The sequence below is a fragment of the Parafrankia sp. Ea1.12 genome (assembly GCF_900465275.1).
GTDB lineage: Bacteria > Actinomycetota > Actinomycetes > Frankiales > Frankiaceae > Parafrankia > Parafrankia soli.
In genome coordinates, this window is the sequence record NZ_UBIZ01000565.1 from 1 (window position 1) to 43,183 (window position 43,183).

A 43,183-nucleotide genomic window follows, 5' to 3' on the forward strand; every position below is an offset into this window, starting at 1 on the left:
GTCCATGGACTCACTGACCCGCCACAGATCCTCAGACAGGTGGGGGTGGGTCAGCGGTCGCGGCGGGCTGCGGCCAGGCCGGCGATGACCATGATGATGCAGCAGCTGATGCCGACGACGTAGCCCCAGCCGCGGTGACCGAAGGAGTCGAACGCGGCCCCGAGACCGAAGATGACCAGCGCGAACAGCATGACGGTGAGGAACGCGGCCAGCAGTTTCTGCGCGGGAGGCGCAGGCGCGCTCACGAGACGGCTCCGATCCGGAGCCGGGCCACCCGATGCTGGGCCACCCGGTCCTGGGCCACCCGAGGCTGGGCCGACCGGAGCTGGGCCGGCCGGTCCTGGGCCGGCCGGTCCTGGGCCGGCCGGAGCTGGGCTGTCGACGTCCGTGGCCGGGGTGTGCGCGGCCGCGGGGGCGGGGTGTTCAGGGCTGCCGCCTGCGGGCGTGGGTCAGCACGACGCTGCCCGTGGTGTCGGGTGCACGGCGGTCGGAGAGGGCGACCAGCGGGGAGAAGACCGCGGCCGCGTTCCAGCCGATGCGCCCGCCCTTGGCGGACAGGTTGAGGTAGAGGCGCTCCGCCCGTTCGGACCGGAACATGTAGGTCTGGCGGACCACCTCGAGCCCGGCGTCGGCGAGCAGCTTCGTGAGCTGCTCACCCGGATAGGTGTGCTGCACGTGGTAGCGCTCGCGGTGGCTGGCGAACAGGTCCGGCCAGCGGTCGGCCCGGGTCAGGGCGTCCGCGGACATCACCAGGTCGCCGCCGGGGCGCAGCACGCGGGCCATCTCGGCGAGGGCGGCGGGGCCGTCGTCGAAGTGCTCGATCGCGCAGACCGACATGACGATGTCGAAGGTGGCGGGCGCGAACGGCAGGCGCAGCGCGTCGCCCTCGACGAGGCTGGGACGGTGCTTCAGGCGGCTGCCGAAGTCCAGCTTGTGGCGGGCGAGGTCCAGGCTGACGGCGCGGGCGCCGCGGCGGACCGCCTGGCCGGCCCAGTAGCCGTCACCGCCGGCGACGTCGAGCATGGTCCGTCCGTGCAGGTCGCCCGCCCAGGAGAGCAGGGTCCCGACCTCGCGGCGGCGCATGACATGCACCTGGTGACCGGCGTAGGCCAGGGCGTCGTCACGTAGGGAACTCATGGCGCACAGTCTGCCTTTCCCACCAGGCGGGACCTGGTCCCGACCCGCTGAACACCCAACTGAACACACTCATAGGCGACACACTTCGGGTTGCCCCGCTCCTGAGCCGCCGACAGCGGCGCCTTCGCCGTCAGCACGGTTTCAGCACTGCGTCGAGGTAGCTGTCCCAGGCGCTGTCGACGTCGGGCGGAGTCACCTTGGCGCGCAGGGCGGCGAGGACTCCCGGCTCGTACAGCCGGCGCAGGGCCGCCGCCAGCGCCGCCGGGTCGTCGGGCGGCACGAGCAGGCCGTCGACGCCGTCACGCACGGACGTCGTGAGGGTGCCGACGCGGGTGGCGACGACGGGGACACCGTGCAGGTGCGCGAGGTCGACGTTCTGCGAGGCGGTGCCGGCCCGGTACGGCAGGACCAGCGCGTCCGCGGCGGCGAACAAGGCGGGGACGTCCTCGGCCGGCACGTAGCCGGGGCGCAGCGTGACCCGCTCGCCGAGGCCCAGCTCGGCCACCAGGGTACGAGTGCTCTCGATGCCGCCCCAGAACTCCCCGGCCACGGTCAGGCGGACGTCCTCGGGGCCGGCGGCGAGGGCGCGCAGCAGCACGTCGAGGCCCTTGTACGGCCGGACCAGCCCGAAGAAGAGCAACTCGCGCGACGGCGACGGCCGCGACGATCCCGCCTCTGGCGCGTGCGCCGACCCGGACCCGGACCCGGACCCGGACCCGGACCCGGACCCGGACAGGATCATGTCCCCGCCGGCGGCGGTCCACAGGTGGGGTGCCATCTCGGCGACGCGCACGGGGGCGGCGGTGAGCTCCGCGGCGAGCCTGGCCTGCGGCTCGGTGTGCACCAGGACGGCTGAGCAGCGGCGGAGCACCGCGGAGACCAGTGGCTCGTCGATCCGCCGGCGCTCGTGCGGCAGCACGTTGTGGCACAGCGCGAGGACGCCGCGGGACGACCGGCCGCCCCCCGAACGCCCACGCAGCCCGGCCAGGATGCCCAGGTAGGCGGGAGCCTGGATCGGGGTGACGACGACGAGGACTACAAGGTCCACCGTGGCGCCGGAACCCGGGCCGCCCGAGGCCGGAGCACGCAGCCGGCGGCCCAGCCGGAACCACGAGTCGGGGCGGCGCCAGGACAGCGGGTAGGACGTCGCCGCGAACGGCGTCCCCTCCGGGGTGTCCACCCGTTGTTGTCCGGGGTAGAGCCGCGCCGGGTACTGGCGGGACCACGACTCGATCCGCACCTCGTGCCCGCGCGCGGTGAGGCGGTGCGCCAGCTCGGTGGTGTGCTGGGCTATGCCGCCCTTGTACGGGTGGGTCGGCCCGATGATCGCGATACGCACGCCGAGGCTCAGGTGTCGCTGCGTGACCGGGCCACCAGGTCACCGATCAGCGCGAGGACCACGATCTGGAACCCGACGAGGATCGCGAGCAGCGTGGAGGTGGTCACCCGCAGGTCGTACCGGACGAGGTCGACGATCAACTTCACGAAACCGAGCGCCATGATCCACAGGGCGACCGGCATCAGGACCTTGATCGGATCGAAGTACATGACCATCCGCAGCACCTGCAGGATGTATCGACGGGCGTCCTTGAAGGGGTGGAACTTGGACGTCCCCGAGCGCTTCGCGTAGTGGATCGGCAGGTAGTCCACGGGGTGCTGGTTGGACAGGAACGCCATGGTGATGGTGGTGACGCAGGAGAATCCCGGCGGGAGCAGGCGCAGGTACGGAAGCGACACGTCCCGGCGGAACGCGCGCAGGCCGGAGTTCAGGTCGGGAATCTTCGTCCCGGACAGCCGCTGCGCGACCATGCGAATGAACCACTTGGCCGGCACGCGGGCCCACTTGTGCGTGCCCTCCTCGGTCGTCCGTGCACCGACGACCTGATCGACGTCAGGGTTTTCGTCCAGGTAGCGAACAAACTCCGGAATGCGCTCGTTCGGGTACGTCATGTCCGCGTCGGTCCAGACGACGATCTTCCCGCGGGCCTCCTGCGTGCCGATGCGCCGCGCCGTGCCCGAGCCGCCGTTGCGCCGGAAGGGCATCAGCCGCATATGGGGGAAGTTCGCCGCCACGTCGCGCAGGACGTCCAGCGTGCCGTCGGTCGACTTGTCGTCGATCACCAGCAGCTCGTAGCTGTACCCGCTGACGTCCATCGCCGCCGTGATGCGCTCGAGCTCGAGGACGACGTGATCCTGCTCGTTGTAACAGGGGAGCACCACGGTCACGTAGGGCGGTGTCTCCACAGCCGTCTTGGTCGGCTGTTCGGCTGGATGGATGGCGCTGACACTCACGTCGGTGTGACTCCCGGTCGTCGTTGCGCGCCCGCGTTCCGTCCCCGGCAGGTCGCGGGCAGTCCGCTCTCCAGGGTGACACGGCCTGCGCCGGGGCCCGAACTCCGGTCGCCCCCCGACTGCGCCTACTGTTACCGCTCGTGGGGACGTTCAGAGGTGATCTACGGGAGTATGTGCGCCATGTGCGGACTCTGCGGGCGGCGCGGGAGACCTCGGCCCGTTCGTTCGTGGCCGGTCTTCGGTATCCACTCGCACACAAGCAGCCGATCTGGATCGGTTCGCCGACAGTGATCGAGGGTCATGAGCGGATCGAGTTCGCCGACGGCGCCGCGCTGCGGATCGGGCTCGCCCCGTTCGGGCTCACCACCAAGCACGACGTCTCGATCCTGCGCGTGCACCCGGAGGGCCGGGTGCGCTGCGAGGGCGTCGTCTCGCTGCAGCGCGGGATCCGCGTCGTGGTCGACTCGGGGGTGCTCGAGCTCGGCCCGTTCGCCAACATCAACGGCTTCGCGAAGATCCTCGTCCGGGAGCGGGTGAGGATCGGCGCCTACTGCAACGTGTCGTGGAACACCCAGCTGCTCGACAACGACTTCCATCCGATGGTCGTGGACGGCGTGGAACAGCCCATGAGCGGGCCGATCGTGCTGGAGGACCGGGCCTGGATCGGTGCCGGGGCGATCGTGCTGAAGGGTGTGACCGTCGGGGAGAGCGCCGTCGTCGCCGCCGGTGCCGTGGTGACGAAGGACGTCCCGCCCAAGGCGGTCGCTGCCGGCTCACCGGCGAAGATCGTCGGGCACATCGACTACTGGCGCTGAGCCGGTGTCCGTGTCGCTGGCCGCCTCCCCCGCCGGCTACCCGGTCGGAGCGCGCTTCCGGCCGATCATGCTGCTGCGCTCGGCGCCGCTGCCGATCTGGCTGATCACCGGGCTGTTCGCGGCGCTGCTCGCGAGCTGGTCGGTGCTGGTGCCGCAGTACCACGCGCCCGACGAGCCGAACCACGTCGACGCGGTGATGCGGCTGGTCCAGGGCGCCGGATGGCCGCATCCCGGCCACGCGTTCGTCCGTCCCGACGGGGTCGGCACTATCGCCGCGTCACCCTACGGAACCGACGCGCTCCCCTACGACCTCGACTACGCCCCGATCGCCAAGGGCGACGCCACGCCGCGCGCCGACCGGCCGACCTGGGACGAGATGGGAGACACCCGCCAGCCTGACGGCGAGCCGCAGCCGCCCGGGGAGATCCAGCAGCTCGTTCAGCACCCACCGCTGTACTACTGGGTGGGCGCCGCCGTGCTCCGGGCGCTGCCCGGCGGCGACGGCGACGGCCTGCGCTGGGACGTCACCATCGGGATCCTGCGTCTGATGAGCGCGCTGATGGTGACGCCGCTCCCGCTGCTCGCGTGGGCGGGGGCGCACCGGCTCAGCGACGGCAACCGGGTCGCGGCGACCTGCGCCGCGCTGGTGCCCCTGGCGATTCCGCAGCTCACCCACATCGGATCGAGCGTCAACAACGACAACCTGCTCGCGCTGACCGCGGGCCTGGCCACGGTGACGATCGTCTACGTCCTGTGCGGGGACACGTCCCTGCGCACGGCCGCGTGGGCCGGGGTGTTCATCGGGCTCGCCCTGTTCTCGAAATCGCTGGCGATCGTGCTCGTGCCGATGGTGGCGCTCGCCTACCTCGTCGCCTGGCGGCGCGCCCGGCGGGACGCGCGCGCCCTGCCCGCGCCGGCGGCGCGGCGCGGCCCGGACGACCCGTTCCTGCTCGCCGAGACCGGTCTCATGGCGGTGCCACCGGGTTCGACCCGGCCCCCGTGGCGGCAGGTCCTGCTCGGCGGCGCGCTCATGATCGGGTTCGGCGGCTGGTGGTGGGTCGTCAACGTCGTCCGCTACCGGACCTTCCAGCCCGAGACCCCGGGATTCCCCCTCGGCGACCACCTGAATGACTGGGGGGATTACACCGAGGTACTGGTCAACGGGACGATCCTGCGCTGGTGGGGCTCGTTCGGCTGGTTCGAGTCGAACCTGCCGACGGAGTTCGTCCGCTCCGCGAGCGTCGCCGTGGTCGTTCTTTTCGCGCTGGCGATCATCCGGGGACGCAACAGCCGGACGCGGGTGAATCTACTGTTCCTGCTGTGGCCGACAATCGGCCTGTTCGGGCTGATGACCCTGCAGTCGGCGCTGGCGTTCGCCGACCATCACCACGTCAGCGGGATCTCGGGGCGCTATCTGTACGCGGGCCTACCTTCGCTGGCGATCGGCGTGGGAATGGGTGTTCTGGCATTCGGCCGGCGGGCCTCCCGGCTCTTTCCCGCCCTTTTCTTCGCGGCCGCCGCGGCGGCCCAGTGGTGGTCGATCAAAACCGTTCTGCCGTACTTCTGGAAGCCCCCTGGTGGCGATCTCGCCGACGCCTGGGACGCGATGACGGCCTGGTCCCCCTGGCCGCCGGCCGCCGCCGTCACCACGATGTGGATCGGCGCCGCGTTCGCGCTGGCAGTGCTGGTGAGCTGCGTGTGGATCGCGTTCCGCTCCGGGCCGGAGGCCGACCCGGACCCGGCCGGCTCCGCGCCCCTGGGCCTGGATCTCGTCGATTCGGGGCCGGCGGTTCTCGAACCTGTGGATTCGGAGCCGGAAAGCTCGGTCTGGGCGCGTCCCGATCCGTCGGATCAGGAACCGGCGCCGTCGGGATCAACCGGTTCGGCACCGGTGAACTCGGGATCGGCGCATTCCGAGGCCGGACCAACCGAATCCGCGCGGATGGACTCGGCACCTGTGGACTCCGACCCTATGGACACCACACCTGTTGACACCGGGTCTCCTGAGTCGGGGCGTTCCCAGGCGGCGAGTACCTCGACGACGCGTTCCACGGCAAAAGGCGACCCGCCGAGCATGACGAGCCCGGTGCCGTCACACTGAATCCAGGCTGTGGAGCGCACGCGTAGGCTCTGCGGTGTCAGCCATCTCGGTTCGGGGGGAGCCGTGCGCCGAAAGCGGGACTGGGAGACCGCGCCGCCTCCGGATCCCACCGGGCCCTCGACCACCGCCGCGTCGAACATCGCGCTGCCACTCGGTTCGGACGACCCCGAACAACTTGGGCTTTACCGGCTGCTCGGACGTCTCGGCGAGGGCGGCATGGGAACGGTCTACCTCGGGCGCAGCCCGGACGACCGGCTCGTGGCCGTCAAGGTGATCCGGGCCGACCTGGCCCGCGTCCCCGAGTTCCGGGCCAGGTTCCGGCGGGAGGCGGACGTCGCGCGCCGGGTCGCCCGCTTCTGCACGGCCGAGGTGCTCGACGTCGTCGACCCGCCCGACGGGCAGCCGTACCTGGTCACCGAGTACGTCGACGGTCTCACGCTGGCGCAGGCCGTGGCCGTCGAGGGCCCGTTGCGCTCGGCCGACCTGGAGCGCGTCGCGGTCAGCGTCGCCGCCGCGCTGACGGCCATCCACGGTGCCGGGCTGGTGCACCGTGACCTCAAACCGTCCAACGTGCTGCTTTCGACCCTCGGCCCGCGGGTGATCGACTTCGGTATCGCCCGCGCCCTCGACGCCCAGACCATGCTCAGCCAGGAGATCCAGCGCATCGGGACGCCGGCGTTCATGGCACCCGAGCAGGCCAACGGCCTGGCGGTGACCGCCGCGGCCGACATCTTCGCCTGGGGCGGGCTCGTCACTTATGCCGGCACCGGCTCCTATCCGTTCGGGGACGGGCCGACGCCGGTCCAGCTCTACCGGGTCGTCCACCGGGAACCGCTGCTGGACGGCCTCGACCCCGCACTGCGGCCGATCGTCGAGCACGCCATGCGCAAGGACCCGGCCGAGCGGCCGTCCGCGCAGGAGCTGTTCCTCCGGCTGGTCGGCATGGGGCCGGCGACCCATCCCGACCCCGACGTCACGCGGGTCATCAAGACCGGTTCGCCCCCCGTCATCACCCCGGGCACGGACCCTCGGGCCGACTCCGGGGCACCACCGTCGGACGGCGCTCCCGCCGGCGCCGCGCCGTCAGGCCAGGCTGGCGGCGCCGCGCTGCCGCGCCAGTCGACCGGTGCCGGCCACGGCGCTGGTGCGGCCGGAACGGGCGCCGGCGGCGGCGTGGCCGGCACGGGTGCTGGCACGGGCGCCGGTGCGGGCGGCGCGGGAAAGACCGGCGCGGCCGCCGGCGGCGGGACGGCGGGGTACGAGACACGCTCGCTCGCCGATGTCCCCGCGCAGCCGGCGCCCGAGCACGACCAGGCCGGCGGCCCCCGCCAGCCGGCGCCGGGCGGCGGGCACGGCCCCCGGGCCACCCGGTTCCTCGCGGCGACCTCGCGGCGCCGGTTCGCGCTGTTCGCCGCGCCGGTGATCGCGCTGCTGCTGATCGCCGCGCTCATCCCGCTCGCCTTCAGCACCGGCGCCGGCAAGGAGGAGACGCAGGCCGACGTGGCGCGGCGGGTGGCCTCGACCGCCGAGGCGGTGCGCGACTCCGACGCCGGCCGCGCGGCGCGGCTGAGCCTCGCGGCGTTCCGGATCAGCCCGGTGCCGCAGGCCCGCGCCAGCCTGCGGACGTCCTATTCGGCCGCCACCGCGACCGCACTGACCGGGCACACCGGCTCCGTGCTCGGCCTGGGCATCAGCCCGGACGGGCGGACCATCGCCACCTCGGGCGCCGACAACGTGGCCCGGTTGTGGGACGTCTCCGACCGGACGCGTCCCCGGCAGCTGTCGACCATCGACGCGCACGGCGCCTGGGTGCTCGACGCGGCGTTCAGCCCCGACGGGAAGCTGCTCGCGACCGTCGGCTACGACCGCTCCGCGCGCCTGTGGGACATCAGCGACCGGACCCGGCCGAAGCAGCTCTCGCCCATGCTGGCGCACAACGGGTACGTTCTCGACGCCGCCTTCTCCCCCGACGGGAGGATGCTGGCCACCTCGGGCTACGACAACACCGCCCGGTTGTGGGACATCACCGACCCGCGCCAGCCCCACGAGCTCGCCGTGCTCGACCGGCACACCAGCTGGGTCAACGAGGTCGCCTTCAGCCCGGACGGCAAGCTCCTCGCCACCGCGAGCGCGGACCACACGGCCCGCCTGTGGGACATCGCCAACCCGCGCCAGCCCCGCCCGCTGGCCGCCATCACCACGCACACGGACTTCGTCTGGACAGTGGCCTTCAGCCCCGACGGGCGGCGTCTGGCCACCGGTGCCTACGACGGCCTGGTCAAGATCTGGGACATCACCGACCCGACCAGGCCGGGCGCGACCGCCTCGTTCCGCGCGGACGAGAAGTGGGTCTTCGACGTCGCCTACAGCCCGGACGGCCGGACCCTGGCCACCGCCGGCTGGGATACCAGCGTCCATCTGTGGGACCTGACCGCGCCGGGCCAGCCCGCACCGGCCGGCCGGGTCTCCGGCCACGGCGACTGGGTCCAGGCCGTCGAATTCACTCCGGACGGAACGTCCATCGTGTCCGTCAGCGACGACCACACGGCCCGGATCTCCCGGATCGACGACGCCGGGCTGGTCGCGCGCGCCTGCGCGGACCCGTCCCGCCAGATCACCGAGGCCGAGTGGCAACGCGACATCATGGACGTCCCCTACCAGCCGGTCTGCTAGCGCCGGACCGACCGGTGCTGTCGGGCGGCCCGCCACCGGCAAGGCAGCGCTCTCCACCAATGCGTGGCGGCTCAGTGAGTCCTGGCTATCACCCAACCGCCACGGTTCGGAAGCCTAGTGCTCGGCGTCGGCAGATCCGGCAGATCCGGCCGGGCCGGTGCGCCCGGCCGCGGGGCGGTTGTTGCCGGATCCGTGGTCGGCGAGGCGGGTCAGGCCGGAGCCGAGCCGGGCGACGACGGCACCGCCGACGCGGCTGGCGGGGGAGCTCGCGGCGGACGGCGCGCCGGATCCTCCTGAGCCGCTGGACCCGCCACCGAGGCGGGACCGCAGCGCGGCGTTGGCGATCCGGGCCGCGGTGACCAGCTTCGGCTCGTCCGGGGATGCTGGCGCCCACGGCGGGCGGGGGACCTTGCGCGCGGCGGCCAGCTCCTGCTCGAGCTCGCTGATCCGGTTCAGCCGCTGCAGGTCACGGGCGGCGGCTTCGCTGCGCTCGGCGTCGATCCGGGCCCATTCCCGCTGCCGGGCGCGGGCAGCACCGACCGCGTCGTCCTGCAGCGCGAGGACACGCAGGTACAGGTCGACGCGGTTGCGCTCCATCCGGGCCAGCAGGGTGTTGGCGACCCAGGGGGCGAGCAGGTCGGCGGCGCGGCGGGCCCAGGGGGCACGGCGGTCGAGGATCACACCGAGGCCGAAGATCGGCGCGATGGTGAAGAAGCGCAGGTCGGGATGCTCGGCGACGAAGTCCTCGACGGCGGTGCGCACACCGTTGCGGGGGCCGCCCTCGGCCAGGGCCCAGGAGAACGCGCCCATGCCGCGGAAGCCCCGGCCGGGGACGGCGTCCGTCCTGTCGATCTCCACGCCGACGTCCCACGAGTTGGGCTGGCGCACCGACTCCGGGATGCGGTCGGGGACGTAGTACTGGTCCCGGCGGCCGGCGGGCCATCCGACGTCGTGCAGGATCACCAGCGGGAAGTAGGAGCGGCCGAAGTCACGCACGGCGGTCTCGATCATCCCGAGCTCGCCGCGGACCGTGGCGTAGTTGTGGTCTCCGTCGATCAGATAGGCGTCGGTCGGGGCGTGGCCGTCGAGCGCCTCGGGGCTGTAGCCACGGATGACCTCGACGTCGAGACCACCGCCGGAGGACGGCGCGACGCCCGGTTCGGGGTCGATGACCAGCAGCCGCCCGCCGCCGCCCCGCCGCAGCAGGTCGACGAGCAGGGACGTCGTCACGCCGCTCTCCGAGCCGATCTCGGCGATGCTGCGCGCGCCGGATGCCTCCAGCAGCGGAACCCACATCTCGCGCAGGTCCGACAGTGAGTGCAGCAGCAGGGGGGCGAGTGTCTTCTCGGTGATCTCGGTGATCTCGGGGGCGTGGTCGCCGCCGTCGTAGGTGACAGCCGCGAGCTCGGCGAAGCTGTCGCGCACCTCGACATCCGTCCCCGCGGCGGCGGGTGCGCGCCCGCCTGCCCCGCCTGCCCCGGCATCACCCGACTCGCTGCCGGCTGGCGCCTCGCCACCCGGGGCGGTGCCGCCTGGGGCGGTGCCACTCGGGGCTGCGTCTTCCGGGGCTGCGTCTTCCGGCGTCACGTCACTCGACGCGGCCTCACCGCGGGTGCCGCCGCCCGGTGCCCGGAGTTCGGGGCCGGCCGGCGAGGCGCCACCTGAACCCGGCCCCGGCACACCGCCGCCGCTCGCGGCGGAACGACGTGGCGCGGTCCCGGCGCTGCCACGCCTTCCTCCAGCCAGTGGATCCGACCCACCCGCGAGCACGTCGAACGTCGCGGAGCTCCCCGGAGAGACGACGTAGCCGGACGAGACGGGAGCGGTCGGGCTCCCCGGCGGCCCAGGTCGTTCCGCGGCGGTTGCCGGCGGCCCGGGGGTGACCGGCGGCCCGGCGGCTACCGGTGGTCCAGCGGTGCCCGATGGTCCGGACGGCCGCGACGACACAGGTCCGGTCGGCCGCTCGCCGGGCGCCGAGGCCGGGGCCGCCTCGGGGGGCGGCACCGAGCGCGGCGTGAAGAGCGAGGACGGGGGCAGCGCGGTCGGTGGCGGCGTCGCCGAGGGCCGCACGGACGGACGCTGCTCGGCCGGGGTCCGCGGCAGCGCCGCCGGCGGCACCACGGTCGGCGGCGGCACCACGGTCGGCGGCGGCGCGGCACTCGCGGGCGGCACCGCGCTCCGCGGCGTGGACTGCCCCGGGCCGGAGGCACCGCGTTCGGACGAGCGGCCCGGCCAGGCCACCGTCTGGTCTGTCGACGGGCGGAACCAGCGGCCGGCCGCGTCGACCCCGCCCGGCTGGCCGGCGGGGTCGTCCTGGCCCTGGGCCGGCTGCCTCCCGGCATCCCGCCCCAGAGCCGCACGGTCCCGGCTGTCCGCACGGTCCCGGCCGGTCCCGTCGGTGTCCTCCGGGCCGCCGGGCTCGGACGTCATCGCAGGCCGCCCAGCTCGCGACGGATCTTGCGGGCGGCGCGGACAGGCAGGCCGGTGCGGGCGACACCGGCCGTGCGCACCTGAAGCGGGTCGGCCCGGATCCCCAACCAGCCGAAAGCCATCTCGACCTCGATCGCGTACGTTCCGCCCAGCGTGGGCTGGGAGGTGAAATCGATCGTGTAGATGATCTGGGGATCGTCGCCGACGATCTCCAGCAGGTTGGCCTGCAGCAGGCGGACCCCGACCAGCGCGATCTGCTGGCCGGCGAGGTCGTCCAGCGACGTGACGGTCACCTTGTACGGCTCGACGGCGTTGTGCAGGTGGAACGAGATCGTCAGCCAGTCGAGACGGAGCAGGCCGCGACGGCCGGCCGGGTCGATGCGCACCCGCCGGACGCCGACCCCGTCGATGCGCAGGCGCACGATCGACATCCCGTCCCGGCCGGAACGGGTGACCGCGGTCTCCTTCTGCCCGTGGACGAAGTCGGTGCCGGTGTCGACGTACACCTCGACGGGGCCGGCCGCGGCCTCCGGGGAGACCTCCTCGGCGGGCACCCCGGCCGCGGCCGCCAGGCCGCTGATCACCGCGAGCGACCGGTTCGCGACCCCGGCCACGCCCGCGGGCCAGTACAGCTCCCGCATCGTGATCTTCTCGACGTCCGCGGGGGTCAGGTAGGGCATCCGGCGGACCAGCTCGGGCGGGAGCAGGCCCTCGGTGGAGTCGGAGCCGAAGTTGTCGTCGTGCGCCCAGGCCCCGAACGCCGACGCCTCGGCCGCGGTGGGACGGGAGACGAACCGGGTCAGCGTCCGCAGCGACGCGTGCCGGGCCCCGGGCTCGGACAGCGACGGCATCGCCGTCTCCGAGCGCCGGTAGCGCAGCCATTCCCGCTGGAAGGCGAGGATGCCGTCCTGGACGGCGGTCCGCTGGGCGACCTGGGTCCGCGACGTCCGGTCGATGCTCAGGACGGGCCGGCCGTCGTCGTCGAAGGAGACCAGCGAGCCGATGTCGGGCATACAGAGCTGTTCGAGCACCTCGGGGCTGCGCATGAGCTGGTTGGCCATCAGCTCGGGCTGCCCGCCGGAGGCCGCGTAACCCTCGATCTGCAGGCCGGCGAGGCGGTGCGTGCCGGCGGCGGCGTTCGTCGCCATGTACAGGCCGACGACGTCGAACTCGCGCCCGGTGGAGGCGAGCAGCCGGGCGAGCAGCGCCTGGATGGTGCCGCCCCAGCCCAGGTCGACCAGCACGATGCGGCCCGAGTCTGGCAGCTGGGTGTCGAGGTACTGGACGTAGCGGTCACGCAGCCGGCCGGCGGTCAGCACGATCTCGCTGCGGATGCGCTCGTCGGAGCACAGCGCCTCAAGGGTGTCGTCGAGCAGGCCGGGGACGTCGAGCCGGCGGTCGGTGAGCGAGGAGATGCCGGCGACGTTGTCGATGGCCACCCCGAGCTGGCGCAGCAGCTGGCCGACGCTGGGCGCGTGCCGGCGGACGAGGAACCCGCGCAGCTCCTCGGGGCTGCCCTCGAACACGTTGGCCAGCGCGCAGACCTGCCGGGACGCCCACAGCGTCGAGGTGGTCACCCCGGCGTCGGCGCCCGGGTCGGCGATCAGCCGGGAGAGGAAGTCACCCTCCCGCATCAGGCAGTAGATGTGGTCGGCGCCGTGGTCTCCGGTGCGTTCCACCGCCCAGTCGGCGAACCCGGTGAAGACCGGACCGAACACCGTCGCCCCGGACTCCCAGTAGCGCCGCAGCCCCGGCGGGACGGCGGCGGCGTCCGCCCGGTGCAGCGAGCGGGCCCGCAGCGCGGTCATGCCGTAGTCGCCGTTGGCGGCGTCGAGGGGGGTGTCGTCCCCGGGGCCGGTGAGCAGGCCCTCCAGCTCGATCGTCGCCTTCAGCGAACCCGAGTACTTCGGGTAGTGGATGGCGACCAGCCCGTGCTCGCGGGCGCTCTCCACGTCCGCGACCGGGTGGTCGCCGAGGTGGACGACCCGCGAGGGCTGCAGGTTCGAGGCCGCCAGCATGTGCCGGAACAGCCCGTCGCTCTTACTGATCCCCGAGTCGGAGGAGGTGAAGATCTGGGTGAACGGCACCCCGGCGAGCTCCGGGCGGCTGAGCAGCCGCTCGAGCTGGGCGGCCGAGAAGTATGTGTCGGAGAGCAGGTAGACCGGCAGGCCGAGCTTGGTCATGGCGAGCTCGGCGAGCTCCACCACGGCCAGGTCGGCGCGGCACAGGTCCCGCTCGACGGCGAGCTCGACGTCCATCAGGTCGCCGATGCTGCCCGCCCCGGGCAGCGCGGGGACGAGAACCTGCCAGATCTCGTCCAGGCGCACCTCGTGGGTGCCGCGCACCTCGTGCGAGTGCAGCCTGGCCTTGTGCTCGGCGAAGACCCGCAGCCGGGCGAACTCGCCCGGCGTGACGCCGGACGGCAGCTGGCCGAGGTCGGCCAGCCGGTGCCCCAGGGTGATGAACGCGTGAACCGGCTCGGGCACCATGCGCCAGAGCAGAGTGTCGAATACGTCCAGAGTCAGGGCCTGCGCACCGCCCGACTCCAGATGCGACCAGACCTCGCGAAGTCGGACGTCGGTGAACACTGCCCGCCCCCTCCAGGCGACCGGGTCCCCGGTCACCTCTTCTGGGCCGGCCAGGCGCCCGGCGGGAACATGCGGCTCGGGTACGAGACGCGGTGTTCGGGTCGTGGCGGCTGCCGGCCGGAGCCAGATAGACGGGTCGATACTATGAACCACCCTGGAGGTGGCAGTCACCGGACTGGGGGCATCACCTCTCGGGCGGGTGCGCGGTACGGTCTACGGCCATCGTCACGAACCCGAGTTGACGACACTCGAGGCCAACCGGTGACGGTTGCGCTGGGCGGAGGAGGGGCCGAGCACGGTGCGGGTCCGAGATGCACGCCCGACGCGGGGAGAAGCAGGCCATGTCGAGGGTGGCTGATCTGTCCACGCTCCCGAAACCGGAGCCGACGCGCGGCGCTCCGGCGAACCGTCCGCGCGGGTCCGGTGCGCGTCACGTCGACCATCGCAGCCGTGCGCAGACCCGGGTCCGCTGGGAGCTGCTGCGAAACCTGATCCGCAAGGACCTGAAGGTCAAGTACAAGGGGTCGTCGCTCGGTTTCGCCTGGTCACTGGCGAATCCGCTGCTCCTCCTGGCCGTCTACACCTTCGTCTTCCAGGTCGTTCTGAAAAGTGGGATCGACAACTTCGGCTTCTATCTGATGTCGGGACTGCTGGTCTGGAACGCGTTCTCAGGCAGTGTCTCGGCCGCCTGCGGCGCCGTGGTGGGCAATGCCAACCTGGTGAAAAAGGTGCGCTTCCCGCTGCTGGTGCTGCCGCTGTCGGCGGTCGGCTTCTCCGCGGTGCACTTCGCGCTCCAGCTCGCGGTGCTCTTCGTCGTCATGCTGGGGTTCGGCTACAGCCTGCTCGGGCCGGAGCTACTGCTGCTGATCCCGGCCGGCGCGGTGGCTCTGCTGTTCACCGTGGCGCTGTCGGTGCTGGTGTCCGCGCTCAACGTCCGTTACCGCGACACCCAGCACCTGCTGGACGTCGCCCTGCTCGCCTGGTTCTGGATCAACCCGATGGTCTACGCGTTCGGCCTGATCGAGAACAGGCTGAACGAGTGGACGTGGGTGTACATGCTCAATCCGATGGCGGTCGTCGTGACCACCTTCCAGCGGGCGATCTACGATCCGCCCGAGGGGAACTCGACCGGCTCGGCGCCGATCCTTGCCGATCTGGGGTACCGCTACTACCTCGAACACCTGGCGATCGCCGGGCTCATCTCGCTGGCCGTGCTGTGGCTGGGGCTGCGAGTGTTCCGGCGGCTGCAGGCCGACTTCGCCGAGGACCTCTAGTGCCGTCGCAACCGCTCGCCCCGCCCCCGATGCAGCCCGCGCAGCCGGCCGCCGTCGTGCCGTCGGCACCACCGGCGCCGGGCGCGCCGGTGGTCATCCGCGCCGCCGGCGTCGGCAAGAAGTTCGTCGCCTACCACAAGCGCGCCACCAGCCTGAAGGAACGCTTCGTCCGGCGGGACACGACGAGCGGCGAGGATTTCTGGGCGCTGCGCGACATCGACGTCGAGATCGGCCGCGGGCAGACGGTGGGACTCGCCGGGGCGAACGGCTCGGGCAAGTCGACGCTGCTCAAGGTACTCGCCGGCATCCTGCGCCCGACCCACGGCAGCGTGTCCGTCAGTGGTCGGATCGCGTCCCTGCTGGAGCTGGGCGCGGGGTTCAACGGCGAGCTCTCCGGCCGGGACAACGTCTACCTCAACGCGTCCCTGCTCGGCCTGTCCAAGCGCGAGATCGACCGGCTCTTCGACTCGATCGTCGACTTCTCCGAGCTGCGCCACAAGATCGACGACGAGGTGAAGCACTACTCGTCCGGCCAGTACGTGCGCCTCGGCTTCGCCGTGGCCGTGCACGTCGACCCGGACGTCCTGCTCGTCGACGAGGTGCTCGCCGTCGGCGACGAGGCGTTCCAGCGCAAGTGCCTGGCCAAGATCGCCCAGTTCCGCGACGAGGGCCGGACGATCCTGTTCGTCACCCACTCCCTCGACCTGATCGAGAACATGTGCGACCGGATCCTGGTGCTGGAGTCCGGCGGCCTGATCTTCGACGGGCAGCCGGTCGTCGGGACGAAGCTGCTGCGCCAGCGGCTGGGCAGCCTGCCCGCGGACAGTCCGATCCCCTTCGACCTGGCGCCGGTGAAGCCGACGGCGGTGGCGTTCAGCCGCAACCCGGGCGGGCCGACCGAGGTGCAGTACGACCCGGGTGAGCAGCTCACGGTCAGCGTCGAGCTCGACCTCACCGACAGCGCGCCGCAGTACGTCTACCTGCACGTGGAGATCATGGGGCAGGGCGAGATACCGATCTGGATGATGGAGACCCCGCCGGGCGGGGTCAGTCCCGGCCCGGGGACCGCCGTGGTGGACTTCGTCGTCCCCCGGCTGCCCGAGCTGCTGGGGGCGTTCGCGATCAACGTCCGGGTGTCGGACGCGGCCACCGGCCAGCCGGTGACGGTACGGCGCTTCGAGGAGCTGTTCGGGGTCAGCGGCCCGCAGGTCGCCGGGCTGCTCAAGGTCGACTACGAGGCGAGGCTGCGCCGATGACGGACCGGGCGACGAGCAACGGGGCGATGACCACCATGGCAATGAACGTGGCCATGACGGGCCAGGCGGCACCCGAGCCGCTCGCCACGATCGTCATCGTGAACTGGAACGGTGCCCACCTGCTCCCGCCCTGCCTGGACGCCGTCGCCAAGCAGGACGCGCCGTTCACCTTCGAGACGCACGTGGTCGACAACGCCTCGGCCGACGACTCGCGCGAGGTGCTGGCACAGCGCTACCCGTGGGCGAAGCTCGTCCCCTCGGACCGCAACCTCGGCTTCGCCGGCGGCAACAACCTCGCCCTGCGGGGTGTCACGACCCCGTACGCGGTACTGCTGAACAACGACGCGATCCCCGAGCCGGACTGGCTGGCCCGGCTGCTGGCCCCGTTCGCCGAGCCGGGCGGCAACCGGCTCGGCGCCGTCACCGGCAAGGTCGTGTTCCTCCCCCGCTTCCTGCGGCTGACCCTGTCGACGCCCACCTTCTCGCCGGGGCCGCACGACCCGCGCGAGCTGGGCGTCCGGGTGAGCTCGGTGACGGTGAACGGCCGCGAGGCGCTGCGTGAGGTGCTGTGGGAGAAGCTCACCTTCGGCGCCGAGGGCCCGGCGGACGCGCCGTTCTTCTGGACCCGCGGCGAGGGTGAGCTGTGCGTGCCGGTGCCCGAGGGCGGCCCGGTCACCATCGGCCTCGCCTGGGCTGCGGACACCGCCAAGCAGGTCACCCTGGGCTGGGCCGGCGCCGGTGACACCACCGCGACGCGCACGCTGCCGGTGGGCACCGAGCCGTCCACCGTGTCGTTCACCGTGGACGAGGGCGCCCCGCGCGTCGATGTGATCAACAACGTCGGCGGGATCGTGCTCACCGACGGCTACGGCGCCGACCGCGGCTACCAGCAGATCGACACCGGCCAGTTCGACAACCCCGAGGAGGTCTTCACCGCCTGCGGCAACGGCATGGCGATGCGGACCGAGCTCGGCCAGGCGCTCGGCTGGTTCGACGACGACTTCTTCCTCTACTACGAGGACACCGACCTCTCCTGGCGCATCCGGGCCCGCGGGTACCAGATCCGCTACGTCCCGGGCGCGGTGCTGCGGCACGTCCACTCGGCGTCGAGCGTCGAGTGGTCCCCGCTGTTCGTGTTCCACACCGACCGCAACCGGCTGCTGATGCTGACCAAGGACGCGACCGTGCGCACGGCCGTCTCGGCGGTCACGCGCTACCCGCTGACCACCGCGTCGATCGCCGTGCGGACATGGCGACAGGCACTGCGCTCGCGCAGCCGCCCGGCGGTGCGGCCCACCGTGCTGCGGGTTCGGGTCTTCGCCTCCTACCTGCGGCTGCTGCCGGCGATGCTGCGCCGCCGCCGGGAGATCGGCGCGACCGCCACCGAACGCCGGGTCAGCCTGCAGAGCTGGCTGGTGGAGCGATGACCACGCCCGGCTCCGGGGAGCCCGCGGCAACCGACCAGCCGGCGACCGATCCGGCGACGACCGTGGAGCCGGTGGCACCTGGCCCGCCGGTCGCGCCCGGGCTGCGGGCGGCGGTCTACAACCGCTTCTGGCACTCGATGGGCGGCGGCGAGCGCCACAACGGCATGATCGCGCAGGTGCTGGCCGCGGACGGGCTCGACGTCGACCTGATCGGGCATTCCGACGTCGACCTCGACGCGCTCGGCAGCCACCTGGGCCTGGATCTCTCCGGCTGCCGGTACCGGCGGCTGCCGGACCGTGGCGAGGACGCGATCGCCGCGCTGTCCGAGTCGTACCACCTGTTCGTGAACGGCTCGTACATGAGCCGGCTCGCCCCGCGCTCGCCGCGGTCGGCCTACCTGTGCTTCTTCCCGACGCCGTTCGACCACGACATGGCCGCCTGGCGCAAGGCCGCGGTGCGCACCGCCGGCCCGCTGCTGCGCGGGGTGAGCCCGGCCGTCAGCTTCGGGCAGGGCTGGTACCCGCCCGAGGGCGGCCGGCGCCGGCAGTGGACGTGGACGAACGGCGAGGGCATCCTGGCCGTCAACCCGGGCGGCGGGCGCACCCTGCGCGCGGACATCGGGCGTCCCGGGGCGAGCGGGGCCGTGCGGCTGCGGGTCGTCGACGCGGACGGCACCGTCCTCGCCAAGCTCCAGATCGACCAGGCGTTCGCGCCGTTCGAGGTAACCCTGCCGTCGTCGACCGCCGGGACGGAGCTCACCTTCGTCAGCGACGTCTTCTCCCCCGGGCCGGCGGACGTCCGCGAGCTCGGTGTGGCCGTCAGCCGGCCGCGGGTCACCGACGCCGACGAGGGGCCGCTGGAGCGGATGGCGCTGCGTTTCCCCTGGCTGCTGCGCGACCCGGCCGACCTCGGCTACCTCGAGGGCTACGACACCGTGATGGCCAACTCCGAGTACACCCGGGGCTGGATCCGGCGGATGTGGCGGCGGGACTCCGACGTGCTGTTCCCGCCGATCCAGGTCGACCGGCTCACCCCGGCGCCGGAGCGCGAGAAGGCCGTCATCACCGTCGGCCGGTTCTTCGCCCCCGGCCTCGGCCATGCCAAGCGGCAGCTCGAGATGGTGCAGTGGTTCGCCGAGCTGTACCGCTCCGGTGCGCTGCCCGACTGGCGGATGTACGTCGTCGGCGGATGCGAGGACTCGCAGAAGCCGTACGTCGAGCAGGTCCGCGCCGCCGGGGCGGGGGTGCCCGTCGAGGTCCTGCCGAACGCCCCGCGCGCCGAGGTGGAGCGGCTGCTGTCGACCAGCTCGGTCTTCTGGTCCGCGACCGGCTACGGCGAGGACGACCGCAAACGTCCCTGGACGGCGGAGCACTTCGGGATGACGACCGTCGAGGCGATGGCCGGCGGCTGCGTGCCCGTGGTCATCGACCGCGCCGGGCAGCGCGAGATCGTCCGGCACGGGGTGGACGGCTACCGCTGGACCGGCCCGGAGCAGGTCGCCTCGTTCACCCGCCGGCTCGCCGCCGAGGACGGGCTGCGCTCCCGGCTGGCCGCCGCCTCCGTGCAGCGGGCCCAGCAGTTCTCCGACGCCGCGTTCGCCGAACGCTGGCACGGCATCGCCGAGCAGCGCCGGCTCTACTCCTGACCGTGGACCCCCTCCTGAGCACGCACTCACTCCTGAGCACGGACTCCTGACCACGGTGCCGAAGCTGCGCGTCGTCCTCGACGGAACCCCGCTGCTCGGGCCGCGCACCGGCGTCGGCCGATACACGGCGGCGCTGCTGGCCGGCCTCGTCGAGCTGCCCGGGGCGGATCTCGACGTGGCGGCCACCGCCTTCACCTGGCGCGGCGGGGCGGGGCTCGACGCCGCCCTGCCCGCCGGGGTCCGCCCGGCGGCGCGCCGCGTCCCAGCGCGGCTGCTACAGGACGCCTGGACACGCTCGGAGCGCCCGCCCACCGAGTGGCTCACCGGGCGGGCGGACATCGTGCACGGGACGAACTTCGTCCTCGGCCCGCTGTCATCGGCGCGCGGTGTGCTGACCGTGCACGACCTGTCGTACCTGCGCACCCCGGACACGGTGTCGGCTGCCTCCGCGCGCTACGCGACGCTGGTGCCGCGCGGGCTGCGCCGCGCCGCCGCGGTGCTCACCCCCAGCCGCGCCGTCGCCGACGAGGTGATCGCCGCCTACCGGCTCGACCCGGACATGGTCACCCCGACCCCGCTCGGCGTCGACGCCGCCTGGTTCGACGCCGCTCCCCCGGCCCGCGGCTGGCTCGCCGCGCGCGGGCTGCCCGAGCGGTACCTGCTGTTCGTCGGGTCGGCGGAGCCGCGCAAGAACCTGCCGGTGCTGCTGGAGGCGCTGCGCCGGCTGCGCGCCGACGCGCCCGACACCCCGCCGCTGGCGCTCGTCGGCCCGCCCGGCTGGGGCCCGACGCTCGACACCTCGGGCCTGCCCGCGGACGCCGTCGTCACCGTCGGCTACCTCGACGACGCCGAGCTGCGCTCCGTGGTCGCCGGCGCGGCCGCGCTGTGCTTCCCGTCCCGCTACGAGGGCTTCGGGCTACCGCCGCTGGAGGCGCTGGCCGCCGGTACCCGGGTCGTGGCCGCCGACATCCCCGCGGTGCGCGAGGTGGTCGGCGCCGCCGCCGGTGTCCGCCTGGTCATCCCCGGCCGGTGGGACGTCTTCGCCGACGACCTCGCCGGAGCCCTCGGCGCCGCGCTCACCGAACCGACCGACACCGCCCAGGCCGCCGCCGGCCGCGAGCACGCCCGCGCGTTCACCTGGCGGCGCACCGCCGAGCTGACCGCCGCCGTCTACCGCCGCGTCGCCGGCTGAGTCCCCCGTCACCCCGACGCGCCGGGGTGACGCCCCCGTGCGCCGGGGTGGCCTGCTCGCCGTTTGGTGCCTTTCTCGCCCTTTCGGAGCGAATTTCGCCGGGAACGCTGCCTCAAACGGCGAGAAAGAAACCAAACGGCGAGGAGCCGAGCATCAGAAAACGCGGTGTTCGCTACCTCGGGTAATCGGCTACCTGCGGAACCGGATCGGAGTCCTCCAGCGGTCGAGCACCCTCCGGCTGCCGATCAGCACTGACCCGGGCCGGACGCTTCGTCCTCTTTCGAGATTCCGCGGCGCCCAGCATGGCCATCGAAAGGCCGATCAGGCTTACTCCGAGCGCGCCCAGCACAGCCAGGACGCTCAGTAACACGAGGGCACCATCCGGGCCGACGGCCGTCGCCGCGAGCGCGTCGTGCAGCCGGCCGAGGACATTCCGCCCGGCGAGCTGCGGATCACGCCGAGCCAGCTCACGGCCGAGCATGACCACGACGGTGATCCCGAGCGCCGTGACCAGAGCGGACGTCGGCAGACCGCGTCGCGCGGCCGGGAGCGCCGAGCACGCGCCGGCCAACGCTACGGCCAGCAGAGGCAACGCCGGCAGCAGGTAACGGGTGAAGGGAGCGCCCCCGGCCGCGACGAAACCGACCAGCGTCGCGCCCGCGACCACAGCCTGCGCGATCGCGACAAGCCAGCACAGCACGCCCACCGCGGTACTCCACCGGCCGCTGTCGCACCGGCCACGGCCGCTGTCGCGCCGGAGGTTCCTGGCCGCGCGGACGGCCGCGGCGAGCAGTCCGACGACCGTGACCAGGCCGACGCAGACGGCCATCCACCGGGCCGCGCCGGTCAGCAGGGCCTGGCGGCCGAAGAAGCCGCGGTAGACGAACCACCAGAAGTCACCGGAGGTGAGGACCTCGCGCACCGACCGCGGTTCCGCTCCGGTGGGGAACATGTCGGCGATCAGCCCGGTGGCCGTCGGATCGCCGTAGAGCCTGATGTTGCGCAGGTAGAACCATCCGGCGACCAACACGGTGAGCGCGGCCGTCGCGACGGCGGCGGCGACTCCCAGCAGGAGGGTGCGGGCCCGCTCGGCGCGGGCCCAGCCCGGCGCGCCGCGGCCCAGCACGAACGCGACGCCGACCGCCGGCACGAGAACCGCGGCGGCCAGCGCGCCGCTGGCCCGGCTCAGCGCGGCCGCCGGGATCAGCAGCGCCAGCAGGACCAGAGTGCGCGCCGACGGCCCGCGCCGGGCGAGCGTGAGCGTCGCCACCGTCGCTCCGGTGATCAGCGTGACGGCGAGCGCGTCGTTGTAGACCTGGCCGGCGACCGCGACGAACCCACCGATCACAGCGGTGAAGGCCGCCGCGGCGACCGCCAGGTCGGGCCGGGTGGGCAGCAGGGCCCGGGCCAGTGCCGCCGTGGCCACCAGGGCGCCGATCCCGATCGCGAGGTTGAGCAGCCGCGCCCCGTAGAAGCCGGCCAGCGGATGCCCCGCGGCCCGGCCACCGCCGAGCGGGACGGCCTCGAGCAGGTAGAACAGCGGCGGATGGTTCGCCGTGTAGACGAGGTCGAAGTTGCTCAGCCCGCTGGGGCGTCGGGCGCAGGCGGGCAGGATCGCCACCTCCCGCAGGTCGATCGCGGCCCGCGCCTCCTCGGGGGGCACCCGGCAGCCGGCCGGCAGCCCGGACATGCCCGGGACGGCCGCGCGCACGGCGGTGTCCAGCTCCGGCAGCCGGCCGTCGGCGACCTCGAGGGCGTAGGCGGTGTGCTGCGCCTCGTCGGCCCCCGCGAACGGGGCGGTCGCGAACGCGGTGAGCAGGCCGACGGAGCCGAACAGCAGGCCCGCGCCGGCCACGCCGAGCACCAGCCAGCGCCGCCGCGGGTCCACCCGGAACCAGCCCGAGCGGCGCTCACCCGGACTCGACCGGAACCAGCCTGAGCGGCGCCCACCCGGGACGGCTCCGGGTGGGGCGGGCTCAGGCCGGGTCGGGCACATCCGCGGCGGCCAGCGCGGCGAAGTCGTGCTCGGCGTGGCCGGCCCGGGTGGCGGCGGCGGTGAGGGCCAGGGTCGCCTCGGCGATCGGCAGCCGTCCCGCGACCGACTCGGTGGCCAGCCGGACGTCCTTGGCGAGCCCGGCCACGGTGAAGGCCGGCGTGGAGTAGTCGCCCGACTCCAGCATCGCCCGCTTGTACTCGACGATGAATCCCAGCGGCCCGGCGGCGAGCTCGGACAGCAGCAGGCTCCGGTCGACGCCGAGCGCGGTGCCGTAGCGGAGCACCTCGGCGGCGGCGGCCGTCGCCTCGGCCAGGCCGAGGTTGAACACCGTCTTGAGCGCGTTGGCGGCACCGACCGGCCCGACATGGTCGATGCGCCCCGGGTCGCCGAAGGTCTCGAGGATCCCGCGGGCCGCGGCGAGATCGGCGTCGGCGGCGCCCACCAGGACGCGCAGGGTGCCCGCCTCGGCCGGCCCGATCGTGCCGATCACCGGCGCGTCCAGGTAGCGCAGGCCCGCTGCCAGGGCGACGCTGCCCTGCTCGCGGGCGGCCGCGGGGCCGACCGTGGTGCAGTTGATCACAAGCAGGCCGGGCGGCGCGGCGGGGATCACCGCGGCGAGGACATCCGCCGCCGACGCCGGGTCGAACAGCATCAACACGCAGGCGTCCGCGCCGCGCACCGCGGCCGCCGGGTCGGCCGCCTCGCTGGCGCCGCGGGCCGTCAGCTCGCCGGCGCGCCCGGGTGTCCTGTTCCAGACGGCCAGCTCGTGCCCGGCGGCCAGGATGTGGTGGGCCATCCGGACGCCCATCCGGCCCAGGCCGAGAAACGCGACCTTCACGCGATACCTCCCTCGTTGACGCTCCCGCCGCGGTCGACCGGCCGCGGTCGAAGCACCCGCGCCAGCCCGGCCGCGCCGAGCAGCGCGGCCGGGGCGAGCAGGCCGACGACCGATCCCAGGTAGCGGTAATCGAACGCCGAGGTCAGGGAGCTTAGGAGCAGGGTGGACAGGCTTGCTCCCCCGAGCAGCCAGAACAGCCGACCGGGGCCGGCGCGCCCGCGCGCCCGCCCGACGATCTGAGCCAGCAGCCCGGCGAGCAGACCCAGGCCGACCAGGGGCATCGGCCCGTAGCCCAGCCGGGAATAGAAGGCGAGCAGCTCGACCGGAGGGTCGTTCAGCCGCGCGACGGAGAAGTACCCGTCGGCGGCGTGCGGGCCGTCCGAGACGAGGCGGTTGGTGCCCGTCCGGGGCAGCTCCCAGGTGTCGGCGCGGCTCGTGAGCCTGTTCTCGTACGGGACGGGCGAGAAGTACCCGGCCAGGTAGCGGGCGGTCGAGGTGACCATCGTCCAGGGCTGCTCGCGGATCACGCGCCGGGCGAACTCGCCGGCGAGCTCCTCGCGACCCGGTGGGACCAGGTCGTTGCCCTGGCGCAGCGGCGAGTCGTCCGGCCAGAGGTAGGTCACCGGGGAGCCGCGCTCGCCGACCGGGCGCGGGTCGCACAGCGACAGCAGGTCGGGATCGTCGGGCAGGCGGGCGCAGTCGGCGAACGGGGCGACCCGGCCGTACAGGAAGAACCCCGAGTGCGCGGTGACGGTGAAGCCCTTCCCCTGCCCCGCGCTCCACGCCGAGTACGCGACGACCGGGACGGCCGCTCCCAGGACGAACGCGAGCACGGCCCCCGCCGCCACGACCGCCGCGTGGGCCCGCCGCCAGTGCGTGACAGCCAGGACGACGGCACCGGCCGCGCCCACCGCGAGCGGGCCGTAGCCGACCGTGCGGACGGTGAGGCTGGCGCCGAGCAGCAGCCCGGCGACGGCGAAGCGCCACGCGGCCGGCCGGCCGGGCCAGGCCAGCAGCACGAGCCCGCCGAGGACGAGCGTCCCGAACAGGCTGTCGGCCAGGACGAACTGGCCGAGGTCGAGCACCCAGGGGGCCAGCAGTGCCGGTACCGCGACCACCGCGGCCGGCCAGCCCCCGGTGCGGCCGGCCGCCGCGACGGGACCGTGCCGCTCGAACAGCTGACGCGACGCCGCGTAGAGGGCGACCCCGGCCAGCAGGGCCGCCGCGTGCTGCACGACCACCAGCCGGGTCAGGTGGTCGGGGGCGCCGATGACCCGCAGGAACATCGGGTAGCCCGACGGCCGCCAGTCGCCCGCCCACAGCCGGTTGGTGGCCTGGTCGAGGTAGGCGGGCGAGTCGCCGTAGTAGAAGAGCGCGGGCCGGTAGGCCAGCAGGACGGCGGCCCGGGCCCCGACGGCCAGCGTGAGCAGGATCAGGAAGGCGGCATGGCGCCGCACGAAGCCCCAGCGGCGCGGCGCGGCGGACGGCCGATCCGCGCGCCACCGATCCTCACGATGAGGTCGCGAATTGTGACGATCAGGCTGGGCAGGGTCGGGCTGTAGCGGTAGGTTCCCCGCCGCCGGCCCGGCCTGGGAGGGTGGCGTGCCCAGGACGGGCGGCGGGCCCGATGAGCTCGCCATTGCGCCACAGTCTCCCAGGCCGGTCCGACGCGTTCGGCGGCGCCCCCGGCACGGCGGCCGCCCAGGTCAGGCGTGGGCGTCCAGCGAGGCCTTGTCCAGCGCGCCGACGTCCAGCTTGGTGAACAGGCCGCCGGACCACGCGAGGCGACGACCGGCCGGGACGGGCCGGCGCTCCCAGCCGTCGAGGTCGATGCCCAGCACCTCGGCCACCCGGGCCGAGCTGAACGGCAGGAACGGGGCCAGCGCGGTGGTGATGCCGGAGATCGCCTGGATGGAGACCGCAAGGCTGCGCGCCGCGGCCGCCCGGTCGACCTTGACGGTCTTCCACGGCTCCTCGCGGTAGAGGTAGGCGTTCACCTCGGCGGAGATCTCCATCGCCGCCCGCAGCGCCGCCCGCTGCTCGACCTTGCCCAGCAGCTCGCCGACCCGGACGAGGCCGGCGTCCACCGAGTCGAGCAGCGCCGCGTGCACGCCGTCGAGCTCGCCGGTCTCCGGCAGCTCGCCGTCGAAGAACTTGTTGATCTGGGCGAGGACCCGGTTGACGAGGTTGCCCCAGTTGGCGATCAGCTCGTCGTTCACCCGGCGGATGATGTCCGCGTCCGAGATCTCGGTGTCGTTCTGCTCGGGCAGCACCGAGGCCAGGGCGAAGCGCAGCGCGTCCGGCTGGAGCAGGTCGAGGTACTCGCGCACCCCGCGCCCGATGCCCGCCGACTTCGACGCCTTCGCCCCGCCGAAGGTGACGTACTGGTTCGCCGGGACGTCCGTCGGCAGGTTCAGGCCGCCGTAGCCGATCAGCATCGCCGGCCAGATGACGGTGTGGAAGGGGATGTTGTCCTTGCCGACGAAGTAGTACGCCGCCGCCTCGGGGTCCTCCCACCAGGCCCGCCACGCCTCCGGATCACCCGTGGCGGCCGCCCACTCCTTGCTCGCCGACAGGTAGCCGATCACGGCCTCGAACCAGACGTAGAGCCGCTTGCCCGGACCGAGCTCGTCGGTCGGCAGCGGGACGCCCCAGTCCAGGTCCCGGGTGATCGCGCGGTCGTGCAGGCCGTCCTTGACGAACTGCACCGACCAGTTCAGGACGTGCCGGCGCCAGCCCTGGCGGGTCTGCAACCAGTCGAGAAGCTGGTCGGCCAGGCCCGACAGCCGCAGGAAGAAGTGCGTCGTCTGGCGCATCTCCGGGACGGCCCCGGTCACCTTGCTGCGCGGGTCGATCAGCAGCTCCGGGTCGAGGGTGCGCCCACAGTTCTCGCACTGGTCGCCGCGCGCCTGCTGATACGAGCAGTGCGGGCAGGTGCCGACGACGTACCGGTCGGGCAGGAAGCGCCCCGCGTCGGGGTCGTAGAACTGCGAGGTCTCCTTGGCGTAGATGTAACCGGCCTCGCGCAGGCGGGTGAACACGTCCTGGGCGACCGCGCTGTGGTTGTCCGTCCGGGTGCTCGTGAAAAGGTCGAAGCTGATCCCGAGCTCGGACCAGATGCGCAGGAACTCCGGGTGGTACCGGTCGACGATCTCCTGCGGGGAGACGCCCTCCTCGTCCGCCCGGACCGTGATCGGGGTGCCGTGCGCGTCGGACCCCGAGACCATCAGCACCCGGTTGCCCGCCATGCGCTGGTAGCGGGCGAAGATGTCCGCGGGCAGGTAGGCGCCGGCGATGTGCCCGAGATGCGGTGCCCCGTTGGCATACGGCCACGCGACGGCGACAAGGACGGGACGGCTGCCGTGCCGCGCCGCCGTGTCGGGAGTCTGAGTGCTCACAGCCATCAAGCTACCCGCTGGACGTCAGCCGAGATCGGCACCGACGACGAGTGCCCGGCTTGGTCGAGGGCCGGGCGGCCCGTGGCCGTGGCAGTGGCCGTGGCAGTGGCGGTGTCAGCCCCGCAACTCGGCGCCGAACTCGGCAAACGCGGCGGCGAAGCCGTCGTCCCAGGAGCGCAGCGGCCGCAGGCCGGCGTCCAGCCAGGACCGGGCCGAGAGCACCGAGTAGGCCGGCCGGCGCGCCGGGCGGGGGAACTCTTCCGTCGTCGTCGGCCTGACCTTCGCCGGGTCCTGGCCGAGCGCGGCGACGATCGCGCGGGCGAAGCCGTACCAGGTCGTCTCCCCGGACGCGGTGCAGTGGTACACCCCGGGCGCCGGGCGCGCGGTGACCAGGTCGAGCAGGCCGGCGGCGAGGTCGGCCGACCAGGTCGGGCTGCCGTGCTGGTCCGCGACGACGGCGAGCTCGTCGCGCTCCCGGGCCAGCCGGGCGATCGTCTTCACGAAGTTGCCGCCGGTACGCCCGTACACCCACGCCGTCCGCACGACGTACGACTCCGGGCAGAGCGCCAGGACGGCCTCCTCCCCCGCGAGCTTCGTCCGGCCGTACACCGACACCGGCGCCGGCGGGTCGTCCGTCTCGTAGGGCTTGGTCGCGTCACCGTCGAAGACGTAGTCGGTGGAAAGGTGGACGAGCGCCGCGCCGGCCTGGGCGCACGCGGCGGCCAGGTGGGCCGCGCCGGTGGCGTTCACGGCGTACGCGCCCGCCTCGTCCGACTCGGCGCCGTCCACGTTCGTCCAGGCGGCGGTGTTGATCACGACGAGCCCGCCCTGGATCTTCGCCGGCCGGGCCTGGTCGGCGATGACCGCGCGCACCTGGGCCGCGTCGGCGAGGTCGAGCTCGGATCGGGCGAGCCCGCACCAGGCCCGTACTCGCGGGTTGTCAACCTGCGACTGAGCGTCGAGGAGACGACACAGGTCGCTACCGAGCTGTCCACCGGCACCAGTGACGAGGATGCGCACCCCGCGAGTCTGGCAGACGTATACGAACAGCCGGCGACACCCCGACAGTGACGTCGCCATCACGCGCAGTCGGCCGGACCGGTACCGACCGGCCCGAGAAGGGTGCGGCTACCCTGATCCCGGTGACGCCCGAGACGCCAATGACCGAAAAGCCCGACCTGCGCGAGGATCAGCCCCGCAGGTCAGGCGGCCTGGCCGGCGCGGGCACCGAGGAGGCGACAACCGCCTTCAGGGAAGAGTCAGCTGACCTCGACGCGCCTCCCGGCCCGGACGTGCCAGCCGCACGGGCCACTCCGGTGCCAGCCATCCCGGTACCGGCCCCGTCCGCCGGACCAGTGGCGTCCGCACCGACCCCGACCCCGACACCGACACCGACACCGACACCGCCCGCGCCCGCGTCGGACGTGCCCGCACCAGGCGTGGCGGCGTCCGCGGCCCGGTCTCCGCGGCGACCGCGGCGCGTTCCGGTGATCGTCCTGCTCATCACCGCACTGCATGTGGCCCTGCTCGTGACCTACTCGTTCGTGTACACGACCTGGGCGGGCTACGACGAGGCCCAGCACGTCGACATGGTCTACGGCCTGCAGCACGGGGCCGGCTGGCCGGCACCGGGCGAGAAGATGATCGCCACCGGGGTCGCGGCGACATCCGACGACTTCGACCGCGGCCGGTTCCAGGACATGTTCCAGTCCGGCGGCAAGCGGCGTGGCTCCCCGTCGTTCGCGGAGATCGCCCCCACCCCGCGCGACGCCCGGCAGTCGTTCGACGAGCTCGGCGGGCCGACCCCGGTGGACGACGGCCGGCTGTCCAACCAGATGATCCAGCATCCGCCGCTCGTCTACGCGATCGGAGCCGGCCTGCTGGAGGCACTGCCCGGCTCCGAGAACTGGGCCTACGACCAGCAGGTGCTGGTCCTGCGGCTGCTCAACATCCTGATCGTGGCCCCGCTGCCCCTGCTGGCCTGGGCCGCGGCGCGCCGGTTCGGCCTGCGCGGCCCGCTCGCCACCGCCGCGGCGGCCCTTCCGCTGGCGATACCCGGGTTCACCAGGGTCGGCGCGACCTTCAACAACGACGGCATCCTCATCCTGGCGACCGGTGCCCTCACCGTGGTCCTGGCCGGGGTCGTACGCGGCGACCTGCGCAGGCGGACCGCGCTGTGGGCCGGCGTCTGGTTCGGCGTGGCCATGCTGTCCAAGGCGTTCGCCTTCGCCCTCCCGTTCACAATCGCCGCCGCCTACCTCGTCGGCTGGCTCCACACCCGGCGAGCCCGGACGTCCGCAGCTACAGCCGGCTCCGAACCCGAACCCGGAGCCGAGTCGGTTCGGGGCGGGCCCCGGGGCCGGCTGCCGGTGCTGCCGGCGGCGATCGCCGTCGGGCTCGGGCTGGCCATCGGCGGCTGGTGGTGGGTCCGCAACTACCTGCTGTACGACGCCCTCCAGCCGAACGGCTGGGCGACGAACCCGCCGCGCCGCGAGCCTCTCCTGCTCCCCGACTCGTTCCTCACCTGGTTCTGGTACTTCGTCCGGACGATGATCAGCAGGTTCTGGGGCGGTCTCGGCATGTTCGAGCCACCGCAGCTCTCCCCGGTCACGATCGTCGCCGCCACAGTGGTCACGACCGCGCTGTGCGCCCTCGCCGTGATCACTGCCGTCCGTCGCGCCCCGTCCCCCGCCGGGACACCCGCCGGGACACCCGGTTGGCAGGCTCGACTGGCTCGGCTGGCGGCGCCGCTGGTGCTGCTCACCCCGGTTGCCTTCGCGTACCTGATGGTCGGGCAGCGGAGCTGGGCCGAGTACGAGCGCTACACCCGCGGCATCGCCGTCCAGGGCCGCTACCTGTACCTGGGAATCGTCGGCCTCGCGGTCGTCGCGGTCGCCGGGCTCGGCCGGCTGTTGGGCGCGCGTGCCCGGTGGGCGCCGGTGCTCATGCTGGTCGGCGGGCTCGTCATGCAGGCCCTCGCCCTGCTCGCCGTGTGCAGCTACTACTGGCTGCCGCGCCAGGTCTCCTTCACTCCCGCCCGCATCCCGGACGTCGTCGCCGCGATCTCCCGCTGGGCCCCACTCCCCGTGGGCGTCACCATCACCGTCGTCGTCGGGACGGCACTGTTGTGGATCATCGCCCTCGCGCTCACCCTCATCCCGGCCCTGCGCCACCGCACCCCCGCCGACGCCACCGCCGACACCCCCGCCAGCTGACCGCCGCCCGCCAGGGCAAACCGAACCAGCTGATCCGCACCGACCCAAGGCCTCGGGGCTCGGAGGTCGAGGGCGGGTGCGCGGGCCTTGGAGGTCTGTGCGCCGGGGGTCGGAGTTCATGGGTCGACCGCGAGGGAGCCAGGTGTCGAGGCGGTCCCGCCCTCACGAACAGCAAGCCTGGTGTCGACCTGGTCCCACCCCAGGCCAGCCAGGTGTCGACTCAGTCCCACTCGCACGAGCAGTGAAGCCACAGCCCGCGCCGCCACCACCATCACACGGCCAGACCGCGATCTATCGGGCAAAATCCCCGCACACCCGGGTGGCCTGCTCGCCGTTTGGCATCCTTCTCGCCCTTTCGGAGCGAATTTCGCAGGAAATGCCGCCCGAAACGGCGAGAAAGAAGTCAAACGGCGAGTAGCCGAGCACCAGAAACGGACCGGGGCCTCCACCGTCAGTCCGCCAGCCGACGCTCGGCCGGCGGCGGGCAGGCCGGGCGGGAGTCGGGTCCTTCTGCTGCTAGCTGGTCGCGACCGAGACCCTGGAGTGGTCGCCGATCATCAGGCGGTGCGCCTTGGGGAGAGCGCTCGACGGTACGACCTCGGCGTCCCGCCCGATCAGGGAGTCCTCGATGCGGCCGATGCCGCGGATGGTGGCCCGCTCGAGCACGATCGAGTACTCGATCTCGGTTCGTTCGACGACGCACGAGTGGTAGATCGAGGTGAAGGGGCCTACGTAGGTGTCGACGAGCCGGGTGCCGCGGCCGATGATCGCCGGGCCGCGCACCGTCGAGCGCACCAGGGACGCACCCTCCTCGATCACCACCCGGCCGACGATGGTGCTGTGCTCGTCCACGGTGCCGTGGATCGCGGGCTCGATTGACTCGAGGATGTGCCGGTTGGTCTCCAGCATGTCGTCGAGCCGGCCGGTGTCCTTCCAGTAGCCCTCGACGAGGTGCGGCGCGACGTCGTAGCCGCCGTCCACGAGCCACTGGATCGCTTCGGTGATCTCGAGCTCGCCGCGTCCTGAGGGCTTGATCGAGCGGACGGCCTCGTGGATCGCGAGACCGAACATGTAGACGCCGACGAGCGCGAGGTCGCTCGGCGGGTCGGCGGGCTTCTCGACGAGCCGGACGATCCGGCCGTCCGCGCCGAGCTCGGCGACGCCGAACGCCGAGGGGTTGTCGACCTTGGTGAGCAGGATGAGCGCATCGGAGGTGGTGTGGCGGAACTCCTCGACCAGCCCGGAGATCCCACCGATGATCATGTTGTCGCCGAGGTACATCACGAACGGCTCGCCGGCGAGGAAGTCCCGCGCGATGAGGACGGCGTGCGCCAGACCGAGCGGCGCCTCCTGGCGGATGTAGGTGACGGTGATGCCGAACTGCGATCCGTCACCAACCGCGTTCTCGATCTCGGCCGCCGTCTCGCCGACGATGATCCCGACATCGGTGATCCCGGCGCCGCGGATCGCCTCGAGCCCGTAGAACAGCACCGGCTTGTTGGCGACGGGCACGAGTTGCTTGGCGGAGGTGTGGGTGATCGGCCGAAGACGGGTCCCGGAGCCACCGGCGAGCACGAGTGCCTTCATGATCCGAAACCCTATCGTGGGTCGTTCCAGGAGACAGGCCCTGACTGAAAGTCACCAAAACGTGATGCACGCCACAGCCAGATCTCCACATCGACCTTCTCCCTCGACAAGTCCGCGCGGACGCCGACCCATGAGCGCTTACGCCGTCACGTTCCGGGTACGTTGAGTAACCAGGGGTGCGGGTCGCCGCCACCGCGGACCGGCGTGCCAGCCGTCCGACGGGCAGGCCGGTCGACCGACAGGCACGCCGAGATACCCGGCACACCACAGAGGGGGGACGCGGTGACCGGCGCTGGACCGCGCGCCTCGACAGGGCCTCGACAGGGGCCTGAGTCGCCCCGTACCGGCTCCGACCCCGCAGCGGGCGGGCGGCGCCGGCCGAGGTCACGGCCGCGCGCACGCTCGCGCCAGCGCGAGGTCACCCACGCGAACCAGGACGGGTCGGAGGCCGAGCTCACCGAACCGAGACCGAACCAGCGCCGCGGCGGCTGGGACAGGCTCCAGCGCCGGAACCCGGGCGAGGCCGGCTCGGACGCCCGAACCCGGGAGCAGCACCTGGAGCAGAGTCAGGACCACGCCCAGGACGGCGTTCACGACGACACCACCGACCACGACCACAGCACCGACCTCGGCCACGGCCACGGCCACGGCCACGGCCACGGGTCAGGGTGGCTCCCGGGGTCGGCCGGTCGGCGGCGTGGCGTGGCGTCGCGGCTCGCCGTCGTCGTCTCCGCCATCCTGTCGTGCCTGATCTTCGCCTTCGCCGTCGGCGGGTTCGCCGTCTACGAGCACTTCGACCGCCAGATCAACCGGCTGCGGCTGAGCCTGGACGGCGACCGGCCCGCAAGCCCCGTCGAGGGGACGACCAACTTCCTGCTCGTCGGCTCGGACAGCCGGGCCGGCACCGGGGGCGAGTTCCAGCGCGGCGGCGAGGTCGCCGGCCAGCGCTCGGACACCACGATCCTCGCCCACCTCGACGCGAACGGGACGACGACCCTGGTGTCGTTCCCGCGCGACACCCTCGTGCGCATCCCCGGGCACGGCCGGGACAAGCTGACCCAGGCGATCTCCATCGGGGGCCCGGCGCTGCTGGTCCGGACCATCGAGAATCTCACCGACATCCGCGTCGACCACTATGTGTCGGTCGACCTCGCCGGGTTCCGCGAGATGACCGACGCGATCGGCGGGGTCACGGTCTGTGTGAAGGCGTTGCCGGACGGACGGCGGACGAACCTGCGTGACGAGTGGTCCCAGTGGCGGGGGCGGGTCGGCGAGAACCACCTGACCGGCGACCAGGCCCTCTCGTTCGTCCGCCAGCGCCACGGCCTGCCCGACAACGACTTCGACCGCATCCGCCGGCAGCAGCAGTTCATCGGGGCGGTCTTCCGCAAGGCCACCAGCGACGGCGTGCTGACGAACCCGGCCCGGCTGGAGAACCTGATCAGCGCGGTGACGCGGGCCCTGACCATCGACGACGGAACGGACATCGAGGATCTCCGGCTGCTCGCGAAGCGGATGGGGTCGATGAGCTCCGACCAGATCAGGTTCGTGACGATCCCCGTGCACGCGCCGTCGCCGGCCGAGGGCGGGAACGCGCTCGGCGAGCTGCCCCGGTTCGGTTCCGTGCAGCTTTACGACCAGGCGCAGCTGGACGCGTTCCTGGCGCCGCTGCGCGGCCGGGACGGCACCAGCCCGACGGCCGTCCCCACCCCGCCGGCGTCGCCCCCGGGCGAGGTCTCCGTCGACGTGTTCAACGCCGCGCGGGTCGGGGGGCTCGCCGCGGCCGTGCGCAGTGACCTCGCCGGTCTCGGGTTCCGCGTCGGAACCCCGCGGGACTGGCCCGCCGGCTCGCTGCAGACCAGCGAGGTGCGGTACGGGCCCGGCGGCGAGGCGGCGGCGCGCGCCGTGCGGGCCGTCGTGCCCGACGCCAGGCTTGTCCGCGACGACGACCTGGCCGACCGGATCTCCCTGGTGCTGGGCGAGTCGTTCGAGAAGGTGGACGCGACCGGCGTCCCCGCGGCCGGGGCCCGAGCGGTCTCCGGTATGCGCCCGTCGGCACCGGGCAGCGCCTCGACGGGGTCCACGGGCCCGGCGGGCTCGACCCTGTTCGGAGCCCCCACCAGGCCGACCGCCCCGGTGACGGCGACCGAGCTGACCACCGGCTGCACGTACTGACCGGCGGCACCTCCTGACCGGCGGCGCGCCGATCCGGCCGTGGGCGCCCTCTATCCGCGGGCCGCCCACGGCGCCGGCGAACGGCGCGAATGTGCGGGGCGTCACACACCACCCTCGGATCACCCCAAACAACCACCGGCCATCACCGGGCGTCTGAAGTCTGCGATGAGACGCCCGAGAGACGAGCTTTCAGCCGAAAGATCCGACCTGACCTGGTCGGATGCGGCCGAGCCGCCCGCGCCCGCGACCTGGCGTCCACCGAGCCCACGCGAGCCGCACTTCCGGGAAGCGCGCGTCGCGGAGCCGAACCTCCCAGAGCCGCGTTCCGCGGAGCCGTACTTCACGGAGGCGCGCCTCGCGGAACCGACGCCCGCGATCGGGTCGCACGCCGCGCTGCCACCGGAGCTGAGCCCGCGTCTTGTCCGGCGGCGGCGCTCGCCGCTGCGCCGGCTGTCCGTCACGCTGGTCGCGATGATCTCGCTGTGCGTCCTGGGGGCCACGTCGGTCGGGTGGGCGGCCTACCGGCACTTCGACAGCGCGATCGACCGCAAGGACTGGACGCCCGTCGCCGGCGCCCGGCCCGCGGTGGTCCCGGGCGACCTGAACGTTCTCCTGCTCGGCAACGACAGCCGGGAGGGCACCCACGGCGAGTTCGGCGACCCGGGCGGCATCCGGGCGGACACGACGATCGTCGCCCACTTCGACGCGGACCGCTCCGTCACGCTGGTGTCCTTCCCGCGCGACACGCTCGTGCCCGTCGTGCCCGCGGCCGCCGCCACCGCCCCGGACGGCCTGTCGAAAATCGCGGACGTCATCCCGCTCGCGGGCGTGCCCGGCCTGATCTCGACCCTCGAGGCGTTCACCGGGCTCAAGATCGACCACACCGTCTCGATCAACCTCGCCGGCTTCCGCGCGATGACGGATGCCGTCGGCGGCGTCACGGTATGCGTCCGGCCGCTGCCCGACGGCAGTACCCGCAACTTCCGGGACCGGGAGTCGGGGTGGCGGGGCCAGCTCGGCGAGAACCGGCTCAACGGGGACCAGGCGCTGGCGTTCGTCCGCACCCGCAAGGCGCTGGGCGAGGAGCGGCTGCGCATCCTGCGCCAGCAGCAGTTCCTCTCCCGGCTGCTCGACGCGGCGACGAGCGCCGGTGTGCTCACCAATCCCGCGCGGATCACCAGTCTGCTCGGCGCCGTCGGTGGCGCGCTGCAGATCAGTGACAGCCTGACCCAGACGGAGATGCTCCGGCTGGCGAAGCGGATCAGCGAGCTCGGCCCGGGCGGCCTGCGGTTCATCACGATCCCGACGTATGTCCCGCTGCCCTCGGCCGGCGCCGTCGACGAGATGGGCACGATCCCGCCGCACGGCATGGTCCTCCTGCACGACCCGGCCGGCCTGGAGGCGATCGTGGGCCCGATGCGGGCCACGGCCGAGAACGGCGGCGGCTCCGGATCGCCCACAGCGCCGGGCGTCTCCGTGGCCGCCGGCGCCGCGCCGGGGGCAACCACGCCGGGGGGAACGGCGCAGGCCTCCCCCTCCGCCAGCCCGAGCGGCACAGCGTCCGCCGGCACAGCGTCCGCCGGCACGACGGCCACCGGCACGACGGCCGACCGCACCGCGGCCGCCGGCACGACGCCGCTCCCCGGCACCGCCGCTGGGACGGCATCGGCGGTGCCGGTGCCCGCCGACACCTCCTGCACCCCCTGACCGCCGAACCCGGCTGAGAGGGCCCGATCCCCGGTGCGCGAACGGCGTCCGCGCCGTGTCGTGCCTGTGAACGTCCGAGCTGGGGACGGGAGTCGGTAGCGTTACCGCCCGCGGCGGATCGCCGGCGCTCAGCTCGCCGGAACCCGACCACCGCCGGGCCCGCCCGCCCGCCGACGAACGACCGGATTGGAGACCAGAACCGTTGGACGTCCGGTTCGTCCCAGCACCGTCGATCCTTCCCGACGGCTCCGTGCCGCCCGACGCGCCGCCCGCGCGGTTCCCCGGGGTGGCCGCCGCGCTCGCCGCGCGGCTCGCGCGCGACCCGGCGCGTCCGATGATCACTTTTTACGACGACGCCACCGGCGAGCGGGTGGAGTTCTCCACCACGACGCTGGACAACTGGGTGGCGAAGACGGCGAACCTGCTCGGTGACACGGTCGGCCTCGCGCCCGGGGACGCGGTGGGCGTCGACCTGCCGGCGCACTGGACGACCTGCGTCATCCTGCTGGCGGCCTGGTCGGCGGGGCTCGACGTGCATGTCGCCGTCGGCCCGGAGACGCCGGACGGCGGCCCCGGCGGCAAGGGAGCCGAGGGAGCGGAGGGTGCCGGGTCGCCGGCCACCGGCGCCGGCGGCTACACCGGCGCAGGCACCGCTCCGGAGGAGCTCGGTGTCGTCTTCGTCAGCGAGGACCGGCTCGAGATCGCCACCGGACTGGGCGTCGACGAGATCGTCGCGCTGTCGCTGCGTCCGCTCGGTGGCCGGCTGCGGCGTCCGGTGCCGGGCGTGCTCGACTACGCGGTCGAGGTGCCGCCGCACGGCGACCGCTACGCGGCGCCGCCGCCGCCCGCGGGCCAGGCGGGGCTGATCCGCATCGCCGAGAGCGCCGCCCGCCGCGCCGGGCTGGGCCCGGACGACCGGATCCTCACCGCGGCCGGGCCCGCCACCGCCGTCGGCCTGCTCACCGGGATTCTCATCCCGCTGGTCAGCGGCGCGTCGGTCGTGCTGTGCCGCAACCTGGCCAGCATCGAACCGGCGGCGCTGGCCCGCCGGGCCGACAGCGAACGGATCACCGCGGTGGACTGGTCCGTGCCGGGGCCACTCACCGAAGCCCTGCCGGCCGGGGTTCGTCCCATCGACCCCGTCGACGCGCATGCCCGGCGGCGGTAGCGACGACGTGACCGGCTACCCGCGGTCCCCCCGGCCGCTCATGACGGGTGACCTGCCGGCCGTCCGCCGCATCGGCGTGGTCGGGACGGGCTACCTCGGCGCCACGCACGCGGTCTGCATGGCCGAGCTGGGCTATGAGGTCGTGGGGCTCGACACGGACGCCGACAAGGTCCGCCGGCTCGGCGCGGGCGAGGTGCCGTTCTTCGAGCCGGGGCTCGAGGAGCTGCTGCGCAAGAACCTGGAGGCGGGCCGGCTGTCGTTCACCTGCGACCCGGCCGAGGTCGCCGGGTGGGCCGACGTCCACTTCATCTGTGTCGGCACGCCGCAGCGGGCCGGTGACGGCGCCGCCGACATGACCTACGTGGACGCGGCCGTCGAGACGCTGATCCGCGCCGGCCTGCGGCCGGACGCGCTCGTGGTCGGCAAGTCGACGGTGCCGGCGGGCAGCGCCGAGCGGCTCGCGCGCCGGCTGGCAGCGGGAACCGGCGGCACCGGGCCGGGCGGTGCCCGGACGGGCGAGGCGGCGCCGGGCGGAACGGGGACAGGCCGGGCACGGACGGCACAGCCGGCGCCGGGCGGAGTCGAGCTGGCGTGGAACCCGGAGTTCCTGCGCGAGGGGTTCGCGGTCGACGACACGCTGCGCCCGGACAGGCTGGTCTTCGGCGTCCGGCCGGGCGGGCGCGGGGAGGCGGTGCTGCGGGCCGTCTACGCGCCGGTGATCGAGGCCGGCACGCCCGTGATCGTCACCGACTACGCCACCGCCGAGCTGGTGAAGGTCGCGGCGAACGCCTTCCTGGCGACCAAGATCTCCTTCATCAACGCGATGTCGGAGGTCTGCGACGCCGCCGGCGGGGACGTGACGAGCCTGGCGCGGGCGCTCTCCCACGACGCCAGGATCGGCGGGAGGTTCCTGCGGCCGGGGATCGGCTTCGGCGGCGGCTGCCTACCCAAGGACATCCGGGCCTTCCACGCGCGGGCGGCCGAGCTCGGCGCCGGCCCGGCACTGGGCTTCCTGGCCGAGGTCGACCGGATCAACCTGCGGGCCCGGGAGCGGACCGTCACCCTGATCACCAGGGCCCTCGGGGGCCGCGCGGAGGGCCGGCGGATCACGGTGCTCGGCGCGGCGTTCAAGCCGAACTCGGACGACATCCGCGACTCACCCGCCCTGGAGATCTCCGCCGAACTGCACCGGGCCGGCGCCCGGGTGGTCGTGTACGACCCGGCCGCGATGGCCAACGCCCGGCGGCGCTTCCCCGAGCTGGAGTACGCGCCGTCCGCGCACGAGGCGGCGACCGGCGCGGACGCGCTTGCGGTGCTCACCGAGTGGACCGAGTTCCGCGACCTGGACCCGAACGCGCTCACCCCGCGGGTGACCGGGCGGGTCGTCGTCGACGGCCGGCACGCGCTCGACGGCCCGGCCTGGCGCCAGGCCGGGTGGGCGTACTACGCGCTCGGCCGTCCACCGGCCTGACCGTCAGCCGGGGCTCAGCCAGCCGGGGCTCAGCCGCGCGGGTCAGGCGGTCGCCTGGGTGGGCGCGGACGCGGCCGACTGTGGGCTCTCGGTGATCTCATCGAGCTCACCGGTCTCGACGTCGTACACGAACCCGCGCACCGAGGCCGACGCGCGCAGGAACGGTGACGAGCGCAGCGCTGTGACCGAACGCCAGACGTCCTCCGCGGCGCTGGTGAACGACTGGAGCCGCCACCTCGGGCGCACACCCGTCCGCTCGGCCAGTGAGGCGCGGAAGCCGTCGTCGGTGAGCGTCTCCATGCCGCACCTGGTGTGGTGGATCAGGATGATCTCGGTGGTCCCGAGTGCGTGCTGGCTGACGGCCAGCGATCGCTCGATGTCCTCGGTCACCACCCCGCCGGCGTTGCGCAGGATGTGCGCGTCGCCCTCCGCGAGGCCGAAGATCGCCTCGAGGTTGATGCGGGCGTCCATGCAGGCCACGATTGCCACGCCGGTGGCCGGGCTGGCCGGCCGGGCCGAGCCGCCGCCCGCCGCGCGGCGCCGTGCGGCGAAGCTCGCCGCACGTGCCAGCAGGATGTCGGTCGTGCCCTGGGCGTGTCCGAGTTCTTCGGGCGCGCTCATGACCGGGGGGTCACCTCCGTCGGTTACGTCGCTCACACGGCGTCACCGCCGCGGAGGCTTGCCACTCTGACAAGAATGCAGTGGACGGGACGTCCACCGCCACCCATCTGCCGCGATCGGGCAGGTGCATCGGATCACGGACACGCCCAGGAGTGCCGACGTATCACGCAGCGCACAGGTGGGAACACTAAGGCAGTGACCCGTCACCTGACGTTGTCTTTGCCCTGGCCGCGCCGAGGCGTCGCTCCCGGCCGGCGCACCTGGCCCGGCCGGGGCACGATGACAGGCGCCACAGGGCGGCGAACCCGGCGGAGCGCCCGGGCGGCGGGCGCGGTTCCCCTCAAGGAACGGACGCCAGTTGGTAAACGGACGATTCGGGACGGCGACCGGACAGGCGTCGGCGGAGTGCGCATTCGGGGGTGGCAGATGGCGCCGCGCAGGTCGTCGGTAGTCTCTCCTGGTGGTCAAAATCGATGTTCTCGAAGTCGATCGGCGCCGCCCGTGGTGAGCCATCGGGTTCCACGTTCACCACTTCAGGTCCTCATCCATGAGGTGGGCAAGTTCGGCGTCGTCGGCGCGGTCTGCTACGCGATCGACTTCGCCGTCTCGAACCTGTGCCACACCCTTCTCGGGATGGGCCCGCTCAGCGCGAAGACCGTGTCGACGGTGGTCGCGGCGACCTGCTCATACGTCGGCAACCGGCAATGGTCGTTCAACCACCGCGCCCGAACGGGCCTGCGCCGGGAGTACACGCTCTTCGTGATCCTGAACGCGGTCGGGCTGGCTATCGCGCTGGCCTGCCTCGGCTTCGCGAAGTACGTGCTCCACCTCGAGGGCGTACTCGCGTTCAACCTGTTCGGGAACGTCCTGGGCACCGGGCTGGGCACGGTCTTCCGCTTCTGGGCGTACAAGAAATACGTCTTCCTGCACCCGGACCACCCAAAGGTGGCGGCACCTCCGGTGAAGGCCGACCGGGTCCCCGAGCCCGCCGGCCAGGCCTGATCCACCCAGGGCGCCGCAAGGCTCCGGGTTCTTCGCGACCCGGCGCCGAACGGCGCCCTGTCCCGTTCTCATCCCATCGGGACTCTAAGAGAACCACGGGGTTCCGGTACCGATCAGTTCTCCTGGCGCCCGGCTGCGCTAGGCTCTCGAGGCCAGCCCATGCACAGCGTGCCCGGTTCTCCACCAGTGGTGACTCGCTCACCGGGACCGCCGCGCAGCCGGTTCGAGAGCCAGGAGGGTGCGCCGTGACGCGGCCGACGCTCGCATCGCCCCGGCCGGGCGGTCGCCCGCGCGACGAGAGCCGCGACGGCGCGATCCGCCAGGCGACCCTCGAGCTACTCGCCGAGCACGGCTACGACGGCGTGACCATGGACCGGGTCGCCACCCGCGCCAAGGCCGGGAAGGCCACCATCTACCGGCGCTGGCCGTCCAAGGTCGCACTGGTGATGGATTCGATCACCCAGTTCACCGAACAAACGCTGCAGATCCCCGACAGCGGCTCGCTGCGGACCGAGATGATCCTGTTCCTGACCGCGTTCCATGAGCTGGTCGGCAGTGAGCAGGGCCGGATCATGGCCGAGATGGTCTCCGAGATGCCGCGCAATCCGGAGCTGCGTGCCGCCGTGCGCGAGCGCATGTGGAGCCAGCGCAAGATGATGTCCGAGGTCATCATCACCAGGGGGATCGCGCGCGGCGAGATAACCCCGGAGGCCGACCCGGCCATCCTGATGGAGATCGGCACCGCGCTGATCCTGCAGCGGCTGCTCATCACCGGGGACCCGGTCGACTCCGCCTTCATCGAGCACGTCGTGGACGACGTGATCATCGCCTACGCCAGCCGCGGCTGACCGCGGGGCCCGGCCAGCTCCGAAACGGGCCCGCCGGTAGCGGGCCACCTGGAGACCGCGGCGGCGGGACAACAGCGGGACAGGTCCGCGGGAGATCGGCGACGCATCCGCTCCGTGCTGTGACGGTGCGAGAACCAGAACCGATCAGTCATGTCCGAAATACGACCCGCGCCTTCGTTATCAACACGGAACTCCTACGCTTGAGCCGGCGCCTGGTGTCGAACCCTCACAAGACCCTCCGCGGGCACGCGCTCGACGCCCTTCGGAGACGGGGGACGACCGGGCGCCCGCAAACGCCCGGCGCCTCGGCGCCCAGCCCATACGGCGCCGTCCCGCGGGGCGGTCTCAGGTACCGCCGCTCCACCGCCGGCCACGGTCCATGCCGACCGTCGACGCGGGCGACATAGGCACATCAGGAGGAACGTCATGCAGCCACCGAACCCGGGTTCGCAGGACCCGGACGCCGAGACTCGGCGGGTCGACAGCGGTGGCCAGGGCTACGGCGACGACGCCGAGACCCGGCTCGTGAACGACGGCGGCTACGCGGCGCACCCCGGTGACGAGGCGACGCGGCGCGTCGACGGCGGCGCGGCAGGCGGCTACCAGCAGGGCGGCTACCAGCAGGGCGGCGGCTACCAGCAGCCCGGCTACGGGTCGACCGGTGGCTACGCGCAGCAGCCGGGCGCGGGCTACGGCCAGCCCCAGTCGGGCCAGCAGGGCTACCAGCAGCCTGGATACGGCCAGCCCGGATACGACGGCTACGGCCAGCAGAACCCGCCAGGGCAGCAGGGCTACCAGCAGACCCAGGCCTTCCCTCCGGGCTACGGCGCCGCGCCGGGCGCGGAGGGCTACGGCCAGACGGGCCAGAGCTACCAGCAGCCCGGCTACGGCGACTACGGCCAGCAGGGCTACCAGACCGAGGGTTACCAGCAGCCCGGCTACGGCCAGCAGGGCTACCAGACCGAGGGCTACCAGCAGCCCGGCTACGGCCAGCAGGGCTACGAGGGCTACCCGCCCGGTGGCGGCTACCCGGGCGGCCCGGGGGGCCCCGGCGCGCCCGACCCGAACAAGCGCCGCAACATCATCATCATCGCGGTGGCCGCGGCCGTGGCACTCGCCATCGCGATTCCGGTCGCGCTGGTCGCGACCGGCGGCTCCGACGACAAGCCGTCGCCGCCCGTCGCCTCGGGATCGTTGACCCCGTCCGCCTCCACGAGCCCCAGTGCCAGCCCGTCAACGGCTCCGACCAGCGCGTCGCCGTCGCCGTCGGCGTCCCCGTCGGCGAGCTCCGGCGCGCTCACGGCGGCACAGTCGGCGCTGCTCGCGAAGCTGGACCCGACGACGATGACCGACTGTGAGGCGAACCCGGGCGGCGAGGACGAGGACATCGACGCCTCGCTGTTCTGCACCGCCGACAACGGCCAGCTCGTCGCCGCCTACCACTATGTGGACGCCTCGCACCTCGACAACGACGTCGAGTTCCGGAAGACGCAGGTCGAGGACCAGGGTGACTGCGCATCCGGTGACCCCGACATCTTCACGTGGAATTTCAAGGAAGGTCAGACCGAGGGCACGGCCCTTTGCTACTACTACGAGAACAGTTTCTTCATCTTCTGGACCTATGACCGCGATCAGGTCTCGTTCATGGCGCTGAACGACAACGCCTCCGCGCTGTACGAGTGGTGGGCCAAGTTCGACCCGATCCCGCGAGGCTGAGCGGCCGCCGGCATCCGGCGGCGGCGCCCGGATCCCCGCCGGGCTCCCGCCGGATGCCCAGCGCCCGCCGCGGACGGCCCGTCACCGGCGCAACAGGCCCCTGGTCGGGACGCCTCGGGACGATCCGGCGGAACCGTGTGCCTACCCTGTGACGCGCGGCATCATCAGCATGGTGCCATCATCCGTCCCGGCAGCATCTATTCCGGCCAGATCCCCTCTCGGGAGGAATCGTGCCCAGCCATGGCCCCGGCGACGACGGCGTGTCGCCCGTCCCTGAGCCGCCGGCAGGCCCGCTCTCGTCGCGTGACGACGCGCAGACCGCCGCGGACATCGAGGACGAGCTGGACAGCACGCAGATACTGAGGCCGGACGGCGCGCGGACCGGCCTCTCGCTCAGTGCCCCGCCGCCCGGCGGATCGGGGTGGACCGGACCGCCTCCGGGCCCGCCGGTGCCTTCGCGTGGTCCGGTGTCGTTCGGCGGCGGTCCCGCTCCCGGTGGCTTCCCGGGTCTGCGCCCTGGTCCGCACACCGGTCCGCAGCCGCCCGCGCAGGGAGGAGCGGGCGGGCCGGGATGGCCGCCTGCCGGCACGGGACCCGGCACCGGCTACCC

At 73.1% G+C, this 43,183-nt stretch carries 30 protein-coding genes and 1 pseudogene; 17 read left to right on the top strand and 14 right to left on the bottom strand.

What is annotated here, in order from left to right; translation table 11 throughout:
- Positions 1-50 precede the first annotated feature (50 nt).
- From FMEAI12_RS31530 to FMEAI12_RS31545, 4 genes are all read right to left on the bottom strand, one after another.
- Positions 51-245, bottom strand: coding sequence for a hypothetical protein (locus FMEAI12_RS31530; RefSeq protein ID WP_071067007.1), 195 nt, complete (start codon positions 243-245; stop codon positions 51-53).
- Positions 246-423: 178 nt separating this feature from the next.
- Positions 424-1,137, bottom strand: a complete 714-nt coding sequence (locus FMEAI12_RS31535) for a class I SAM-dependent methyltransferase (RefSeq protein ID WP_071067006.1) — start codon at positions 1,135-1,137, stop codon at positions 424-426.
- Positions 1,138-1,267: 130 nt separating this feature from the next.
- Entirely contained in the window at positions 1,268-2,476 is a 1,209-nt protein-coding gene (locus FMEAI12_RS31540) for a glycosyltransferase family 4 protein (protein ID WP_112108871.1), read from the bottom strand.
- 8 nt (positions 2,477-2,484) lie between these two features.
- Entirely contained in the window at positions 2,485-3,429 is a 945-nt protein-coding gene (locus FMEAI12_RS31545; protein ID WP_020463328.1) for a glycosyltransferase family 2 protein, read from the bottom strand.
- A 182-nt stretch (positions 3,430-3,611) separates the two neighbouring features.
- Here FMEAI12_RS31545 and FMEAI12_RS31550 point away from each other — a divergent pair, with 182 nt between their 5' ends.
- The 3 genes from FMEAI12_RS31550 to FMEAI12_RS31560 all read left to right on the top strand — a co-directional run bounded on the left by FMEAI12_RS31550 (position 3,612) and on the right by FMEAI12_RS31560 (position 9,018).
- A complete protein-coding gene (locus tag FMEAI12_RS31550; RefSeq protein ID WP_112108872.1) occupies positions 3,612-4,244 on the top strand; it encodes a DapH/DapD/GlmU-related protein in 633 nt (210 codons plus the stop codon).
- Positions 4,245-4,248: 4 nt separating this feature from the next.
- Complete coding sequence (locus tag FMEAI12_RS31555) at positions 4,249-6,345, top strand: DUF2142 domain-containing protein (protein ID WP_112108873.1); 2,097 nt, start codon at positions 4,249-4,251, stop codon at positions 6,343-6,345.
- 63 nt (positions 6,346-6,408) lie between these two features.
- Positions 6,409-9,018 carry a WD40 repeat domain-containing serine/threonine protein kinase gene (locus FMEAI12_RS31560; RefSeq protein ID WP_112108874.1) on the top strand — a complete coding sequence of 870 codons (2,610 nt, stop codon included), beginning with the start codon at positions 6,409-6,411 and terminating at the stop codon, positions 9,016-9,018.
- Positions 9,019-9,132: 114 nt separating this feature from the next.
- Here FMEAI12_RS31560 and FMEAI12_RS38865 read toward each other — a convergent pair whose 3' ends face one another.
- Together FMEAI12_RS38865 and FMEAI12_RS31570 are read right to left on the bottom strand one after the other, a co-directional pair.
- The gene (locus FMEAI12_RS38865) at positions 9,133-11,448 is read right to left on the bottom strand and encodes a class I SAM-dependent methyltransferase (protein ID WP_235014893.1); all 2,316 of its coding nucleotides are present in this window, start codon (positions 11,446-11,448) and stop codon (positions 9,133-9,135) included.
- Entirely contained in the window at positions 11,445-14,036 is a 2,592-nt protein-coding gene (locus FMEAI12_RS31570; protein ID WP_071066287.1) for an HAD-IA family hydrolase, read from the bottom strand. The genes FMEAI12_RS38865 and FMEAI12_RS31570 overlap by 4 nt, the downstream gene beginning before the upstream one ends.
- A 341-nt stretch (positions 14,037-14,377) precedes the next feature.
- Between FMEAI12_RS31570 and FMEAI12_RS31575 the strand changes: the two genes are divergently transcribed.
- The 5 genes from FMEAI12_RS31575 to FMEAI12_RS31595 all read left to right on the top strand — a co-directional run bounded on the left by FMEAI12_RS31575 (position 14,378) and on the right by FMEAI12_RS31595 (position 20,831).
- A complete protein-coding gene (locus FMEAI12_RS31575; protein ID WP_071066309.1) occupies positions 14,378-15,310 on the top strand; it encodes an ABC transporter permease in 933 nt (310 codons plus the stop codon).
- Positions 15,310-16,566, top strand: coding sequence for an ABC transporter ATP-binding protein (locus FMEAI12_RS31580; RefSeq protein ID WP_071066288.1), 1,257 nt, complete (start codon positions 15,310-15,312; stop codon positions 16,564-16,566). The genes FMEAI12_RS31575 and FMEAI12_RS31580 overlap by 1 nt, the downstream gene beginning before the upstream one ends.
- A 26-nt stretch (positions 16,567-16,592) precedes the next feature.
- The gene (locus FMEAI12_RS31585; RefSeq protein ID WP_235014903.1) at positions 16,593-17,993 is read left to right on the top strand and encodes a glycosyltransferase family 2 protein; all 1,401 of its coding nucleotides are present in this window, start codon (positions 16,593-16,595) and stop codon (positions 17,991-17,993) included.
- A complete protein-coding gene (locus tag FMEAI12_RS31590; protein WP_071066289.1) occupies positions 17,990-19,639 on the top strand; it encodes a glycosyltransferase in 1,650 nt (549 codons plus the stop codon). Before FMEAI12_RS31585 ends, FMEAI12_RS31590 begins: the two co-directional genes overlap by 4 nt.
- Before the next feature lie 64 nt (positions 19,640-19,703).
- A complete protein-coding gene (locus FMEAI12_RS31595; RefSeq protein WP_200835475.1) occupies positions 19,704-20,831 on the top strand; it encodes a glycosyltransferase family 1 protein in 1,128 nt (375 codons plus the stop codon).
- A gap of 172 nt (positions 20,832-21,003) precedes the next feature.
- Here FMEAI12_RS31595 and FMEAI12_RS31600 read toward each other — a convergent pair whose 3' ends face one another.
- From FMEAI12_RS31600 to rfbD, 5 genes are all read right to left on the bottom strand, one after another.
- On the bottom strand, positions 21,004-22,719 hold the full coding sequence (locus FMEAI12_RS31600; RefSeq protein WP_235014895.1) for a hypothetical protein: 1,716 nt from the start codon (positions 22,717-22,719) through the stop codon (positions 21,004-21,006).
- 88 nt (positions 22,720-22,807) lie between these two features.
- The gene (locus FMEAI12_RS31605; protein ID WP_112108878.1) at positions 22,808-23,665 is read right to left on the bottom strand and encodes an NAD(P)-dependent oxidoreductase; all 858 of its coding nucleotides are present in this window, start codon (positions 23,663-23,665) and stop codon (positions 22,808-22,810) included.
- Positions 23,662-25,305 (bottom strand): hypothetical protein, encoded by a 1,644-nt coding sequence (locus FMEAI12_RS31610; protein WP_112108879.1) that lies wholly within the window; start codon positions 25,303-25,305, stop codon positions 23,662-23,664. The genes FMEAI12_RS31605 and FMEAI12_RS31610 overlap by 4 nt, the downstream gene beginning before the upstream one ends.
- A 66-nt stretch (positions 25,306-25,371) precedes the next feature.
- Positions 25,372-27,069, bottom strand: a complete 1,698-nt coding sequence (metG, locus tag FMEAI12_RS31615; RefSeq protein ID WP_112108880.1) for a methionine--tRNA ligase — start codon at positions 27,067-27,069, stop codon at positions 25,372-25,374.
- A gap of 108 nt (positions 27,070-27,177) precedes the next feature.
- On the bottom strand, positions 27,178-28,143 hold the full coding sequence (gene rfbD / locus FMEAI12_RS31620) for a dTDP-4-dehydrorhamnose reductase (RefSeq protein ID WP_235014904.1): 966 nt from the start codon (positions 28,141-28,143) through the stop codon (positions 27,178-27,180).
- 80 nt (positions 28,144-28,223) lie between these two features.
- Here rfbD and FMEAI12_RS31625 point away from each other — a divergent pair, with 80 nt between their 5' ends.
- Positions 28,224-30,278 carry a glycosyltransferase family 39 protein gene (locus FMEAI12_RS31625; protein WP_235014896.1) on the top strand — a complete coding sequence of 685 codons (2,055 nt, stop codon included), beginning with the start codon at positions 28,224-28,226 and terminating at the stop codon, positions 30,276-30,278.
- 516 nt (positions 30,279-30,794) lie between these two features.
- On the opposite strand, the gene FMEAI12_RS31630 is transcribed toward FMEAI12_RS31625, so the two are convergent.
- Both FMEAI12_RS31630 and FMEAI12_RS38870 read right to left on the bottom strand, forming a co-directional pair.
- The gene (locus FMEAI12_RS31630; protein WP_112108883.1) at positions 30,795-31,865 is read right to left on the bottom strand and encodes a glucose-1-phosphate thymidylyltransferase; all 1,071 of its coding nucleotides are present in this window, start codon (positions 31,863-31,865) and stop codon (positions 30,795-30,797) included.
- Positions 31,866-32,249: 384 nt separating this feature from the next.
- On the bottom strand, positions 32,250-32,513 hold the full coding sequence (locus tag FMEAI12_RS38870) for a hypothetical protein (protein ID WP_235014898.1): 264 nt from the start codon (positions 32,511-32,513) through the stop codon (positions 32,250-32,252).
- A gap of 54 nt (positions 32,514-32,567) precedes the next feature.
- Between FMEAI12_RS38870 and FMEAI12_RS31635 the strand changes: the two genes are divergently transcribed.
- The 4 genes from FMEAI12_RS31635 (at position 32,568) to FMEAI12_RS31650 (ending at position 38,386) form a co-directional block, all read left to right on the top strand.
- Positions 32,568-34,040, top strand: coding sequence for an LCP family protein (locus tag FMEAI12_RS31635; RefSeq protein ID WP_235014900.1), 1,473 nt, complete (start codon positions 32,568-32,570; stop codon positions 34,038-34,040).
- A gap of 165 nt (positions 34,041-34,205) precedes the next feature.
- Entirely contained in the window at positions 34,206-35,747 is a 1,542-nt protein-coding gene (locus FMEAI12_RS31640) for an LCP family protein (RefSeq protein WP_112108885.1), read from the top strand.
- Positions 35,748-35,949: 202 nt separating this feature from the next.
- Positions 35,950-36,915 carry a TIGR03089 family protein gene (locus tag FMEAI12_RS31645; protein ID WP_112108886.1) on the top strand — a complete coding sequence of 322 codons (966 nt, stop codon included), beginning with the start codon at positions 35,950-35,952 and terminating at the stop codon, positions 36,913-36,915.
- A 40-nt stretch (positions 36,916-36,955) separates the two neighbouring features.
- Positions 36,956-38,386, top strand: a complete 1,431-nt coding sequence (locus FMEAI12_RS31650) for a UDP-glucose/GDP-mannose dehydrogenase family protein (protein WP_165938682.1) — start codon at positions 36,956-36,958, stop codon at positions 38,384-38,386.
- A gap of 42 nt (positions 38,387-38,428) precedes the next feature.
- On the opposite strand, the gene FMEAI12_RS31655 is transcribed toward FMEAI12_RS31650, so the two are convergent.
- A complete protein-coding gene (locus FMEAI12_RS31655; protein WP_112108887.1) occupies positions 38,429-39,007 on the bottom strand; it encodes a carbonic anhydrase in 579 nt (192 codons plus the stop codon).
- 504 nt (positions 39,008-39,511) lie between these two features.
- Here FMEAI12_RS31655 and FMEAI12_RS31660 point away from each other — a divergent pair.
- From FMEAI12_RS31660 to FMEAI12_RS38875, 4 genes and pseudogenes are all read left to right on the top strand, one after another.
- A complete protein-coding gene (locus FMEAI12_RS31660) occupies positions 39,512-40,009 on the top strand; it encodes a GtrA family protein (protein WP_200835474.1) in 498 nt (165 codons plus the stop codon).
- A 245-nt stretch (positions 40,010-40,254) separates the two neighbouring features.
- On the top strand, positions 40,255-40,857 hold the full coding sequence (locus tag FMEAI12_RS31665) for a TetR/AcrR family transcriptional regulator (RefSeq protein ID WP_020463351.1): 603 nt from the start codon (positions 40,255-40,257) through the stop codon (positions 40,855-40,857).
- A 426-nt stretch (positions 40,858-41,283) separates the two neighbouring features.
- A complete protein-coding gene (locus FMEAI12_RS31670; RefSeq protein ID WP_112108889.1) occupies positions 41,284-42,573 on the top strand; it encodes a hypothetical protein in 1,290 nt (429 codons plus the stop codon).
- Between the two features lie 230 nt (positions 42,574-42,803).
- Positions 42,804-43,183 (top strand): annotated as a pseudogene (locus FMEAI12_RS38875) (hypothetical protein); the annotation flags it as partial.

Bases quoted from the DNA above. Each gene is read 5' to 3' on its own strand.
- FMEAI12_RS31535 (WP_071067006.1), bottom strand. From the start codon at position 1,137: ATGAGTTCCCTACGTGACGACGCCCTGGCCTACGCCGGTCACCAGGTG.
- FMEAI12_RS38865 (WP_235014893.1), bottom strand. From the start codon at position 11,448: ATGACGTCCGAGCCCGGCGGCCCGGAGGACACCGACGGGACCGGCCGG.
- FMEAI12_RS31575 (WP_071066309.1), top strand. From the start codon at position 14,378: ATGTCGAGGGTGGCTGATCTGTCCACGCTCCCGAAACCGGAGCCGACG.
- FMEAI12_RS31585 (WP_235014903.1), top strand. From the start codon at position 16,593: ATGACCACCATGGCAATGAACGTGGCCATGACGGGCCAGGCGGCACCC.
- FMEAI12_RS31590 (WP_071066289.1), top strand. From the start codon at position 17,990: ATGACCACGCCCGGCTCCGGGGAGCCCGCGGCAACCGACCAGCCGGCG.
- FMEAI12_RS31610 (WP_112108879.1), bottom strand. From the start codon at position 25,305: ATGGCGAGCTCATCGGGCCCGCCGCCCGTCCTGGGCACGCCACCCTCC.
- metG (WP_112108880.1), bottom strand. From the start codon at position 27,069: ATGGCTGTGAGCACTCAGACTCCCGACACGGCGGCGCGGCACGGCAGC.
- rfbD (WP_235014904.1), bottom strand. From the start codon at position 28,143: ATGGCGACGTCACTGTCGGGGTGTCGCCGGCTGTTCGTATACGTCTGC.
- FMEAI12_RS31625 (WP_235014896.1), top strand. From the start codon at position 28,224: ATGACCGAAAAGCCCGACCTGCGCGAGGATCAGCCCCGCAGGTCAGGC.
- FMEAI12_RS31630 (WP_112108883.1), bottom strand. From the start codon at position 31,865: ATGAAGGCACTCGTGCTCGCCGGTGGCTCCGGGACCCGTCTTCGGCCG.
- FMEAI12_RS31640 (WP_112108885.1), top strand. From the start codon at position 34,206: ATGAGACGCCCGAGAGACGAGCTTTCAGCCGAAAGATCCGACCTGACC.
- FMEAI12_RS31650 (WP_165938682.1), top strand. From the start codon at position 36,956: ATGACGGGTGACCTGCCGGCCGTCCGCCGCATCGGCGTGGTCGGGACG.
- FMEAI12_RS31655 (WP_112108887.1), bottom strand. From the start codon at position 39,007: ATGAGCGCGCCCGAAGAACTCGGACACGCCCAGGGCACGACCGACATC.
- FMEAI12_RS31670 (WP_112108889.1), top strand. From the start codon at position 41,284: ATGCAGCCACCGAACCCGGGTTCGCAGGACCCGGACGCCGAGACTCGG.